The sequence below is a fragment of the Amycolatopsis sp. CB00013 genome (genome assembly GCF_001905755.1).
Classification (GTDB): Bacteria; Actinomycetota; Actinomycetes; order Mycobacteriales; family Pseudonocardiaceae; genus Amycolatopsis; species Amycolatopsis japonica.
In genome coordinates, this window is the sequence record NZ_LIWC01000001.1 from 913559 (window position 1) to 971229 (window position 57671).

A 57671-nucleotide genomic window follows, 5' to 3' on the forward strand; every position below is an offset into this window, starting at 1 on the left:
GCGCCTGCCACGTCGACCATCGGGATCATCTCGATGCGCTCGGTGCCGGTGAGCCGCTCGATGTACATCTGGCGGTACAGCGTGTCGAGCATGTCCGGGGCGAGGCCGGCGTAGTTGGTCCGGTGCATCTCGCGCAGCAGCTGTGCCCTGGCCTCCGGCAGCGCCGAATGGAATTCGTCCACAAAGGACGGGTAGTACAGCTCGTTGGTGAACTTGCTCGCCTCGTAGGCGTTGAGGCCGATCGAGCGCATCACCATCGTGCACCGTGCCCCGGGGAACGTCTGGTGCGCCGTCCAGAGCATCTCGGCCGCGCTCTGCGCCCCGCCGACGACGACGATCCGGCGCGTCCGTTCGGGATCGAGTTCGCCGATCCTGGCCGCGAACTCGGTGCTGTGGATCATCAGCTCGCGCGGGATGGCCGAGAAAGTGTCCGGGATGTAAGGATCCCGCCCAGCCGCGACCACCAGATGACGGCACACCACGGCGCTGCCGTCGGCCATCTGGACCAGCCACTCACCGGCCCCGTCCGCGACGCCGAACGGCCGGACCGAGACACACCGCCGCCCGTAGTCGATCCGCACGTTCGGCAGGGATTTCGCCACCCAGCCCAGATATCCGGAGATCTCCATCCGGTACGGCGTGAAGCTGCCCAGGTTGATGAACTGGTCCAGCCGTCCCACCGAGTGCAGGTAGTTGACGAAACTGAAGGCGCTGCGCGGATTCCGCTGAGTGACCAGGTCCTTGAGAAAGGAGACCTGGCTCTGCGTCCACGGGATCAGCATGCCGCGCTGCCAGACGACGTCGTCCTGCTGCTCGACGATGAGCGTGTCCTTCGCGAGCTCCGCCTTCGCGAGCTCTTCGACGGCGACGCCGAGGGCGAGGCCGGACGGACCCGCCCCGATCGCCAGCAGCTCTACTTCTTGAAATCGCACCGCAATCCTCCCCGGTTATCCGCGCCGTCCGGCGCCCGCGTTGCTCATCGCGGCGGCCGCGACGAGGTCGATCAAGGCCGTCACCGTGTGAGCGGCGTGGTAGGCGCGCAGATCGAGCGTCACCGCCAGCCTGCTTTCCAGCCGGGAGAGGGCTTCCAGCGACGAGAGGCTGTCCCAGCCATGCGTGGCGAGCGCCTCGCGGGCCCGCAGCTCGCCGATCGGCTTGCCCAGCACTTCGCTCAGCGTGTTCAGCACGACGGACGCCGTGTCATCCAGTTCGGTCATCACTCGTCTCCGGGGTAGGCGATCCAGGTGGGCAGGCAGGTCGGCGCGGTGGCGGGCACCACGGTGTACGTGCCGTCCTCGTCGGACGGGGTGAAGCCGGCCTTCTCCCAGAAGCCGTCGGCCACCTTGTTGCGCTCGCTCGGCACGTAGCGGCCGGCCACGGCGGTGGCCCCGGCCTCGCGGGCCCGCCGCACGATCCAGTCCGCGATCGCGAACTCGATGCCCCGGCCGAACACCCGGCAGCTCAGTACCAGGTTCAGCACCCACCACACCCGCCCGCGGCTCTCGATCCACGCCGCGCCGACGATTCCCTCGTCGCCGAACCGGTCCGACACCGCGAACGAGGCGACCAGCCGGTCCGGGTCGGCGCACATCGCGGTCGTCGCGCCCTCGTCGAACCGGATCCCGGTCAGGTTGAACTGGTTGGTGCGGGCGGAAAGCTGGGCGACCCGGCCGATCTCGAACGTGGTGACCGGATGCGCGATGAGCCGCGTCCGCAGCGCGTGCAGGTAGTCCTCCGATGAGGCGAACCCGGTGGAGAAGCCGGTGCGCAACGCACGCGAGCGGTACAGCGCCGGACGTTTCAGGTCGGTGTCGGTCAGCTCCGGTACGTCGAACCAGCCGGGACGCAGCAGCGAGCGGACCAGATGGGCGGGGTCGCCGTCGGCCGCCACCACGGCCACCTCGGGAAGCTCGGTGGCCACGTGCCCGCGTTCGAACGGGGAGTCGTCCATGAAGACGAACGCGTTCGCGGCCAGGTTGAGCGTCTCGGCGGCGTGCCGCAGGTTGTCCGCCTTGGCCGACCAGTTCACCGCGCGGACCGCGAAATCCTCGGGCCGCAGCAGCATCTCCGGATGGCGGGTCAGCACCTCGTCCACCGGCCCGGCGTCGTTCTTGCTGGCCAGCACGAGGATGACGCCTTGTTCGCGCAGACGGCGCACGGCTCGCTGAAGGTCCTGATAGCAGTTCCCCGGGTACAACCCGCCGAGCTGCAACCCCGCCTCGCCGGCTTCGCCGAGCACACCGCCCCACAGGGTGTTGTCCAGATCGACGGCGAGCACCTTGCGGGACAACCCGGAGCGGGCCGCGGCCACCCTGGCGACCCGCCGCGCCAGCGTGAGCAGCGCGCCGTCGGTGTACGGCAGGTCGGCATACCGGTGCAGCCGGTCGTCCCTGGCCGCGACCGCGACGTCGGCGAGTTCGCCCGCCAGATCCACGACCGTGATCCGGCCGTCCTCCTCCGTGAGACCGAGGAGGTCCGCGTTGAGTCGGTGCCAGGCCCGCGCGGCCGTGGCCCGCGCCCGCCAGCTGATCGGCGAATCGCGCAGCTCGGCCGGAACCGGCACGGTGTGCAGCACGAACGTGCCCGGTGTGCGCCGCAGGCAGGCCAGAATCGCTCCCCGGAGCTCGGCGAACCGGGCATCGAGGTGCGCGGCCAGGTCTTCGGTATCGACGGCGCTCCACTCGCGCGGCAAGAAGTACCGCTCGTCCATCAAGCACGCGACGAGGTCGGGGGAGCCGTCGATCTCACCCGCGGCCAGCGTGAGTTCGAACGTGCCGTAGTCACCGAGGAGCAAGGTGGGCTGCGCGCCGACGGCGACCATCGCGGCGCGCAGCAGGTGTTCGAACGGGCCGATCGTGCAGGTGGCCAATACGGTCACCTTGATCGGCCGGAGATCCGGCACGACCGAGGGGAGAGCGGCCAGGACGTGGCCCGCACGGCGCATCGTCGCGGGGTCCTCGACCTCCGAGAGGAGCTGTCTCACCACCGGTGCCGGTGCCGTCCGGCCGTCCACCGCGGCTCGCAGGCCGTCGAGCAATTCCGTGAAATCGTTCATCGACCCCTGCCTAAACTCGGAAAATCGTGCAATACCAGCGCATGCCGATGGAGATTCCGGCGAGCGCGACGAGATCCCCAGAATTCAGTTCACCGCGGTCGAGGTAGGTCCCGAGCGCGATCAACTGGTCGGCCGCCCCCATATGGCCGTGTTCGGCGGCGAGATCGTGGTTCGTCTTCGCCAGTGGGATATCGATCAGGCCTGCCAGTTCGGCGATGCCGTCCGGATCGTTGATGTAGACGAGCCGCGCGAGATCCGCGCGCCGCACGCCCGCCCGGCGGCAGGCCCGGTCGATCACCTCGACGACCCGCGCGTTGAGCTGCTCGCTGAAATGCGCGAGCCGCCGGGGGTCCTTCCGGAAATGGGCCTGCACGCGTTCGGTCCCGCTCGGCGCGGTCGCGCTCGACCAGCCGGGCGGCGGCACCGGCGTGACACTGCCGCCGACGTCGGTGCGGAACCAGTCGCAGAAGTCGGAATCCGTGAACTGTTCGGTGGCCAGCCAGGTGACGCGGTCGTGGTCCCGGCGCAGGACCACCGAGACCGCGCCGTCGCTGTGCACCGCGTTGTTGACGTTCATCCGGTTGCGGTGGAATTCGCTGACCCGGTTGACGGCGGTGAACAGCACCGTGCCGAGTTCCGGTTGCAGCGTCAGCTGTCCGGCGACGGCGCCCAGACCGGTGACCCCGCAGGCGCAGCCTTCGGTCAGCAGCATCGTCTGCCGCTCCCGGATCTTCAGCTCCCTCGCCAGTGCGGCGGAGGAGTCCCAGTACGGGTACTCCGCCAGCTCGGAATTGGCCACCACCACCAGATCGACGTCCGCGGGATCCACCGACGCCCTCGCCAGCGCGTGGCCGGCCGCCTCCGCCGCCAGCGCGGTCGAGGTCACGCCGTCCGCGGCGCGGTGGAAGGTCCGGTAACCCCAGCCGACGACGCGTTCCGGGTCGGCGACGTAGGAACCGGCGGTGCGTTCGACGTCCTGGTCTTCGCCGAACGCGTAACCGAAGCCGGCGATGCCGAATTCGGCGAGCGGTGCTGCCATTTCTTCTCCTCATACCGAGCCGGTCGGTTGCCTGGTCTTCCGATGGGAAATCATGAGCCGATTTCGAGGGCGTCCGTATTCGAAAACCGCCGAGCGCCATTCAAGAACCACCTGGCGTTCTCGGGCAATGGCGGTCGGTTGCCGGGGTACGACCCGGCGCGATTTCCGAAACTGTTTCGGATCCTCGGGGAGTGGTGACCGGGAATATTGCCGCACGCTTCGCGCGCCGACAACTGCTCGATGTTCAACTGCGTCCCCGGTGCGCGGTTGAACACCGGTCGTATTCACTCGCGGTATCCGGGTTATGACTTCTGCGTGCCGACCCGCTGTTCCAGTTGTCGCGCGAACTCGATCCACTCGTTGGCGCACCGGCGGGCCAATGCGGCGAGGACGTACACGCTGTGTGGCGGAACGGTGTCGACGAGTTCGCGCCACTCCTCCTCGGCGATCACCCGGTGGACGAGCCAGCGCAGGGTCCGGGTGCCGGACTGGGCGAACCGCAGCGACGGATCGCGTTCGAGGTTCCGAAGGACCGCGTTGCGTTCCTTCGTCGAGAGACGTTCGGTGTGGTCGTGCGCGGGTGGGCCGGCGTCGCGGCGGTCGGCCACGGTCTCCCGGACGGCGCGGGGACGGCGTGGCGGCACCGGATCCTCGCCGCGCTGGATCCGCTCCCGCACGTCACGGACGGTGGCCGGGGCGATCCCCGCCGCCCGCGCGATGGAGCGCAGCGACGCGTCGGGGAAGGCCGCGATCAGCTGGCTCGCGACGCGACGGCCATCGGTGCTGTCCAGCGGGCGGACCCTGCCGTCACGCCCGAGCCGGGCCGTCGTCCGCGGCAGCCCGTCTATCCGGCCGCGAACCGCGGCGACGGTCCGGGGGCCGAGGCCCGCGGCCGCGGCGATGGCGCGATCCGACCAGTCCGGATGGGAGATGACGATGCGGGCGACCGCGGCCTCGCGGTCCGCGTAGGACAGCGGCAGACCGTGCGCGACGTTGGCCTTGACCGCCAGCACGAACGCGTCTTCCTCGCTGCCGTCGAAGAAGACCACGTCGATGGTGCTCTGGCCGCGCAGGCGGGCCGCCCCGAGCCGGTGCATCCCGTCGATGATCCGCATGGTCGACCGGTGCACCAGGATCGGCGGCAGCGCCCGGTCCGGTTCGGCCAGCACCCGGATGTGCTCGGCGTCCTCACCGATCAGCCGCGGCGAGTCCGCCGGCCGCAACGCGGCCACCGGGACGCTGTAGGTGACCTGATCCGCCTTCGGATACCCGGTCGACGGTTCGTCTTGGTCATTCGAATCAGCCGAATGTTCCTGGCTCGAGGCGTGGTCAGCTTGCCCGGTCAATGGGCACCCCCGTCGGGTTGTGTACGGCAAACCTGCGACTTACTCTTCAATGAGTCCTAGGCGCCTGAACCGATTACCGAATATCGACTCGTCGCTGTTTTCGGGCATGGTCGCCTCAGGCCGGAAAGTTCGATTTGTACGGCAGTGCGAGGATGTCGAATCAACGACCGCCGCGTCCCCTCTGAAATGTCCCCATTGGACCGGCGTCGTTCAACTCATGAACTGCGTGATCAAAGTTTCCCCTCCCCGCGCTCCTGATCAGAGGGTATGTCGTCGGTCGGCGGTGAACTAGGTGCTCAAGTGAGTCCCCAACCCCGGTGTATCGGCGCCCGAGCGGGATGCGGTGTTCAACTGGATCAGGCGGCACGGTTGCGCGGGGAATGCGCTGTCCGGCGGCCGGGGGATTGTCTATTCGGCGGCCGCCTGAGCTGTTCGGCGGCCACGATGCAGCTATTTGGAGGGCCGAGGAAATGCCCAGTCTGACGCAGGCCGAAGCGAAGCAGCGCGGCGCATTGCTGCGGATCCGGTCGTATCGGGTGGTTCTCGATCTGACGACCGGCGACGAGACCTTTCGATCGACCACGAGAATCGTCTTCGACGCGAGCCCCGGTGCCACGTTCCTCGACGTGCGTCCCCGCGAGCTGCGCTCGGTGATCCTCAACGGCCGGGAACTGGACCCGGCCGCACTCGACGACGGCCGGTTCCCGCTCGACGGCCTCGCCGAGGAGAACGAGCTCGTCGTGGTCGCGGACATGGCCTACTCGCGGGAATGCGAAGGGCTGCACCGGTACATAGACCCTGCCGACGGCCGCGTCTACCTCTACGCCTACGTGTTCATCGACAACGCGCCGCGGATCTTCGCCTGCTTCGACCAGCCCGATCTCAAGGCGCCCTTCACCTTCGACGTCACGGTTCCCGACGACGACTGGCAGGTGCTCGGCAACGCGCCGTCGACCCGGCTCGGCCCGGGGCATTGGCGGCTGGCAGAGACCGCGCCTCTCGCGACCTATCTGACGACACTGGTCGTCGGCCCGTACGAGTCGTTCCACGCCGAGCACGGCGGAGTGCCGCTGGGCCTGCATTGCCGTGCCTCGCTGGCGGACGGGCTCAAGGCCGATGTCGAGGAGGTCTTCGAGATCACCGGGCAATGCCTCGACGAGTACCGGCGGCTGTTCGGCGTGCCCTACCCGTTCGAGAAGTTCGACCAGGTCTTCGTGCCGGAGTTCAGCGTGCTCTCGCTCGACCACCCCGGTTGTGTGCTGCTGCGCGAGCTGTACCTCTTCGGCTCCGCGGTGCCGCGGAGCGAACGGGAGACCAGGGCCGTGGTGATCGCGCACGGCCTGTCCCTGATGTGGCTCGCCGGTCTGGTCACCAACACCTGGTGGGACGACCTGTGGCTCGGGCAGGCCTTCGCCGACTACATGGCCCATCGGGTGACCGGTGACGTGACGAGGTTTTCCGGCCCGCTGACCACGTTCGCGGTCCGGCGCAAGGCCCAGGCCTACGTGGCAGATCAGCGGCCGTCGACCCATCCGGTGAGCCTGGCCGGGCCGGACGTGCGGACGGTGCTGCTCGAACTGGACCGGATCTCCTACTTCAAGGGCTCGTCGGTCCTGCGTCAGCTGGCGGCCCGGGTCGGTACCCCGGCGCTGCGCGCGGGCCTGAGCACCTACTTCACCCGCCACGCGTACGGCACGGCGACGTTCACCGACTTCCTCACCGCGTTGAGCGAGGCCGCCGGCACGGATCTGACGGAATGGGCGCGGGTGTGGTTCTCCACCTGCGACGTCGGCACGCTGACCCCGGAGATCACGGTGTCCGACGGGGTGATCACAGCGGCCGCCGTCCGCCAGGACGTCCCGGAGGGGCATCCGGTGCCGCGACCGCACACCCTGGACATCGGTTGCTACGGCGAGGAGTCCACGACGATCCGGGTCACGATCGACGGACCGGGGACCGGGCTGCCGCAACTGGTGGGTCGTCCGGCGCCGGAATTCCTGCTGCTCAACGACGGCGATCTGACCTACGCGAAGATCCGCTTCGACGATCGTTCCCGCGCGGCTCTGCCCGGGTTCCTTCCCCGGCTGTCCCCGGTCAACCGCGCGATGGTGTGGTGCGCGCTGCTGATGGCGGTGCAGGACGGCGAGTACCCGGCCGCGGATCACCTCGAACTGGTGACCGGGATGCTCGCCGTCGAAACGGATCCGTCCATCGTCGTCGAGGTGCTGGAGCAGGCTCGTATCGACGTCGCCGACCGCTTCCTGCGCCCGGAGCGGCGGCCCGCCGCGCTCGCCGCGGTCGCCGGTGCCCTTCGTGACCGGATCGCTGAAGTCGAGCCGTCCGACGAGATCTGGCTGTGCCTGTGCCGGGGACTCGTCGAGTTCAGCACGGACGTCGACGAGCTGCGTGGCTGGCTCGACGGCACCCGGCTGCCCGCGGGACTCATCCTCGACGCGGATCTGGCCTGGCGCACCAGATACCGGCTCGCTGTGCTCGGCGCGCTCTCCGAGGACGAGATCGCCGCGGCCCACGACGCGGATCCCAGCACCCGCGGCGAGCAGTTCGCGGCGAAATGCCGGGCGGCCAGGCCGGATCCGGCGGCCAAGGAGGCGGCGTGGGAGGCGATCGTCGGCGACACCGAGATGTCCAGCTACGGGCTCTGGTCGCTGGCCGAAGGATTCTGGCAACCGGAACAGGCCGAGCTGACCGCCGGCTACGTCCCGCGGTTCTTCGCCGAGATGCCCGCGGCCGCCCGGTCGCGCGGTGACCTCGTCCTGGACGTGCTGGTGCGGTTCCTCTACCCGCGCTACGCCGCCTCGGCGGAGACCTTGCGGCTGGCCGACGAACTGCTCGCCCGCCCCGACGTCGAACTGCCTCTGCGCAGGCGGGTCGCGGACTTCACCGGCGACCTGCGCCGGGCCGTCGCCGCCCGGACTGGCGTCAGCGGCTGAGGGAGGTCACCGTGCGGGTGGGAATCGTCGGCGGCGGCGTCGCGGGCGCGCTGCTCGCCTGGCGGCTGCGCCAGGCTGCGCCGCGCAGCACGATCGACGTGTACACCGCCCGGTCAAACGACGGCGACGCGACGAGCGCGTCCGGCGGGCTGGTCCGCGGCTTCGAGCGGCTGGCACCCGCCGGACGGCTGGCCGCGACCGGTCTCGCCGAACTGCGCGCCAACCCGGCGTTGCGGGCGGCGTCGGACTACCGGGAGGTCGGCTCGGTGTACCTGGCGCTCTCCGGGGACGGGCTCGGCGACCCGGTCCGGGTGATCGAGGAAGCGCTGCCCGGTTCGGCGACCTTGCTCATCGCGCCCGAACTGGCCGCCCGGTATCCGTTCCGTGGCCTGCCTTCCGGGGTGACCGCGGTGGTCGAACGGCACGCGGGATTCGTGTCGCCCGCCGGGCTGCGGGACGCCGTGCTGGGCTGGCTCACCGACCGCGGCGCCACGGTCCGGCGGATGCCGGTGGCGACCGTGGACCCGGCTCCGGCGTTGCGGTTGGCCGACGGCGCGACCGCGGGTTACGACGCGGTCGTGGTGGCCGCCGGTCCGTGGACGCCCGCCCTGCTGGCGGCGAGCGGGCTGCCTGCCGGCGGGCTGCGCGTCAAACAGATCCAGTACACCGTCTACGAAGGAGGGCCCGCGGGGCTCGGCACGTTCGTGTGGGAGGGCACCGGCATGTGGGGCCGCCCGGCGGGCGACGCGGGATTCCTGCTCGGTCTGCCCGGCGACCGGTGGGACGTCGACCCGGCCGGTCCGCGGCCGGACGTCGCGCTCGTCGACCGGGTCGCGAACGAGGCCCGTCGCTTGCTCGGGCATCCGCTCGCCGAGCACTGTCCACATCGGACGACCGTGTCGTCCGACTGCTATCACGATCCGCCCGGCCTCGAACTACGCGAGGTCGTGCCCGGGGTGTTCACCTTCACCGGCGGATCGGGCGGTGCGGCGAAGACCGTGGTCGCGGCGAGCCGGGTGGCGGCCACCGCGTTGCTCCGATGAGCCGCCATCCCGGTACTGGACCAGTTCCACCAGCAGACCGGCGGGCCGGGCCAGGTAGGTGAAGGCGACCAACATGCCCGGCCGCGCGCCGGCGCAGGGTTCGCGGTCGACCGGGGTGAACCCCGCGTCGCGCAGACGGTCCAGCTCCGGTTCGAGGTGATCGACCTCGAAGGCGATGTGGTGCAGACCGGGGCCGGATCTGGCCAGGTGGCCGTCGAGCGCCGAACCAGGCCCGGCCGGGGAGACCAGCTCGATCAGGGGGCGGCCGCCGGGTCCGGGCGGCTGCCAGAACTCGCACGCCACCCGATAGGTGGTGGCGAACCCACTGTCTAGTTTGGACATCCCGAGGGCGGCCATGGCGGGAAGTAGCCCCGCGGGTTCTTCGGTGACGAGTCCGATGTGGTCGATACCGAGCAACATGGCCCGAGATTAACGCCGCCTGCGGCGTTCTGTTGAGGGGTACGGCGAAAGTGGCGTGATCGCGGGCGGGTCAGTGGTGGGCTGAAGGCTCCCTTCGTCGCGTCTAATGCGGTGAAGGGAGCCTTCGCCCCGGCCACTCGCCCGCGCCGGCCACTTCGCCACCGGCGCCCGTGTCGCGAAAGCCACTCTCGCGACGCCTGATGTCCCGAAAGTGGCTTTCGCGACACGTTCGACAGGCGGAAACCTGTGAATGCCCTTCCTGCCCCCAGAGAGAAGAAGGCCTCCCACCCGCGACCCCGAGTGAAGCGCTCAGAGCGGACACTCTGACGAGAACTGGCGTCTCTTGTGGACAGTAGACGTCTTGGCTGTTCTCGGGCACGCCAGACGCCCGTCCGTCACAACGTCACTGCGAGCCTCTGCCGCCTACTGACGCCGCCTCCCGGCGTTCGATTCACCGTGCAGCTGACCGGGTCTTTTTCCGGCCGCCGCGCCGTACGATCCGATTCATGAAGAACAATCTTCCGACGGAGGCCGAATTGAGAACGGCCGTCGAACGGGAAATGACCCCGGCGCGGGCCGATCTTGAGAATCTGGTCCGCATTCCCGGAATAGCCTTTCCCGAATTCGACCACGCGCAGGTGGACCGTTCCGCGGAGGCGGTGGCGACGTTGCTGCGCGGCTGCGGGCTGGAGACCGGCGTCGTCCGGGCCGGCGGGCAACCGGCCGTCATCGGCCGCAAACCCGCGCCACCCGGCGCGCCGACCGTGCTGCTCTACGCCCATCACGACGTCCAGCCGCCGGGAGACGAGGCGCTGTGGGACAGCGACCCGTTCGAGCCGGTGGAGTGTGACGGCCGGCTCTACGGCCGGGGCGCCGCGGACGACAAAGCCGGGCTCATGGCGCATGTCGTGGCGCTACGGGCGCTCGGCGACGCCCTGCCGGTCGGGGTGGTGGTGTTCGTCGAAGGCGAGGAGGAGTACGGCTCAGCGTCGCTTTCCGAGCTGCTCCGGCTGCATCACGACAGGCTTCTCGCCGACGTCGTCGTGATCGCCGACTCGGCCAACTGGGACATCGGGGTGCCCGCGCTGACGACTTCGCTGCGCGGGATCGTCAACTGCGTGGTCGAGGTGCGCACCCTGCGCGACCCGGTCCACAGTGGAATGTTCGGCGGCGCCGTGCCGGACGCGCTCACCACACTCGTCCGGTTGCTGGCGACGCTGCACGAGGACGACGGCGACGTCGCGGTGGAGGGCCTCGCCGTGGGGCCGGAGTCCACTGTGGAGCTTCCCGTCGAACGAGTGCGGGCCGAGGCGGGGATGGTCGACGGCGTCCGGTTCACCGGCACCGGTTCGCTGGCGGATCGGTTGTGGACCAGGCCTTCGCTGTCGGTCCTGGGTGTCGACGCGCCGTCGGTCCTCGAGTCGGGAAACGCGCTGGTCCCGGCGGCCAGGGCGAAGATCAGCGCCCGGCTGGCTCCCGGCGACGATCCGGTCAAGGCGTTCGCCGCGCTCCGGGAGCATCTGGAGGCTTACTGTCCTTGGGGCGCCGCGATCTCGGTCTCCCTGGACGGTGGCGGTGCGCCGTGTGTCATCGACACCACCGGACCACGATATGGAACGGTCCGGTCCGCGTTGCGTACCGCATGGGACGGGGTTTCGCCGGTCGAGATCGGTGTCGGCGGATCGATTCCGGCCGTTTCGACGTTCCAGGCGGAGTTCCCGGACGCCACGATCGTAGTGACCGGCGTCGAGGATCCGCAGACCCGGGCACACGGTCCGAACGAGAGCCTGCACCTCGGCGAGTTCACGCGGGTCTGCCTCGCCGAGGCGCTCATGCTGGCCGGACTGGGCCGCCCTACCGGATGAGCGGGCCCAAGTCCTGCCCCGCGGCGAACACCGACGTGTCGTAGTCGTCGATCATCGACGAGACCGGGCCGTCGTATTTCGCCAGCCATTCGTCCGTGGTGTAGAGCGATTGGGATCGTTCGACCCGCTCTTCCTCGGACGGAAAGGCGCGCAGCAGGAAATAGCCGTTTTCGTTGTTCAAGGACGGGCCGTGCGCGAGGACCGTGATCCCCAGGCTGCGCATCAGCGGAATGGTGCCCTCCCGGCTGATCCGGTCGAATTCCGCCCGGGTTCCCGGCTTCACCTTGAACAGCCGGATCTCCAGCAACCATGATTCAGCGTTGTCCATCCTGCACCTCACCCTCGGTATTCCGGAAGGGCGAGTAGAGCACCGGAGAATGGTGGTCGTCAATTAACGGCGAAGCGAACGAGTCATCGTCACCGGCCAGGTTCCGGTTCCTCGGCCCGCTCGAATTCTTCGACGGCGGGCAGTGGTCCTCGATCGGTGCGCCGAAGCAACGGGCACTGCTGGCCGTCCTGCTGATCAACGCCAATCGTGTGGTTTCGGCGGATCAGCTCATGGCGGAGCTGTGGGGCGAGCGGCCACCGCCGAGCGCGGCCGGTCTGCTGGCGGGCTACGTCTGGCGGCTGCGCAACGGCCTCGGCGATCCGGGAGGCCGGATGCTGAGCACGAGAGCACCCGGCTACCGGCTCGTGCTGCCCGCGGGCGCGACCGACGTCGACGAGTACGAAAGTCTCGTGACGGCGGGAAGGAAGAGCCTCGCTGAAGGAGATCTGCCCGCGGCGGTCGCCATGCTGACCGAAGGGCTCGGGATGTGGCGCGGGACGCCGATGGCGGACGTGGCCATGGTCCCGTCCGTCCTCGCCGAGTCCGCGCGGCTGGAGGAAGCGCGCCTGGCCGTGGTGGAAGCGCGGATCGAGGCCGAGATCGGGCTCGGCGGACACGAGGCGCTGCTGCCCGAACTGAAGCTGATGGTCTCGCAGTTCCCCCTGCGCGAACGCCTGCACGCGCAGCTGATGATCGCGCTCTACCGCTCGGGCCAGCAGGCCGAAGCCCTTGGCGCGTACCGGGATCTGCGCGGTCTGCTGGTCGAGGAGCTCGGTGTCGAGCCGAGCAAACCGCTGCGGGAGCTGCAGGGCCGGATCCTGCGTGACGACCCGCTGCTGCTGGAGACGCCGCGGCGCGCGACCCCGGCGACCGCGATCCTGCGGCCTGCCGTGCCGCGCACCCTTCCTCCTGACGTGCCCGCGTTCATCGGCCGGGAGCGGGAGCTGGCCTGGATCACCAGCCGGTTGGCGAGCGGGGAGCAGCGCTGCGCGGTGCACGGTATGGCGGGCACCGGCAAGACCGCGCTGGCGGTGCACGCCGCGCACCGGATGACCGGGTCCTTTCCGGACGGTCAGGTGTATCTGGGGCTCGGAGCGTCCGCGGCGCACGGTCCGGCGTCACCGGTGGACGCGGTCGGGCGGCTGCTCGCCGCGCTGGGCGTACCGGCCGCGGACATCCCGCCGGAGGAGGAAAGGGCGGGCGCGCTGCTGCGGACCGTACTGGCCGATCGGCGGGTGGTCCTCGTGCTCGACGATGTCGCCGACTCCGCTCAAATCCGGCATCTGCTGCCCACCGCGCCGGGCTGCGCGGTGATCCTGACGAGCCGTCCGGCTTCCACCGCGGTGGACGGGGCGGGGCTGCTTCGTCTCGGCAGGCTCCCCGCGACGGCCGCGACGGCGCTGATCCGCCGTTACGCCGGCGCCGCCCGGGTGGACGCCGATCTCGCCGCCACCGTCCGGCTCGCCGGACTCTGCGACCATCTGCCGCTCGCCCTGCGGGCCGCCGCGACCCGGCTCGCGCGGCGTCCGGAGTGGACGGTCGGTGAGTTCGTTTCGAGGCTGGCCGATCCCGGGCGCCGGTTGGACCAGCTGACCTGCGACGGGCTCAGCGTCCATGCCGCGCTGCGGGCCGGCGTCCGTTTGCTGCGGCACTGCGGCGATCCGCTGCCGACGCGCGTCCTCGGCAGACTCGGGGTGCTGGACCTGCCGGTGGTCTCGACGGCCGTGCTCGCCGCCGCGCTCGACATTTCCGTCGCCTCGGCCGAATCGGCCGCGGAGCGGCTCGTCGACGCCGGGCTCGTCGAGACGCTGCGGATGGACCGGTATCGGGTGCCGGGTCTCGTGCGGCTGTTCGCACTCGGCGAGTACGTCACGGCGGACGAGGAGCGCGCCGCGACGCACCGCGTCCTCGGGTACTACGAAGGCGCGGTGCGCGATCAGCTTTCCCGGCTCGCGGAGAACCGCGGGGCGGGCCTCGCTTGGTATCGCGAGGAATGCCCGACCTTGCGGGCGCTCGCCGCCCGTGCATCGGGCACCGAATTGTCCGGCCTGGTCAACAGGCTCTCCTCGGAGCTCAGCGGAGCATCGACCGGTCGGTGGGGGTGAGCATCAGCCGCTCGATCCGGTCAGGGAGGCGAGGCTCGACGTCGTCCCGCCACTCCGGGAGCGCGGCCAGCCGGTCGGTGTGCTCGGCGTAGGCGTCCTGCCCGGGGAACGACGCGAGCACGACGAGCACATGCTCACCCGTGCGAACCGGCAGACCGGTGAAGTCGTTCTCCGCGTACTCCGTCCGCAGCAAGGCGAGCGGTGTCGCGCCGGCCTTCGCCAGCAGGGGGAGAACGGTCTCGTCGAAGAACCGGACGAACTCTTCGTCCGGCGACGAAGGAAGATAGTGGATCGTGGCCGTGACCACCGACGAAGCGGGCGTGTCACGGACTGCCGGGTCGAGGCCGGGCAACACACCCTGGCGGACCGGCCGCAGCAGCAGTACGTCGTCCGTGTCGATCATGGTGGCGTTGGCCGCCGCCGAGTTGGCCTTCCAGGTCGGACCGGTGTAGAAGCTCGTCAGGGCCTGGAACCGCGCGGGCATGCCGGGGAAACCCCGCAGCCACACGAAATGGTCCGGGCGGTCGAGGTCGCGGAACTGCCCGAGGACACGCATCCCGGTGGCTTCCTGGGTCTCGACGAACTCCCGGTCGAACAGCTCGATCAACACCTCGCGCTGTCCCGGCCGAAGGGTGTACTGCCGCAGCTCGATAACGTCCGTCACCCGAAGAACCCTAAGGCATTCAGACGGTCAGGCGTCGAGGATTTTGTCGAGGGTGATGGGGAGGTCGCGGACGCGCCGTCCGGTGGCGTGGTGAACGGCGTTGCCGAGGGCGGCGGCGATGCCGACGGTGCCCAGCTCGCCGATCCCGCGGACACCGAGGGGATTGAAGACGGTGTCGGGATGTTCGAGGAAGCGAACGTCGATCGGCGGGATGTCGGTGCCGACCGGGACGACGTAGTCGGCGAGGTTCGCGTTGGCGATGCGGCCGGTATCCGGTTCGACGTGGGTGTTCTCGAGGAAGGCCTGGCCGACGCCGAAGATGACGCCGCCGACGATCTGGCTCCGCGCGGTCTTCTCGTTGACGATGGTGCCGGCGTCGATGACCGTCGTCACGCGGCGCAGGCGGGGTTCCCCGGTCCAGCGATTGACCGCCACCTCGCAGAAGTGCGCACCGAACGAGGTGAAGGCGAACCGCTCCCGTTCCGGCCCGAGCGCCGAGGTTTCGGTGGCGTCGATCCCGGCGCGATCCGTGATGCCGAGCAGGGTGCCGAAAGCGATCCGTCGCTTGGGGCCCACGACGTCACCGCGTTCGTAGCGCACCTGATTCCGGTCCATGCCGTGGAACGGGGATTTTTCGTGCGTCACGGCGAGATCGAGCAGCGCACGTGTCGCGGACAGCGCGGCCGCGTGGACGGCCGGGCCCGAGCTCGCCGTCCCCGCCGAGGCGAACGCGCCGGGGTTGTCGGCCAGCGCGGAGTCGCCGAGCGCGGAGCGGACGCGGCTCACCGGGATGCCGAGCGCGTCGGCGCCGATCATCGCCAGCACCGTCCACATCCCGGTGCCGAGATCCGAGGTCGCGGTGGACACCACCGCCGTGCCGTCGGCCTGCAGCCGGACCTTGCCCGTGGTGCGGTATCGCGCGGCCGGGTAGGCGGCGGTCGCCATCCCGGTGCCGACGAGCCATTCGCCGTCGACGACCGCACTCGGGACCGGGGCCCGCCGGGACCATCCGAACGCCTCCGCGCCGACGCGGTAGCACTCGTCGAGATGTTTGCCGGACCACGGCACGCCGCGTCCCGGGTAGGTGGTGGCGTAGTTGCGCAGGCGTAACTCGACCGGGTCCAGGCCGAGCCGGATCGCCAGTTCGTCCATCGCGGTTTCCAGCGCGAACGAACCGGCCTCCGGACCGGGCGCCCGCATCGGTGTCTGGGGCGGGACGTCCAGCGTCACCAGCCGTTGCCCGACATGGATGTTGGGGGAGGCGTAGAAGTAACGCGAGGTGGTGTGCGGCGCGGCTTCGTAGAGGTACCCGTCGCCGCCACTCGAAAGGGCGGCGTAGGCGTCGTGCTTGACGGCGACGAGACGCCCGCCGCGGTCGGCGCCGAGGGAGACCGTCTGGGACATCGCCGAGCGGTGGCCGGTGACGCCGAAGGTCTGCTCCCTGGTGAGCACGATCCGGACCGGACGGCCGAGCGCCTTGGCCGCCGCGGCGGCGAGGACGGGATGCCCCCAGGTGAGGATCTTGTTGCCGAACCCGCCACCGACGTGCGGGCTGAGCAGGTGCACACGAGAAGGGTCGACGCCGACCGTCGCCGCGATCGTCCCGGCGGCCAGCTGAGGGGCCTGCGCCCCGCAGTAGAGGGTGAGGTAGCCGTCGCGCCAGACCGCGATGGCGGCGTGGGGTTCCATCGCGCTGTGGTACTCGATCGGCTGGGTGTAGGTGGCGGTGACGACCACTTCGCTCGCGTCGAGGGCCTGGTCGATGGACGCGACCCCGTCGGCGAGCAGATCGAGCAGCGGCGGCTCGCCGTTGACGTCCTCCGGCAGGGTGGCGCCGGGGATCCCGTCTTGCAGAGACGTACGCGGCCGGACACTCGCGTAGTCCACCCGGACCAGCGCGGCGGCGTCGCGAGCCTGCTCGAAGGTTTCGGCGACCACCAGGCCGATGATCTGCCCGTGGTAGCGGACCTGGTCGTCCCGCAAGGGAAGCCAGTTGTAGCCGATGCCGGATTCGGCCCCGCCGAACAGCGGCAACGGGTCGGCGTGCGTGTACACGGCGAGGACGCCGGGGGAACGGCGCGCGGCGGTCGTGTCGATGCCGCGGATGGCGCCGTGCCCGATCGTGCTCAGCACCAGGTAGCCGTTGGTGAGGCCGTCGACCGGGTAGTCGGCGGAGTAGCGGGCGGCCCCGGTGACCTTGAGCCGTCCTTCGACGCGGGAAACCGAATTCATGGCCGGTCCGCCAGCTTCATCAGGGCACGGGTGATCGTGCGTTTCAGCAGAGGCACCTTGAAAGCGTTGTGGGCCAACGGACGGGCTCCTTCGGTGGCCGCGGCGGCTTTCTCGACGACTTCGAGCCGCAACGGCTTGCCGCGCAGTGCGTCCTCGACCGCGGTCAACCGCCACGGCCGGGTGCCGACCCCGCCCGCGGCGAGCCGCACGTCCCGCACGACGCCGTCGCGGACCAGCACCGCGGCGGCGACCGACACGAGCGCGAACTCGTAGGAGGTCCTGTCCCGCACTTTGACGTAGGCAGACCGATCGGCCCAGCCGAGCCGGGGCACGGTCACCTCGGTCACCAGCTCGCCCGGCCGCAGGTCGTTCTCGAGATGCGGCGTGGTGCCGGGCAGCCGGTAGAACCCGTCGAGCCGGACGTCGCGTGATCCTCCCCGGCCGGTGAGCCGCACCGAAGCGTCCAGCGCCACTAGGGCCACCGCGAGGTCACTCGGATGCGTGGACACACAGGAGTCGCTGGTGCCCAGGATGGCGTGCGAGCGGTTGGCGCCCGCGATCGCCGGGCAGCCGGAGCCGGGGGCTCGTTTGTTGCACGGCGTGGCGGTGTCCCGGAAGTAGCCGCATCTGCTGCGCTGCAGCAGGTTGCCGCCGATGCTGGCCATGTTGCGCAGCTGAGGCGAGGCACTGGCCAGCAGCGCCTCGGCGAGCACGGGATACCGCGCACCCACCAGCGGATGCGCGGCCACGTCGCTCATCCGCTCGAGCGCGGCGATGTGCAGCCCGTGCCGGTCCGTCCACACCCCGGTCAGCGGCAGGCGGTTGATGTCGACCACCCGGCTCGGTGTCATTACTTCGAGCTTCATGAGGTCCACCAGCGTCGTGCCGCCCGCGAGATAAGCCGCGCCCGGCGCGCCGCCGCGGTCGAGCGCCTCGGCCACGCCGCGGGTGACCGTGAAGTCGTAGGGCCGCATCAGTCCGCCGCTCCCACGGCCCGGATCGCGTCGACGATGGGGCCGTACGCGCCGCAACGGCAGATGTTGCCGGACATGTGCTCACGGATCTGCTCCGGCGAACGTGCCTGACCTTCCCGCAGGACGGCGACCGCCGACATGATCTGCCCGGAAGTGCAGAAGCCGCACTGGAAACCGTCGTGGTCGAGGAACGCCTGCTGCACCGGATGCAACGCGGAGCCGCGCGCCAGCCCCTCGATGGTGGTGACCCGTCTGCCGGTGACCGAGCCCGCCAGCGTGAGGCAGGCCAGCACCCGCCGCCCGTCGACGTGCACCGTGCACGCCCCGCACTGACCGCGGTCGCAGCCCTTCTTCGTCCCGGTCAACCCGAGCCTGTCGCGTACCGTGTCGAGCAACGTCACCCGCGGATCGAGCCGCAGCCGCTCCACGCGCTCGTTGACCCGCAACTCCACGTCGACGAGACCGTCGCCGGCCCGGCCGTCCGGCTCCGCACTCGCCGCGTCCGGGCCGGCGACGGCCAGCGCGGCGGACGCGGTCGCGGTCCGCGCGAGGAAGCCGCGCCGGGAGATTCCGCCCTCGTTCGAGTCGTCACTGCTCACTGAACCCTCCAGAACCTGCTCGGCGGTCAGGGGATGGAGTCTCGTGGATCGCCTCCCGATCCGACATCGCTCAGGTGAGCAGGCGCCTCGGGTAGAGTCCGCGGCATGCTCGAGATCAGGCCGAACTGCGAGTGCTGCGATCGGGATCTGCCGCCTTCGGTGGACGCGCGGATCTGCACCTTCGAGTGCACCTTTTGCCCTGGCTGCGCTGAAGAGCGCTTCGGTGGCGTGTGCCCCAACTGCGGGGGCGAACTCGTACGGCGTCCCGTGCGGCCCGCCGCTCTGCTCGAACGTCACCCGCCGTCGGCGCGGCGAGTGGTCAACGCGCACGCTTCCTGCACGCAGGCCTCGTGAGTGTTTTGGGTCGTTAGGGCCAAGGCTGTCTTAGGTATCTACGGAATGTGGGTGGCCGTTGGACTGCACGAGGCGCTCTGGTCCTGGGTACTCACGAGGGTTCTAGGCGGTACATGAAGGCCCCCTTCCTTGCGCCTAGCGCAAGGAAGGGGGCCTTCATGTACTTGGGAAGGTGTGAAGGACCAGCCCCACGAGACGCTCGCTACTTGTGGTCCACCCGGATCCGCATCGAAGTACCGTGCTGCGAAAGCACCCGGATCGTGGTCCCGGTGGCCGGCAGGAGCACACCGGCGTTCGGCTGCTCGGGGAACAGGAACGTCCCGGTGTCGTCGAACAGCGGCACGGCGTTCTGCCCGCGGATGTAGCTGGGCTTTCCGTTGACGTGAAGCGTGAACGAGTCGGCTTTGCGGAGCGAGAACGGCATGTCGTAGCCGGCGATCCGGGATCGCCACGGCACACCCTCGATGTTGTAGATCGGCGCCGGATGCGCGTCGATCGGGAGGATCAGCCCGGAGCCGAGATGCTCGCTGGTGTTGTTGTCCTTTTCGGACGTGTCCCAATAGGACACCACGAGCCCGGTCTGATACGGGAAGTGCTCGACGAACGCGGGCTTGTCCGGGAACCCGAAGTTGTAGGGACCCGTACGCAGATACCGCCCATAAGACTCGTAGGTACGGTTCGACGCGACGTAGAAGTTGTCGAACGAGCGGGTCTCGGTGGCGCCCGCGGTCCGGAAACCGTCGAGCTGCCAGCCGTTCGCGCCGTTCTCCGCTCCGTCGGTCAGCAGCGGCGCGCCGTCCGCGACGATGGAGATCTCGTCGGCGAAGAACCCGTTACGCGCCAGAGCGCCGTCGGTGCGGTACTGGAACCGGACCAGGGCCTTCTTGCCCGCCACGGCATCGAGCGACACTGTCATGTCCACCCAGTTCCCGCCCGAGCTGCTGGACAACCCCGGCTGACCGCTGAAATCCCGCTGGAGCGGTGTGTCACCGGCGATTCCGTCCAGTGAGGTCCACGTGACGCCGCCGTCGGTCGACACCTGCGTGTAGAGGAAGTCGAAATCCGGTTGGATGTCGTAACGGGCCTTCAGTTTGAGCGACGCCGTCGTCTTACCCGTCAGGTCGATCGGCCGGGTCATGGTGGTGGACAGATTGTTGCCCTTGGTGCTCCACCACTGGTTCGGCCCGGCGAACGGCTGTCCATAGTGGAACGTCTTCTGCTTGTCGGGCAGCACGACCACGACACCTTGGGCCTTGGCCGAGTTGTATTCGTGCGGGCCGAGTTCGAGGGTGCGGGTCCGGCCCGCCACCACGACCTCGTAGTCGAGCCAGCCGAGCTGGAGTTTCGACCACGCGTCCAGATCGTTGATGCGCGTGCCGATGACCTCGCCGGGCCCGGAGACGCGCTGCTGCGCCATCGGCGACCACCAGCTGACGTTGTTGGCGCCGCCGTTGGTGTCGTACAGATCGGGCAGCCCGAGGTCGTGCGCGAATTCGCGGCAGAACACGCTGATGCCGCCGTTTTCCGGCTGGATGGTGTAGTTGCCGACCCAGATTCCGCTGTCACCGATCTGGGTCCCGCCCCGCCGGTTGCCCTGCGGGCCGGTGGTGGTGTTGGCGAACGCGTAGGCGCTATGGCTGTAGATGGCGTCCTCGCCGTGTACCCGGTCCCCATCGGCCTGATCAGCCCCGGCGTGCACGATCTGGAAGTGGTCGAGGTAGCCGTCCGGCTCGTTGAAGTCGCCGTCCCGGTCGAAGTCGTCACGGTCCCAGACGTCGAAGGTGGCGAGCTGGGCCCGGATCTGTTCCGGTGTCCGGCCGGCCGCGCGTTGCCCCTCGTACCAGGCGTTGGCGGCGTCGGTCACCAGGTCGAAGGCGTTGGCGCAGACGACGCCCGCGCACGGGAAACCGTTCGACCGTCCGTACCGGGCTTCGTTGAACGGCACCGTGGTCCAGTCGGTGACCATGCCCTCGACCGAAAACCGGCCGGAAGACTGCTTCCGGTAGTAATTGGCGACCGAGTCGTCGCCGGGAGCAGTGGAGAAGTACAGGTCCTGGTAATGGCGGCGGTCGTAGTCCGGTTGCCAGATGGTGGTGTTGTCGACGCGCCGGTCGGGCTCGGGGATCTGGTCGCGGCGCGGGCCGTCGAAGCGAACCGGGCCGGGAATGGCCGGGTCGGTGTCGACGTCGGGGTAGGACGGATGCCGCTGGTCGCCGAATTCGGCGAGCACCACGAAGATCCGGTCGGTCGATTCCCGCGCCAGCTCGACGTACTCGTCGACACCGCCGCGGCGCGTCTTCGCGACGGTGCTCGCGCCGCGTCGTTCGGCGACTTCCTTCCCCTTCAACACCTCTGCGAGGGCCTGCTGCCGCAGTTTCCGGCGCTGGACGTCGCCGGGGCCGGGCAGGTCGTCCCCGCCACGGGGTTCGGCGGTCACCGCGACCGCGGGTGCCGCGGTGGCGGCCGGGATGTCGGCTGTCAAGCCGGAGACGAGGACGACGGCGCACAGGCCGGCACAAAGTCTTCGTAGCAAGGAAAATCACCTCTGGAGGTTCCGGTCTCGATTCGGCCGGGTCGGTCGTGAGTGGCGATTCGTGTTCTAACCCGAATCGCCACTCACGACCAACCCGGCCAACCGCGGACCGGCAGCGTTCAAGGGAGAGAACACCTTGCGCCACAAGCCGTTCCCGTGAACCATCGGGCTCCTTCGTTCAACTGGACCCGGAGCGGCAGTTGAACGGTCGAATCCAAGGAGACTGACATGACCGAGAGCGGTCGCCGCTGGCGGATCGTCGTGGACCAGGACTCGTGCATGGGTTCCGGGGTGTGCGTGGGAGATCTTCCGCACCGGTTCCGGATCGTCGGCGACCGCTCGCAGCCGGTCGACGCCGAGATCGGAGCCGACGAGGAAGTGCTCGCCGCGGCCGATTCCTGCCCACGGGAGGCGATCCGCGTCGTGGACGTGGCGACCGGCGAGGTGCTGGCGCCCCTCGAATGACCCTGCCTCGAACAAGACACCGTGTCCGGCCCGCCGGACGCGTGGAGGACGTTGATGCAAAGCCGTCGAACGACGAACGTCGAAAGGCTCTCGGCCGACTTCGTCCAGGATTCCTACACGTTGTACGCGCGGTTGCGGGAAGCGGGCCCGCCCCGGCAAGTGATGATGCCGCACGGTATCAAGGTGTGGATGGTGACCCGCTACCACGACGCCCGCGCCCTGCTGGCGGACCCGCGGATCAGCAAGGACGGGCGGCGGGTCAACGAGTTGTTCGCCCGGCACGCCGAGTCGCCCGACAAGGCGCCCGCGTCGGTCGACGACGAGCTCGCCGCGCATATGCTCAACAGTGACCCGCCGAATCACGTCAGATTGCGGAGACTGGTCGGCAAGGCCTTCACCGAACGCCGGGTGAAGCTCCTCCGGCCGCGGATCGAGGAGATCACCGAGGAGCTGCTCGACAAGATGGCCGGTGCGCGGGAGGCGGAACTGATCGAGGATCTGGCCGCTCCGCTGACCATCACCGTGCTCGCCGAACTGCTCGGCGTTCCACCCGAGAACCGCAAAGTGTTCCGTACCTGGACGAACACGCTCGTCGGCGCCAATCACACTCCGGAAGAAGTGGCCACGGCTTCGGCCGCGGTCGCCAAGTTCACCGAGGACCTGATCGACGCGAAGCTCGCCGACCCGGGCGAAGACATGTTCAGCGCGCTGGTCCAGGCGACCGAAGAAGGGGACAGGCTCAGCAAAGACGAACTGGTGGCGATGGTCTTCCTGCTCGTGGTGGCCGGGCACGACACCACGTTGAGCATGGTCGGCAACGGGGTGTACGCCTTGCTCCGCCATCCGGACCAGCTCGCCCGGTTGCGGGCGGATCCGTCGTTGCTACCCGCCGCGGTCGAGGAACTGCTGCGCTACGAGGGTTCGGTCAGCCTGGCGACGTTCCGCTTCACCACCGACGACATCGCCCTGGACGGCGTGACCATTCCCGCCGGCGAGATCGTGGTGGTGGCACTGGGTTCGGCGAACCGGGACACGGAGAAGTTCGCGAACGCCGACAGCCTGGACATCACCCGCGGGCTCGGCAGCCATCTCGCCTTCGGGCACGGCATCCACTACTGCGCCGGCGCGCCGCTGGGCCGGTTGCAGGTCGAGATCGGCATCGGCAGGCTCCTGGAACGGTTTCCGGACCTGGCGCTGGCCGTCGAACCGGAACGGCTCCGCTGGAAGACCAGCACCATCATGCACGGCCTCGTCTCGCTACCGGTGTCCCTGCACGGCTAGACCGCGTCCGCACGCCCCGTCGCGAAAGCCCAAGGCCTTCGCCGCGGGGCGTGATACCGTTTCCGCATGGGCGATTTCGATTTCCTCGTAGGATCGTGGAATGTCCACAACCGCCGCCTCGCCAAGCGATTGGCCGGCAGCGACGACTGGGTCGAATTCACCGCACCCGCGAAGTGTTGGAGCCTTTTCGAAGGAAAGGCGAATGTCGACGAGATCGTTTTCCCGGACGGCGTGCGGGGCCTGACCCTGCGCCTGTTCGACCCCGCGACCGAGAAGTGGTCGCTGAACTGGTCGAGCAGCGACACCGGGAGGCTCTTCCCGCCTGTCGTCGGCAGTTTCAGCGACGGCCGCGGGGTCTTCCACGGCGACGACACCGAGGGCGGCACCCCCGTGCGGGTCCGGTTCGTCTGGTCGGACATCACCGAGGATTCGGCCCGCTGGGAACAGGCCTTCTCGGTCGACGGCGGCGAGACGTGGGAGCTCAACTGGATCATGGATTTCCGGCGGGCCTGACGATCATATTTCCGTGAGCGGCGATTCGCGGTGTGCAATCGTCGCCGCGTGACCGGAGCGGTCGCGGTCTGCTTCTCTGGCCCGCATGCAGCAACGCATCGAAGCCTCTCAACTGATTCCCGGACGCGGCGCACCGATCGTCGACGGTGTCGTGATCGTCGAAGGCGACAGGATCCGCTACGCCGGTCCGCGTGACGAGGCGCCGTCCACTCCCGGCGCCGACGTCACCCGCGGGCATACCGTGATGCCCGGAATGTGGGACTGTCACGGGCATTTCATGGGTCTGCGCAGCGCGGACCTGCACGATCTGATGCACGAGCCGATCGCGTTGCGGTCGGCGCGGTGCGTGTCGGACTTGCGGGCCTGCCTCGACTCCGGCTTCACCTCCATTCGCGAGGTCGGTGGTCTCGGCATCCATCTGGCCCGCGCGGTCGCCGAGGGCACCATCGAAGGACCGGCGATCTACAGCGCGGGCACGGCGTTGTCGACCACCGGCGGGCACGGCGACGTGCACGGATTCCCCGTCCCGTGGATCAACGACTTCGGACATCTCGGCGGCGAACTGCGGCTCGCCGACGGCCCGGCCGAATGCGCGCGGGCCGCTCGCGAGCAGCTGCGCAACAACGCCAGGCTCATCAAGGTCTTCGCCTCCGGCGGCGTCCTGTCCGAAGTGGACCATCCGCATCACCAGCAGTTCACCGACGCCGAACTGGCGGCGATCGTCGAGGTGGCCGGCCAGGCCGAGCGGGTGGTCGCGGCGCACTGCCACGGCAAGCCGGGCATCATGGCGGCGTTGAAGGCGGGGGTGCGCACCATCGAGCACGGCACGTACCTGGACGAGGAAGCCGCCGCGGCGATGCGCGAGACCGGCGCGATCCTGGTGCCGACCCGCGCGATCATGCATCTGCTCCTCACCAGCGACCTGGTTCCGCCGTATGCCAAGCGAAAGCTGGAAGAAGTGGCCGGTCGGCATCTCGACGCGATCGCGCTGGCCCGCGAGGCGGGCGTCACCATCGCGCTGGGCACAGACCTCGCGATGACCGGCCCCGACCGGCCGACGCAGTGGGGGAAGGGCGGCATCGAGTTGTCGCTGATGGTCAAGGGCGGCGCCACCCCGCTGGAGGCGATCGAGATGGCCACGGCCGTCGCGCCCGACACGCTCGGCCCGCAGGCGCCGCGCTCGGGGCAGCTGCTGGCCGGCTACGACGCCGATGTCCTCCTGCTGGACGCGGATCCGGTGCTGGACATCGGTGTCCTCGCCGATCCGGCGCACGTGACCGACGTCTGGAAGTCCGGCCGCCAGGTGAAAGGCGGCGAATCCGGGCAACAACAACGGCTTTAGAACCCGAGTACATCGAGAGAACAGCCGCGACGGCGATGGTCTCGGTGACGAAGCCCCGGCCCCATGGAGAAAATGCCCATGAGTGACACGATTGTCGATTTCGACGCCATCATCACGCGGTACGCGACCTTCACCTTCGACGACTCGACGCCCTTGCTCGACGCGGGCCTGGAATCACTGGCGTTGCTGCGTCTCGCGGTCGACGTGGCGGGTGACGACGACGCCGAGATCGACGCCACCCGGCTGGTCGATCTGCACACGGTCGCCGACTTGAAACGCTGGCTGGCCGATCTGGCCACCGCCGGCCAGGACGGGGGTGCGCGATGACGACACGCAGGCTCTTCGACTGGTTCGGCGACACGGTTGCGGGTTCCGGTTCCTCGACGGCGATCGAAGTCGCCGGGCTGACCTTGAGCTACGACGAACTGCGGGCCGCCGTGGAGCGGATGGCGGTACGCCTGGTTTCGGCGGCGGGCAGGCGGCCGGACCGCGTCGGCCTGCTGACGTCACGCAGCCTCGCGAGCTACGTGGGTTACCTGGCGATCCAGCGGCTCGGCGCCGCCGTGGTGCCGCTCAACCAGGGCGCGCCGGTCGCCAGGAACCTGGTGATCACCAAGGACGCCGGCCTGGACGTGACGATCGTCGACGACACCTCCGCCAAGCAGTTGCCGGAGTACCCGCGGCAGTCGGGGATCCCGATCGTCGACCTGACCGGTGACCGGTGGCGTGCCCTGCTGGACGGTGGCGAGCCGCTGCCCGAGATCGGTTCCGGCGACGGCGACGTCGCGTACATCATCTACACCTCCGGCTCGACGGGAAGCCCCAAGGGCGTGCCGGTCACGCATGAATGCGTCTCCTCGTTGCTGGAGGACAACATCCAGCGGTTCGGTTTCGCCGACGACTGCCGGGTTTCGCAGACCTTCGAGCTCTTCTTCGACGGTTCGATCGTCGAGCTCTTCGCCACCTGGGGAACCGGCGCGACCCTGTGCGTCCCGCAGCACAGCGAGGTGTTCACACCGGTGCGTTTCGTGAACGAAAAACGGCTCACCCACTGGCTTTCCGTGCCGTCGATCATCTCCTTCGCCCGCAGGCTGCGCGCACTAGCCCCGGGCAGCATGCCGAATCTCCGCCGCGGCATGTTCGGCGGCGAGCCGCTGAACCTCGAACAGGTCGAGGTGTGGCGCGCGGCCGCCCCCAACGCGAAAATCCACAACTGTTACGGGCCGACGGAACTGACGGTCATCTGCACCGGCTACGAAGTGCCCGCCGAGCGCGCGGACTGGCCGGTCACCTCGAACCGGTCCATGCCGATCGGCGAGATCTTCCCGCATCTGGACTACGTCCTGCTCGACGAAGACCTGCGGGAGTGCTCGGACGGCGAACTGTGCGTGCGCGGCCCGCAGCGTTTCCCCGGCTACCTGGACTCCGGCGACAACGCCGGGCGATTCCTGTCCTTCGACGGCGAGCGGGGTGCGGTCTACGACGGCTCCGAGCCGCTGACCCCGGCGCACTGGTACCGCACTGGTGACCGGGTGCGCCGGGAGAGCGGCGAGCTGGTCCACCTCGGCCGTGTCGACGACCAGATCAAGGTCCGGGGCAACCGGGTCGAACTGGGCGAGATCGAATCGGCGCTGCGGCGGCATCCGTCGATCGCCGAAGTGGTCGTGGTGGCGCTCACGGCGGCCGACGGCGAGGTGGACCTGCACGCGGTCTACGCGGGCGATCCCGTGGACGAGAGCGAGTTCGTCCGGCTGCTCGACGAGCTCCCGGTCTACATGCGCCCGAGGGGCTACCACCAGCGCGACAGCATTCCGTTGGCCGCCAACGGGAAGGTCGACCGCAAGGGACTGACCGAAGAGATCCTGCCGATCGTCCGCCGATAACCGGAAAGGAATTCCGTTGAACGCTCCCGTCGCGACGGACACCGGCATGTTCCCGGCCAGTGCCCTCATGGAGATGCTCTGGTGGATCCACCAGAGGGCCAAGAACAAGTCCGTCTACAACCAGACCTGGCCGCTGAAGGCCGACCGGCCGCTGGACTTCGACGCCCTGCGGGTCGCCTGGCAGGCCGTGGTGGACCGATACGAGGCGATGCGTGCGAGCCTGCACCACCGCGACGGCGCGATCATGGTGTCCATTGTGGACCATGTCGAGGCCGAGCCGCAGCGGATCGAGATCGAAGACCCCGGTTCCGTTCCGGTGGAGCCCCTGCTCCGTTCGATCGCGGGGGAGATCCAGGAGCGTCCGCTCGCGCTGGACGTGGCCCCGGCGGCACGGCTGGTGGCGGTGACCGTCGGCGACCAGCACGAGCTGCTGGTCACCGTCCACCACGCCCTCGTCGACGGCTGGGGGATGCAGTTGCTGATGGACGACTTCGCCAAGGCCTACGCGGCCGCGGTGGCGGGCGAGGAGCCGGAATTCGACGGCGAGCCCCAGGTGTCGTTCCGCGAGCACATCCTCGCCTCGAACGCCGCCCGCACCGACGGCCGCTGGGACGCGAGCCTGAAGTACTGGCGCGAGAAGCTCGACGGCGCGGTGACCACGACCCTGGTCGCGGACCGGCACACCTACACCGGCACCGGCAACAAGGGCGGGATGGTGCGGTTCGTCTTCAGCAAGGAGGCCGTCGACGGCATCGGAACCCTGGCGAAGCGGTACTTCACCACGCCGTTCAGCGTGCTGTTCGCCGCGCTGCAGACGGTGCTCGCGCGGGGCGGCGCCGGGCCGGAGGTCTGCACGGGCCTGGTCAGCGCCAACCGCATGACACCCCAGGACCAGGCGCTGGTCGGATATCTGGCCAACGTCCTGGTCACCAGGACCGTCGTCGAGGACGGCGATTCGTTCGGCACGGTGGTCGAGCGGGTCCGCGACGGCATGTGGGACAGCCTCGCGCACCAGACGGTGCCCTTCTCCCTGGTGTACGGCGCGCTCACCGAATCGGCGCAGGCACGGCTGCGGGACGCGATCCCGATCCTGGTCACCTGGTACGGGTCGATCGGGGTCGGGCTGCGGCTCGGCGATGTCGAGCTGACGCTGCAGCGCGCGCCGAACCGGGCCGCCCGCACCGACCTCGGGTTCGGGGTGTTCGACTTCGACGGCGAATACATCGTCGAGTCGGAGTACAACATCGGCCGGTTCGACCATTCGACCGCGCGGCGGCTGTTCCAGGACATCGACCGGGTCCTCGCCGAGGGCGGCCTCGACCCGGAGCTGCCGGTGGGCACCATCGAGGTCGGGTCCAGGACGGCGCCCGCCTATCTGGAGCACACCATCACGACGGCGGATCTGGACACCACGGAGATGCCGGAATCCGCGTCGCTCGACCAGGTCCGCCGCGTTTGGACCGAAGTGCTCGGCACTGCGCCGACCGGAGCCGACGAGGACTTCTTCGCCACCGGCGGCCGGTCGTTGAAGGTCGTCCAGTTCGCGTCGGCCCTCGAAGCCGAAAGCGGCGTGACGTTGGACATCACCGGATGGCTCACCGAGCCGACCCCGCGCAAGGCGGCCGAGCAGCTCGACGGCGGCGCCGGCGTCGACGACGGGAGCACGCTGGTCGTCCTCCAGGACGGCGAGGGCCCGCATCTGCATCTGCTGCCCGGCGCGGGCGGCACCGCGCGGGATTACCGCGAGCTGGTGGCCGAACTGCCGTCGGACTGGCGGGTCACGGCGTCGCAGGAACGTGCTCCGCTGGACTCGATCCCGGCCATGGCCGCGAGATTCCGCGCCGATCTCGACGCCGAGGACCTGCGCCCCGATCTGCTCGGCGGCTGGTCGATGGGCGGGCAGATCGCGTTCGAGATGGCGGCCACCGGCCACGGGACCCCGCCACCGATGGTGTTGCTCGACTCGACACCGCCGGTCGAGCATGACATTCCGCGCGAAGTGCGGGACGCGGTGGTGTACGAGGTCTTCAGCGAGAACATGGCCGCGACCTTCGGCGCGACCCTCGACGGCACGCCCGCCAAGACCACGCCGGGGGATCCCGAGCTGGCGATGCGGGTACTGGCCGCTCGGCTGGCCACGGCGAGCGGTCAGCCGGTTTCGGTGGCGATGCTCCTCGAGCGCTGGACGACGTTCAACCGGCACACCGACGCGGTCGGTTCGTACCTCAGCGAACGCCCGCTCGAAGCGTCCGCGCTGCTCGTCCGAGCGGAGCTGGCCGACCACCAGGTGGATCAGTGGACCGGCCGGTTCTCTGCGCCACCACGGTTGATCGAGGTCGAGGCCGACCACTACGGGATGCTCCGAGCCCCGGCGATCGCGGAGATCGCCCGCGCGATCGTGGGGCTCCGGGCCACCACCACACCGTCCGCGTGATCTTGGAGGAGCTGTGTCCGAGCGACCCTCGACCGTGCCCGCCCCCACGACCGGGACCGGGCCGTCGCCGCGGCGCAACGAGTGGCTGCTGATCTCGTTCACCGGCACGACCAACACCGCCGACGCGGTGATGCGCGTGGCGCTTCCGTTGCTGGCCACCACGGTGACCGACTCACCGGCGTCGATCGCCGCCGTGGCGATGATGCTGACCCTGCCGTGGCTGATCACCGCCCTGCACATCGGTGTGCTGGTGGACCGCAAGAACCGGCGGTCGCTGATGGTGGGCGCCGAATTCGCCAGGATGGCCGCGATGGCGGTGATGCTGGCCGCGGTCGCGGTGGACGTCGTGAACCTGCCGCTGATCCTCGCCGTGGCACTGGTGCTGGGCGTCGCCGAGGTGGTCGCGCAGCTGTCCGCGATGTCGATCATCCCCTCGGTGACCCCGAAGAACCGATGGCAGGCGTTGAACGCGCGGCTCACCGCGACCGAGTACGTCACGTTCAGTTTCCTGGGCGCGCCGATCGGCGGATTCCTCGTGGCCGCCGGGTTCGCCGTCGCGCTGGGGGCCAGTGGTGCGGTGTACCTGTTCGGCGCGTTGCTGCTGACGCTGCTGGTCGGCGACTTCACGGTGAAGCAGCAGAAGGAGCGCCGTCCGGCCAGGGCGGAGATCCGTGAGGGCCTGGTCTTCCTGTGGCGGCACCGGTTGCTGCGGACGATGGCGGCGCTGATCACGGGCATGGCCGGCTGCTGGGCCGCGTGGTACGCGCTGATCCCGGCATACGCGGTCGGAGGTCCGCTCGGCCTCACCCCGGCACAGTACGGGTTCCTGCTGACCAGCCTCGGCGCCGGCGGAGTGCTCGGCACGGTGCTGGTCGGCCCGGTCAACCGGCTGATCGGCAGGCGCTGGGCGATGTTCGTCGACATCGTCGGCACGGTGCTGATGGTCGGGGTCCCCGCGGTGATCCCCGCCGGTCCGGCCGCTGTCTGGCCGGTCGGGGTCGCCGCGTTCCTCGCCGGTGTCGGCGGGACGATGTGGACGGTGAACTCGCGGGTGATCAGCCAATCGCTGGTACCCAACGAACTGCTGGGCCGGTTCGGCGCGGCGAGCAGACTGCTCTCCTGGGGGATGCTCCCGGTGTCCGCGGCCGTGGCGGGCGGTCTGGCCGAACTGTTCGGTTTCCAGATCGCGTTCGGGGTCTTCGCGGTGGTCTGCCTGCTGATGGTCTATCCGTTCCTGCGGGTGATCACCGCGGACGCGGTCGCCGAGGCCGACGCTCCCGCCGCGGAAGGCAGCGGGAAGTGATCGATCCACAGGGGACGATGTACGGCTGGTTCCTCGACTCCGTGCGGAGATTCCCCGATGCGACGGCGATCGAGGTCCAGGACCACGCCCTGAGTTACCGCGAACTCCGGCTGCTCGCCGAAAGGCTGGCGGCCGAGCTGGCGCGGGCGGCGGGTGGACGTCCGCACGCGGTCGGCCTGCCCGCCACGCGCGGCCTGGCCACGTACGCCGGCTACCTCGCGGCGCTGCGGCTCGGCGCGATCGTCGTCCCGCTCAACCCGAAGTTCCCGCCTGAGCGCAACCGGGCCATGTGCGTGGCTGCGGGGGTCGACGTCGTGGTGGCCGATGACGTCGGCGCGGCGGAGGTGGCGGACGGCACCGGTGCGGTCGCGCTGCCCCTGCTCGGCGACTGGCCCGAGCACTTGCCCGAACCGTGGAGCCCGCCCTACGAGGGCGATCCCGACGCGGTGGCGTATCTGCTGTTCACCTCCGGGTCGACCGGGACACCCAAGGGCGTGCCGATCCGGCACCGGAACGTGGCCGGCTACCTGGCGCACTGCGTCGAGCGGTACGCGGTCGAGCCCGGCTGCCGGCTGTCCCAGACGTTCGACCTGACCTTCGATCCGTCGGTGTTCGATCTGTTCGTCTCGTGGAGCACCGGCGCGACCCTCGTGGTGCCCTCCGAAGCCGACGTGCTCACCCCGGCCCGGTTCGTCACCGGCAAGCGGATCACCCACTGGTACTCGGTTCCGTCCGTGGTGTCGCTCGCCGGGCGGCTGCGCGGGCTGCGTCCCGGGGCGATGCCGGATCTGCGCTGGAGCGTCTTCGCCGGCGAGCAGCTGACCATGGATCAGGCCAGGGCCTGGGCCGCGGCAGCGCCGAACAGTGTGGTGGAGAACGCGTACGGTCCCACCGAACTCACCGTCACGGTCACCGCGTACCGGCTGCCCGCCGATCCCGCGTCGTGGCCCGAGACGTCCAACGGCACCGTGCCGATCGGCCAGGTGCACGACGCGCTCGACGCGGTGCTGGTCACCGAAGACGGGCGCGCGGGCGAAGACGGCGAGCTGTGCGTCCGTGGCGGCCAGCGTTTCGACGGCTACCTCGACCCGGCGGACGACCACGGCCGGTTCTTCCGCGGCGAAACGTCGTTCGCCGTGGCCGACGGCGCGCCGCGGGCGGGTGACTGGTACCGCACCGGCGACCGGGTCCGGTGGGAACACGGCGAGCTCGTCCACATCGGACGGTTGGACGATCAGGTCAAGATCCGTGGCTACCGTATCGAACTCGGCGAGATCGAGGCCGCGCTGCGGACACATCCGGGCGTGCGCGACGCGGTGGTGCTCGCCGTGCCCTCGCGGAGTGGGCCGACCGTACTGCACGCCCTGCACACCGGTGAGCCGGTCGACGCGGACGAGCTGACCGCCGCGGTTGCCCGGCGCCTTCCCGAGTACATGGTCCCGGCGTTCGTGCACCACGTGGACACTTTTCCCGTCAACGCGAGTGGCAAGATCGACCGGCGGCGGCTGGCCGCCGAGGCGCGGGAGGCCGGTCAGTGACGGGCTTTGGCGTCCCCAATGTGGCATTGGGGACGATCAGCGTCTCCAATGCCACATTGGGGACACTAGCGCTGCGGTGGCTGGTCGCAGATCGCGCGTGAAGGGGCCCTTCACGCCCGAATCCTGTGGGGCACTGATGTCCTGAAGGCCACCATTGAGACGTCCAACGTCCCCAGCGAGGCCTTCACGCGCCATCCGCAGGGCGAGTGCCGCGGTAACGAGTGGGTTGCGGAGGCCTTGCCTTCTTCACCTGCAGGTGGGAAGGAATGCCTATGCGGTGTGAGTTTTGAACTAGCGATGTGGGCAGGCCGATCCTGAGTGTCCACAAGGGACATCTCGCGTTGATCAGATGCCCGATTGATCCCGATATATCCGTTCTGTTTGGAGGTCGTGAGTGATAATGAGGGTTAGAACCACCAAAATCACTCACGACCTCCGAATAAATCTCCCATATCGGGCGCGCAGGGCGCCTTATATGTCCTTTGTGGATAGCGAGAGGGAGCCTTCAATCCAGCCAACAATAACCGTCCTAGCCACTCACGAGGACCCTCAACCAGCCATTCGCCGGGCGAAGGTCGCGCACAGCGAGTCGATGTCCCGCAACGCTTCCGGAGTCAGATCCTCATCGCCGAGGACCACCCCCAGCCGGACCTCGGCCCGTTCGATGATCTCGACCAGCCCGAAGGAGTTGTAGTTCGGAAGCTCGCGCAGGCTGCCGGCGCCGCGGACGGTGGAGTCGTCGATCCGCAGCACCTCCTGGATCGCGGCGAGCACCGCCGCCCGGGCGGCGAGCCGGGCGGCGAGCCGGGCGGCGAGGGCGACGTCCTCGTGGAGCAGGCGGCCGAGGTCCGCCAGGACCGCCGCGGTCGGTGCGCCGTCAGGCGATCGGCGTGCGGCCACGAAGCTTTTCGAGGCCAGCGTGAGCCAGGCTTGGACGTGCGCGTCGACCTCGGGGCTCGGCCGGTCGTGGCGGGCGAGCCAGGCGGCGTGCAGCAGGCGTGACCGGCCGAGCAACCAGATGTCGAGCACCAGATCTTCGCCGTGGTCCGCCGAAAGGTAGGCGTCGATCACCGGGACGGCGTCGGCCATCGCCCGCGCGTTGGCGGTGAGCACGTCCGGCGGTTCGGCGACCGGCTCGGTGGTGAACCGCAGCGCGGTGGCCGACGCCGGCAGGGCGTCCAGTTCGGCGGGGGAGAGCCGCCACACGCCGGGACGGCACGGACCCCACGGGGTCTCGTCGTGGTAGGCGTCGACGACGGTGTCCGATGTGGACAGAAGAAACGTGTGCTCGGTGTGACGGCGGCCGGCGTACGGTGTCCACGCCAGGTCGTAGGCGTCGGCGATCACGTACAGCGGATCGGCCTCGTCGGCGAGTTCACGCAACCGGGCGCCGTCGACGCCCTCCCATCGGTCCGCGACCCGCAGGCCCAAGTGCTCGTGCGCGGCGGCCAGTCGATAGGACAGCGACGCGGCCACCCGTGGCCCCGGTTCGACGTCGAAACGCAGCGGGGCGCCGAGGGCCAGGTGCGTGCCCTCCCCACCGTGCTGGTCGGCCAGCACGGCGAGGTTGGCCTGCACGCAGTCCAGCGCGTCCGCGCGGACGGTCTCCAGCAACGGAGACCAGACCCGGTCGTACGTCTCGGCGACGGCGGTCACGATTCCCGCTCCCGGCCGAGGAACACGTCGATCTCCTTGGTGAGCCGGTCGAGGTGCCGTGGCTCGAACACCTCGTAGTGCCCGGCGTCCAGTTCCGCCGTCCGCAGGTCCGGCGCGAGTTCCTCCCATCGCCGCAGCGCGGCTGCCCGACCCGAGATGCCGTCGTCGGCGTCCGCGCACATCAGTAGCAGCGCCCGGCCTGGGTATTCGCGTTCGGTGGCGTACTCGGCGAGCGCGTGCACCTGCGCCCGGAACGCGCGCTCCACCCTGGCGACGGTCTGTTCGTCCGGTCGCGGCCCGAGGCCCGCCAGGATGAGCTTCCTGATCCGTTCGTCTTCGTCGGACGAGGCGTGCCGGGGGAGCGGCGAACTGTCCACGATCACCAGATCGGGCCGCTGCCCCCGGTCGGCCAGGCGCACGCACAGCTCCCAGCCCACGGTGCCGCCCAGCGACCAGCCGAAGACGAGGGCGGGGGAGCGGCCGTCGAGCGCCGCCAGCGCGGAGTCGGCCATCTCCGCGATGCTGTCCTCCGGCGTGTCCCCGGGTACGAGCCCGGCCGCCCGCACGGCGTAGACGCTGTAATGCTTGCCCAGGTGGGAAGCCAGCCGCAGATACGGGTTCAGGCCACCGCCCGCTCCGGGCAGCATCACGCACACCGGCCGGTCCTTGCGTCGCACCAGGGTGACCAGCCGTTCGCGTACCGGCGCGCTCATTGCCGCACCAGCGTCGCCAGGGTCGCGACGGTCGGCGAGCGGAAGAACTCGACCAACTGCACGGCCACTCCGTACCGCTCCTGCACCTGACCCACGACGGTGAAGATGTTCAGCGAATGCGCGCCGTACTCCAGTACCGGGCGGTCCCGCTCGACCTGGGGCACGCCGAGCACCTCGGCCCAGATCGCGGCCAGCTCCCGCTCCAGGTCGTCGGCGTACTCCGCGGTGGGAGCGGGCGACTCCGCGCGCCGCGCGCTCACCTGCTCGGCCAGCGCCACCAGCGCCGCCCGGTCGGTCTTGCCGCTGCGGGAGGTCGGCACCGACTCGATGTCGACGATGTCCGCGGGTGCCATGTACGACGGCAGCCGTTCCGCGAGCACGGTCCGCACCCGCTCGTGGTCCGGTGTCACGCCCGGCTCGGGCAGGAGGAACAACAGCGGCCGCCGATCGATCCCGTCGCCGCGCACCGCCGCCACCGCCTGCCGGACGTCCGGCAGGCCGGCCGCCACGGCCTCCAGTTCACCGAGTTCGACCCGGTAGCCGCGGATCTTCACCTGCGTGTCGTTCCGGCCGAGGAAGATCAGGGCGCCGTGTTCGTCCCGCACCACGTGATCGCCGGTGCGATAGACCGTCTCGCCTGGCGTGAACGTGCCGGGCTGGAACCGTTCGGCGGTGCGATCCGGGTCGTTGACGTAGCCCGCCGCGGGGGCGTGACCGCCGAGCAGCAGCTCACCCGGCACCCCCGCCGGCGCGAGATGGCCGGTGCCGTCGACGACGTACGCCGTCACGTTCGGCAACGGGAGACCGATCGGCACATGGCGTGCCCACGGCGGGTCGGCCGCGGTCAGCCGCTGGGTGGTCGCGGCGTTGGTCTCGGTCGGGCCGTAGTGATTGACCAGCGTGCACTGTGGATGGTCGTCGACGAACGCGCGGATCTCGTCGTCCGCCAGCAACTGCTCGCCGGACACGCACAGGAACCGCAATGCCGGGAGATGTTCCCTCCTGGCGCGCACGGACAACACGAACGGACGCAGTGCCGCGACCGGGAGATAGAGGTGGGTCACCTCGGTGTCGGCGACCCGGCGCACCAGTTCGGGGAAGTCGCGCCGGTCGGCGGGCTCCCTGGACACCACGGTCCCGCCTGCCAGCAGCGTCGGCACGATCTCCTGGAACGACACGTCGAAACCGGCGGGCGCGTATTGCAGGAACCGGCTGTCCGCGGTCATGTCGAGCGCGGAGATCTGCCAGGCGGCGAGGTTGAGCAGCGGCCGGTGGCCCATGAGCACGCCCTTGGGCAGGCCGGTCGAGCCGGAAGTGAACATCACGTACACCGGGGCGTCGGCCGTCGCGGCGAGCTCCGTGTCCACCTCGGACTCGAAATCGGCGGCCGGTGCGACCTCGACCCCGTGCAACGTGACCCCGGAGCCGATCACGACCCGGCAGCGGGACTGCCGCACCATGTACGACATCCGGTCGGCGGGCAGGCTCGGTTCGAGCGGCAGGTAAGTGGCGCCACGCCGCAGAATCGCCAGGATCGCCGTGACGGTCTCGGTGAGCGAGTCCAGCCGCAGCCCGACGACGTCCCCCGGGCCGACGCCCCGGCCCGCCAGCCCCGAGGCGATGCGCTCGGCGGTCAGGGAAAGTTCGGCATAGGTGAGCGTGCGGCCGGGTTCGGTGACCGCGACCGCTTCCGGGGTCCGGCGCGCGGTCTCGGTGAACCATTCGTACAGCGTCGGTGCCGGTACGTGCGCCGGGTACCCGTCGTGACGTCTGCTCGGGACGGCCGAGGCGTCGTCGAACAGTTCGGCCAGGGGCAGGGAGCCATCGGTGACCGCGCGGGACAGGGCCGTGCGCAGCGATTTCAGGAGTCCGTCGGCCACCGCGGGCGGGATCAGCGCGCTGTCGTACTCGAGTTCGAGCAGCCACCGGCCGTCGACCAGGGTGGCACCGAGCCAGAGGTCGAACTTGGCCGTGCCGTTGCCCGGCTCGTACGCGCCGACCACCGCGCCGGTCCCGGTCGCCGGATCGAACGTGTCCTGCATGGCGAGCATGCAGGAGAACAGGGGGTTGCGGTCACTCGGCCGGTCCGGCTGTACCTGCGCCACCAGCTGGTTGAACGGGACGTCGACCGAGGCGCGGCAGTGGTCCACCGCCGCGCGGACGGTCTTGTCGAGATGCTCGTCGACGGTGCGGGTCCAGTCCACGTCGACGGTGACCGGCAACGTGTTGACGAAGAAGCCGCACAGGTCGTACGACCCGATGGTGCGGCGCGCGGTGAACGGGCTGCCGATCAGCACCCGCGGCACTCCGCCGTGCCGCGCCAGCACCGTGCCGTACACGGCGGACAGCAGCACGAACGGGCTGACCCCGAGACGTTTGCAGGTGGCCTGGAACCGCTCGGATTCCACCGCACCGAGCGTCCAGGAGATCCGCTGCCCGGCGAATTCGGTCTGATGTGGACGGTCGGGGCGCGGGTACAGCACGAGGGGCGGGACTTCACGCAGGCTTTCCGCCCACGCGGTGACCTGGTCGGCCGTCCGCGTCGAGCCCGCCGCCCGGTTCTGGGCCTTGAGTTCCTTGACCAGCGCGGCTTCCCGGCTCACCCGCACCGTGTCGACGTCGATCGGGCCGGCGAGGGCGCGGTCCAGGTCGCGCACGATGGGACCCATGGACACCCCGTCGCCGACGAGGTGGTGCCCGCAGATCAGGATCGCCGCGGCGCTGTCGTCGTTCGCGCGCACGAAGCCGAACCGGTGCACCGGCCCGGTCTCCAGATCGAACGGCGCCCGGCCGATGTCACGGCCGAGCGCGGTGAGGGTCGCGGCGTACTCGGCGGGCGGCACGGAGACCGACTCCAGGGGCAGTTCGTCGGCGGTGGGCGGGGGACGCAGCACGGCGTGCATCTCCGGATGCAGCCGGAAGACCTGGCGCAACGCCGGTTGGACGGTGACCAGGGCGACCAGCGCCCGGGTCACCGTCTCGGCCAGCGGGGCGACGCATTTGGCCGGATCGAGATCGAATTGGATGACCTGGTTGTAGATCTGCTTCGTCGGCACCAAGCTGTCCACCACCAGCAGTCCCTTCTGGGACTCGGTGAGCGGCAGGGTCGCCGTGTCGGCCAGCTGGAGTTCTGCTGTCATGCCGAGAGAGTCGCCGGATCCGATGTACCGGCGATGTTCCGGGGATGCAGCCGTGCTGTGCCGCGACACAGTACGGCGGGGTACACCGGCGGCGTATCGCGAACACATCGGTACTACATCGGCGGCGGCGAGCATCTTCCCCATGTCGACCAACAGCTTGCCCGTCACCGCGACACCTGCCGAAGACCTGGTGCCGCAGGAGGGCCGGGTGGTGCTCAAAATAGGCACGTCCTCGCTGATCACCGACGGCGGACTGGACCCGGTCAAGCTCGACAGGCTGTGCGAGACCGTCCACAGAGGACTCCTCGCGGGCCTGCGCCCGGTGCTGCTCGCTTCCGGGGCCATCGCGATCGGCCGTCACCTGCACCCCGCGCTGGCCGTGGACGATCCGGTGGCACTCCAGGTTTCCGCCGCGCTGGGCCAGTCGCAGCTCTACTCGGCCATCCACGCCGCGTTCGCCGAACGCGGCGTGCAGACCGGCCAGCTCCTGCTCACGCCGCCCGACCTCGTCGACGACGACCGGGGCGGCGGTGTCCGGCACACCCTGCACACGATGCTGGCGCTGGGCATGGTGCCGGTGGTCAACGAGAACGACGCGCTCGGCGTGCGCAACAACGACGTGCTCGCCGCGCTGCTCGGCGGTTGTCTCCAGGCCGAACTGCTGTTGTTGCTGACCAACGTGCCCGGGCTCTACGACAGCAACCCGAAACTGGCCCCGGGCGCCCGGCACATCCAGGAAGTACCCGTGCTCACGGCCGAGACCGAGCGGCAGGCGGGCGGCGCGATCGGCGACGGCGGCACCGGCGGCATGCTGACGAAGCTCGGCGCCTGCTGGATCGCCACGTTCAGCGGGGTCCGCACCGTCATCGCGGAGAGCGCGGATCCCGACGTGCTGATCGCCGCGCACGGTGGCCGTCCCACCGGCACGGTGTTCCATCCGCGTGCGGTCACCGGCGCGACTCCCGGCATCGGAACGCTCTGGCGCGCGTTCCGGACCCCGCCGTCCGGGGCGCTTCACTGCACCCCGGACGGCAGGGAAGCCGTCCTCCGCGGGGAGCCCGTATGCCATCACCACGTCGCGGCGGTACACGGGGCCGCCGCGCCGGGCGACGTGGTCGACATCTGTGACCGGCAAGGACGCCCGCTCGCCCGCGGCCCGCTGAGCCGCGCGGTCGAGCCCGGCGGCGCACCGGCCGCGCCCGTCGTCGAAGGCGGCGACTACGTACAGATCATGGAGGATCTGCCATGTCAGTGACCGACGTCTGCCGCGCCGCGGCCGAGGCGTGGACCGAGCTCAAAGGGCTGACGACCGAACGGAAGAACGCGCTGCTGCTGGACATGGCCGGCGCGATCGAAGAGCACCGCGACCGGATCATCGCGGCGAACGAGGCGGATGTCGCCGCGGCCCGTGAGAACGGCGTCTCGGCGACGTTGGTCGACAGGCTCACCTTGACCGACCGACGGATGGCCGGCCTGGTCTCGGCCATCCGGACCATCGCGGATCTGCCCGATCCGGTCGGCCAGGTGGTCGAAGGCTGGACCAGGCCCAACGGCCTGCTCATCGAGCGTGTCCGCGAGCCGATCGGCGTGGTCGCGGTGATCTACGAGGCGCGTCCGAACGTCACCGCCGAGGTCGCCGCGCTCTGCGTGAAGTCGGGCAACTGCGCGGTCCTGCGCGGTTCCTCGATGGCCATGGCGACGAACACGGCGGTCATGGCGGCGCTGGACAGCGCGATCGCCCGGCACGACGCGGTGCCCGCGGCAGCCGTCCAGCTGGTCACCGATCCGTCCCGCGAGGCAGCCCAGGAACTGATGCGCGCCAAGGATTTCATCGATCTGCTGGTGCCGCGCGGCGGCCCGGAGCTGATCGCGTCGGTCGAGCGTCACGCCACGGTGCCCACGGTGATCGACGGTGCGGGCAACTGCCACGTCTACATCGATCGTTCGGCAGACCCGGCGATGGCCACCGCGGTCGCGATCAACGCCAAGACCTCCCGGCCCAGCGTGTGCAACGCCATGGAAACCCTGCTGGTCCACGAAGAACTCGCCCAGGACTGGCTGCCGGGCGTACTCGACGAGCTGGCCGCCGCCGGCGTGGAGATCCGCGGTGACGCGACCGTGCGCGAGGTCTGGCCCAAGGCGGTGGCCGCGAGCGAGGAGGACTGGGGGACCGAGTATCTCGACCTGGTGCTGGCCGTGCGGGTGGTGCGGGACGTGGGCGCGGCGATCGCGCATATCGACCGATGGGGCACGTCCAACGCCGAGGCGATCGTCGCGCGGGACATCGACGTGGCGCGCCGGTTCGCCCGTGAAGTGGATTCCGGCAGCGTGTTCGTCAACACCTCGACCCGCTACTCCGACGGCGGCGAGTTCGGCTACGGCGTCGAGATCGGCGTGTCCACCCAGAAACTGCATATCCGCGGTCCGATCGGGCTGACCGCGCTGACCACCGTGAAGAACGTCGTCTGGGGTACCGGACAGACGCGGGTCGTGTAGGGGAGCGAGTCCATTGTCCAGCGTCCGAACCGAGTCGCCGATCCGCCCGTCGTCCCTTGTGGACAGTACGGCGCAGGCACTGTCCATCAAGTACAACAACCTGGTCTACGAGCTGAGCGCGGCCGGGCGGGACATCATCACGCTCTCGCTCGGCGAGGCGTTCTTCGGCCTGCCGCTGCCCCGCTTCGACGATCTGGCCGCGCACGGCCTGCATCACTACTCGCATTCGCGGGGGCTGCCGGAGCTGAGGCAGCGGCTGGCCGGGTACTGGGCCGATTTCGACGTCCCGGTCGACCCGGACACGGAGATCGTCGTCACCGCCGGTTCCAAGGTGGCGATCTACATGGTGCTGCTCGCGCTGCTGGAACCGGGGGACGAGGTGATCGTGCCGGAGCCGTTCTGGCTGAGCTACCCCGAACAGGTGCGGCTCTGCCGTGGCGTTCCGGTGATGGTCCCGCACGACGTGAGCGTGTTCGACCTCGCTCGTTACGTCACGCCGCGGACCAGGGCCATCGTGATCAACAATCCGAACAACCCGTCCGGCCGGGTGCACACGGACGCCGAGCTGGAGTTCGTGCACGATCTGGCGGACGCGCGGGGCCTGGTGGTGATCGCCGACGAGGCGTACCACGAGTTCGTGCCGCCGGAGACCCCGTTCCGGGCCTGCGGTTCGTTCGACCCGGAACTGCGGCACACCGTCACGATCAACTCGATGTCCAAGAACTACGGGGTTTCCGGCTGGCGGATCGGCTATCTCATCGCACACCGCACGCTGATCGATCAGGTGCTGAAGATCAACCAGCATCTGATCACCTGCGCGCCGACCATCCTGTCCTGGTACCTCGCCGAACACTTCGACGACATCCTGGCCGTCACCCGGCCACAGATCCGCCGGGTCGTGGACCTTCGCCGCGAGGTCGCCGGGCAGCTCGCCGACATCGGCATCGAGACCTTGCCGGGCTCGGCGACGTTCTACCTGTTCGCCTCGCTCGGCAGGTCCACTTTGGACTCCATGGAGTTCGCCACCCGGCTGCTGAGGGAAAGCTCCGTCAGCGTGGTGGCGGGCATCGCGTACGGCGATTCGTGCGACCGGCACATCCGCGTCTCCGTGGGCACGGAGTCGCCGTACCGGGTGGCGAGGGGTATCGCCGCGATCCGGGACCTGATCGACGCGACCAGTTCTTGACAGTTCCCGGCGTCATTCATACATTCATACAGCCAATGTCAATCTGTATGAATGACGCCGGGAGTTGGTCCGCATGCGACTCGGCAAGACCGCCGTCGTCCTCGGTGGCAGCGCCGCCGGTCTCTGCACCGCGGGAGCGCTCGCCCCGTACTTCGACGAGGTGGTGGTGCTCGAACGCGACGAACTGCCCGCCGAGGCCGAACATCGGCGCGGGGTGCCGCAGAGCAAGCATCCGCATTTCCTGCTGAACTCGGGCCGCCGCGCGATCGGCGCGCTGTTCCCAGGATTCGAGGACGACCTCATCGCGGCCGGCGGGCTGCATCTGATGCCGTCCATGGACGCGGCGTATCTCGACGGAAAGGGCTGGTCGGCGCGCAAACGCAGCGCGATGACGATGATCTACGGCTCCCGGATCCTCATCGAACGCGTGCTGCGCGACAAGGTCCGGGAGCTGCCGAACGTCGTGATCCGCGACGGTGTCGCGGTGAGCGGCTTGACCACCCGGGACGGCGAAGTCACCGGGGTCACCCTCTCCGATCGCGACGAGCACATCGATGCCGATTTCGTGGTCGACGCGATGGGCCGTGGTTCCTCCGTCTCCGCCTGGCTGGTGGCGGCGGGCTGGCCCGAACCGGAAGTCCGGACGCTCGACGCCAAGGTCACCTACACCTCGCGCTGGTACGGCCTGCCGTCTCCCGAGGAACGGCCACCTTCCTGGTGGTGGCGGCATCTGGTGATCATGCCGACCCCGGACAAGGGTGCGCATCCGGACGAGCACGAGTTCCTGGTGAACTTCTTCCCGATCGAGGACAACCGGGTCATCGCGTGCATGGGCTCGTGGGGACTCGAAATGCCGCGCACCACCGAGGCGTTCGTCGAGTCCGCCCGCCGCGTGCGGGCGCCGTTGTTCGCGGCCGCGATGGACCGGTCCACACCGACTTCCGAGGTGCATCTGACGCGATCGACCGGGAACAAATGGCGCCGTTACGACCGGCTCCGCACCCCGCCGCGGCGCCTGGCGTTCGTCGGCGACTCGATCTGCGCGTTCAATCCGTTCTACGCGCAGGGCATCAGCTCCGCCGCGGGTTCGGCGCTGCTGTTGCGCGAGCATCTCTCCCGCGCCGAGCGGTTAAGGCCCGAGTTCTCCGCACGGTTCCTGGCGGCACAACGAAAACTGCTCAACGTGCCGTGGAGCCTGGCGATGGCGAGGGACCAGGGCTACGCCTGCGCGGTGGGCACCGAAAAGGCGCCGGAGTGGAGGCGACGGCTGCTCGAAGCCGTGTCCGGCCCGGCGTTCAGGCTCATCGTCGGCGCCGCCCGCGAAGACGATGTCGTCGACGAGCATTTCGCGAAGGTGTTCAACCTCGACGAATCGCTGCGCGACATGATGACGAACCCGCGGGTGATCGCGGGGCTCGTGCGCTACCGGATCCGGGCAGCGCTGGGGCGGCACCGGGTCCCGTTCGACTTCGACGCCCGGGCCGAACCACCGGTCACGGACTACTCGCCGAAAGGCGCCGCGCAGCAGGCGGTCGCCCGGTGAGCGCCGGATGCGGGCCCGACGCGGAAGCCGTCACCCGCGGACTCGGCTTCGACTGCCATGACGTCTCCCCGTGGCTCTCGGTCCGCGCACCGTGGGCTGAGGCGCACTGGACGATGCCGCTGCTGGAACTGCTCGTCCTCGGCGGAGCCGTGTTCGCGCTGGTGCACGCCGTCCGACGGCACCGCCAGGGCGACTCGACGAACCTGGCGCTCTGGTGCGCTTCGCTGGTCTACCTCTTCGTCATCGAACCGCCGCTGTACTTCCCGGAGTGGTTCGGCCTGGAGCGTCAGTACGGGTTCATCTTCGCCCACAACCGGTTCACCGTGCAGTTCATGTGGGACCGGCTGCCGCTCTACATCGTGGCGTTCTACCCGATGATCAGTCAGCTCGGCTATGAACTCGTCCGGTCGCTCGGGATCTTCCGCGCCCGCGGAGCCTTGATCGGGTCGGTTGCCGTGGCCTTCGCCTGCCAGGTCTTCTACGAGGTCTTCGACCATCTCGGCCCGCGACTGAAATGGTGGGCCTGGAACGACGACAACCGGATCGTCAACCATCCGGCGCTGGATTCGGTTCCCATGACCAGCATGCTGCTCTTCGCGTCCGTATCGATGGGTGCCATGACGTATCTGGTGGTGCGGTTGGCGGGCGGAGCGCGGAGAGGGTGGTCACTGGCGGCACGCATCGGGCTGGCTGGGGTCCTCACCCCGCCGAGCATGGCGATCGCCGGGCTCCCGTCGAGCCTGCTCGACGGGAACGTGACCGCGCAGGCTTGGGTTCTCGGCATCGAGCTGGCCCTGCTGTGGCTGGCCGGTATCTGGATCTTCGTCCGGTACAGCCGTCCCGACGAGCCTTTGGCGCCCTTCGCCCGGTTCTATCCCGCCGTCTATTTGGGCGGGATGGCCGTGTTCTGGATAGGCGGCGTCGTCGAAAACGGCACCTCGACCGGGAGTGGCCTGTACGCGCTGGCCTGCTTCGTGGCCGCCGGACTGATGCTGACCGCGCTGTACCGCGTTCGCCGTGCGGCACCTGCCACCGTCTGAGATTCTCCGTTCGGGGAAGATGAGCCGTATGGGGCACCATGGATGGCGGGGGAACCCGCCCGGAACCGAGCGCGAGGCGCGCCGCCGGATCGTCGAGGCGGCGACGGCATGCATCGACCGGGTCGGTCTCGCCAAGACCAGCCTCTCGGACGTCGCCGCGGAAGCGGGCGTGACCCGGCAGACCGTCTACCGCTACTTCCCGAGCCTCGCGGACATCCTCAGCGCGGTCGCGCTGGACCGGGTCGAGGAGTTCGCCGGGCGGATGGAACGGCATCTGGCCACGTTCGCCGATCCCGCCGAAGTCGCCGTGGAGTCGGTGGTGTTCGGCGTCCGCGCGGTCCCCGACGAACCGTATCTGGGGCTGCTCCTGAAAGCGGGCGAAGCCGACGTCTTCACCGTCGCGGTCACTTCGGCGCAGTCGTTCGCGCTCGGCGCGCGGATCCTCCGGAACGTGCCGGTCGACTGGGCGGCGGTGGGCGTCACGACCGACGACGACTTCGAGGGGCTCGCCGAAATGCTGATGCGGCTGTTCCTGTCGTTCCTGCAGTACCCGTCGACGCCGGCGCACACGGACGAGCGGCTGCGTGCCATGGTCCGCCGCTGGATCGGCCCCGCGCTGACCGCACGGCCGTGACAATCGAAGTCCGTGAAGTATCAACGCGGATGGTAGTTATTCACCGACAATAGCCGGGGTTCTTGTCTGGCCTTCACGATGCTGCCACCCTCGCCGAAGACGATCATCGGCGAAAGGGGAGTGCATGGGGTGGTGGTGGCAGGCATTCTCGGCCGCCGCACCGTGGTCGCTGCTCGTCGCCGCGGCCGGTGCGGGCGTCGCCGAATTCATCGCGCGCCTGAGCGGAAAACGGCGCGGCCCGTTCGTGGTCGCCCTGGATTTCGCTTTGCTGGCAGCGCTTTCGGCGGTACTTCTGATCGTCTTCGTGCCCGCGCCGACGGCGGCACGCGGTTCGTCGGTGAGTCTTCACCTGCTGGCGGACGTCCTGCCCGTGTTCAGCGACCGTCCGCAACTCGCCTTGTTCCAGTTGGCGGGCAACGTCTTCCTGTTGATGCCGCTCGCGATCCTGGTTCCGGCGCGCTTCGGCTGGGCGAAACCCGTGTCACGGATCGTCCTGTCGGCTTTCCTGGTGTCCGTGTCGATCGAATGTCTTCAGGTCTGGCAGGACGCCGGCCGCGTGGGCTCGCTGGACGACGTCCTGTGCAATACGGCGGGGGCCGCGTTCGCGGCCTGGTGCGCGAGCCGGTGGCGAGGCCGGACGGCGACGGCGGGCAGCGTCCGCGTATGGCATCGGTCGGGGATCGAGGTCCGGCGTTCCGGTGTGGTGCACGCGCGCCGCGGGCAGCGGTTGATCGGCCGCGTGACCTTGAGCGACCTGCCGCCGCTGGCCGAAGGCGCGACCCTCGAGATCACCCTGTCCGAATCGGACGGTGGGGCGCTTCTCGTTTCCGCGCAGGCGTCGGTGGCGGCGTGAACAGCGGGTGTTACCGCGGCCGGACGGCGGCGAGGACCGCGTCCAGGCTGGGAAGCCAGCGCTGCCGAGGGTCCGGCGCCGAGAGCCATTCGGCGTGGGCCTCGGCGCGCCCGGAGTCGGTGGGCAAGGGGAGCTGTGTGCCCCAGGCGAGTACTTCGACGTGCTGCGGGAGGGAGATCCGCGGGGGAATCAGGCCGTCGGTCTCCGCGAGGATGGCCACACGCGGGCCCTGCTGGGTCAGCACCGCCAAGGCGGGACCTCCGCAGCCGGTGTCGGCGAGCCGGGTGAGGACCTGGGCGCCGTTGATCTTGGGCAGGGTGACCGCGCAGATCCCGCCTTCCAGCACCAGGAACGGCTGCGGGCCCCGCCATTTCAGCGACCAGCCGAAAAGACGGCCGTAGAAGGCGTCGCCGCGGGGGCGGATCGAGCGAGACTCGACCGGGAGCACTTGGTGGTCCAGCGACATCGTCGGCGCCTTCCGAGCGGGGAGTGAGGACTCGGCACAGCCTAACGGCACTCAGTGCCACTAGCAAGTGGCTGCTACCGTCCCGCTATGACCGATTCGCCGCGCCGAGCGCCGGTGACCAGAGCCGGCGCAACCCCCGCGGGGAGGCGCAAACTGCGCCGTGCGCTCGCCGCGGCGGCCGTTGACCTGTTCGCGGCCAAGGGCTACGAGGCCACCACGGTGGACGAGATCGCGGCCGCCGCGGGAGTGGGCCGCCGGACGTTCTTCCGGTATTTCGACGCCAAGGACGACGTGCTCTTCGCCAACCACGACGAGATCGTGGCCGAGATGGAGGAGACGTTCGCCGCCGCGGACCCGGAGCGTGATCCGGTGGAAGTGGCCTGTGAGGCCGTCGGTCTGGTCCTCGACTCCTACGCCGCCGAACTCGACGTGTCGCTCAAACGGTTCACCCTGACCCGAACGGTTCCGTCCCTGCGGGACAAGGAGGTCGCGACCGTCGACCGCTATCAGCGCGTACTCGCCCGCTACCTGCGGGCGCGTTTCACCGAGCAGGGTGACGAGACGGCGAGCCTGAGGGCGGCGGTGGCCGCCGCGGCGATCGCGGCCGCGAACAACCACGTGCTGCGGCGCTGGCTGCGCAGTGGCGGACAGGACGACATCGCCGCCAGCGCGGCGGAGGCCTTCGCGCTGGTGATCGACGCGTTCCGGGTCGAGGAGCCCGCGGCCGAAACGACGGTGGTGGCGGTGATGACCACGGCGACGCCGCTCCACGCCGTCATCGCCAAGGTCAACGCCGCCTTGAACGAGTCTTAAGCCTCATCTGGCACTCAGTGCCATCGGTAGGGTCGTACCTGATGATCGACCGACAGCGGCTGTGGTTGGCCGCCCTGCGCTACACGGCCTACGCCGGAACCGATGCCCCGCCGAAGCGTTCGGCGGGGCTGCGCTGGCTGCGCGCTCTCGCGATCGTCGGTTGTGGACTGTGGGCGGGTTTCGTCACGTTCTCGACCGTTTCGGTGCCGCCGCCGGTGAAGACGTTCAACGTGCTCATCTCCGTGCTGCCGTGCCTGCTGGCGGTGCGCTCGCCGCTGTGGGGATGGCGCCTGCTGATCGTCGGCATCGTCAGCACTCCGCTGACCTTGCCCGGAATCGCCGGATCGTGGGGCTGGCCGTGGGCGCCGGGCTTCGCGCTCACCGCGGCCCTCGTCTTCTACCTGGTGGGGGAGAGCAACGATCAGCCGGAGCTTGCCTGGGCGGGACTGATCTCGTTCGGTGCCGCCGCCCCGTTCCTCCGTGACTGGCGGGACGCGGCGTTGCTCGTGCTGCTGGGCGGGATCCTGTTCTTCCTCGGCAACACGGTGCGTCAGCGCAGACTCGCCGAAGAAGAACGCGCGGCGCAGCAGGAACGCAGGCTCGCCGAGGAGACCCGGGCGGCTCTGCTGGAGGAGCGCGCGGGAATCGCGCGGGAGCTGCATGACGTGGTCGCGCACCACATGTCCGTGCTCGCTCTGCGCGCAGACTCGGCGAGGTTCCGTTTCGCGGATCACGGCAAGGCCGATCGCGAAGCCGAAATCTGGCAGGAGTTCGCCGACCTCGCCGGGACCGCCCGCGAGGGCTTGACCGAGCTGCGCAGACTGCTCGGGGTGCTCCGGTCCGAGGAACACGCGCCGGCGATCGCTCCGCAACCGGGATTGGGCAAGGTGGTCGAACTCGTCGAAGGGGTCAAGGCCGCGGGCACCGCTTGTGAGCTCGAACTGCACGGCGACCTCGACACCGTTCCGGTCGGGGTCGCGTTGTCGGTGTTCCGGATCGTGCAGGAGGCACTCAGCAATGCGATCCAGCACGCGCCAGGGGCGGCGATTTCCGTCGAACTCATGGCCGATCCGGGGTCGGTCCGGCTGCGCATCGACAACGGCCCCGGCGACGGTCCGAAAAGGACAGAACAGGCACGAAGCGGGCACGGTCTGGTGGGGATGCGGGAGCGGGCGGCTATGCTCGCGGCTGATCTTGAGGCAGGGGAGCGCACGGACGGCGGTTTCCGCGTCGCCTTGACCGTTCCGCTTGATCGTGAGGGGCGTCTGGAACCGTGATCTCGGTGGTCATCGCCGACGACCAGACCATGGTCCGGCAGAGTTTTCGCGCGGTGCTCGACGCGCAGCCCGACATCCGGGTGGTCGGGGAGGCCGCGGAGGGGAACACCGCCGTCGCGCTGTGCACCGAACTCGGACCGGATGTCGTGCTGATGGACGTCCGCATGCCCGAACTCGACGGTCTCGAGGCGACCCGGCGGATCGTGGCGGGCAGGCCGGAGGTCCGCGTGCTGATCCTCACCACGTTCGACATCGACGAGTACGTGTTCGGCGGGCTGCGGGCGGGCGCCAGTGGATTCCTCCTGAAGGACTCGCCCCTGGACGACCTGGTCACCGCCGTCCGGGTGGTGTCCGCGGGCAACGCGCTCTTCGCACCGACCATCACGAGGCGACTGATCGGCGAGTTCACCCGCACGCATGCTTCGGCGCACACGGGGCGTTCCCTCGTGACCGAGCTGACCGCGCGGGAGACGGAAGTGCTCAGGCTGATCGCGCGTGGCCTTTCCAACGCGGAGATCGCCGAAGCGCTGGTGATCGCCGAGCAGACCGCGAAATCCCACGTCAGCAGGGTTTTCGCGAAGCTCGGCGTCCGTGATCGCGCGCAAGCGGTCATGGTCGCCTACGAGGCAGGGCTCGTCGTGCCGGGAAGCACGCCCTGATACCGGGGTAGGGGTCCGCGCGAGATCGGGTACCGGGGTAGTGGTGCCAAGACGGTTCCGCGGGGCGATGTCTTCCGACGCGGTTCGGGAGATCGTTCCGCCATGCATTCGTCAAGAGGGCCGCGCGCCGACCCGGCGTTGATCGTCGTCGGCGGGGCCATGGCCGTTTTCGTCGTGGTCGCACTCGTCTGGTGGCTCTCGGATACGCCGCTCGGCGTCGATTCGGCGGTCTACCGGGCAGGCGGATTCGCCGTGGTGCACGGGGAAAGCCTGTATTCGCCGCTGCGCGCGCTCCCCGAATGGGCGCCGGAGCTCCCGTTCACGTATCCGCCGTTCGCCGCGCTGCTGTTCACCTCGCTGACCGCGTTGCCCGCTCAGCTGTCCTGGGGCCTGCTCGCACTGGCCGCCGCACCGTCGCTGTACGTCGCGCTCCGGCCGTTCGCCCAGCGGGCCCACCTTCCGCTGCTGCTGCTCGGCGCTTTCGCGCTGCAACCGGTGTGGCAGACCGTCGGCCTCGGGCAGGTCAACCTCGTTCTCATGGCCGCCGTGGTCGCGGACATGGTCCTCCTGCGTGATTCGCGCTATCGGGGGATCGTCATCGGGCTCGTCGCCGCCGTCAAACTGATCCCGCTGATCTTCCTCGTCCACCTCCTGGTGGTCAGGAGGACCGCGGACGCCGTCCGTGGGCTCGCCGCCTTTCTCTGCGCGACGACGTTCGCGATGGTCGTCCTTCCTGCGGATTCCGCCCGCTACTGGACTTCGGCGATCTTCAACGATCACTTCGCCGAGATGAAGGGCTGGGTGGGGAACCAGTCATGGCAAGGTTTCGTCGCGCGGACCGTCCCGGAAGGACGGACGGCCACGGTCGTGATCGTGGCGTTCGGCGCGCTATGCGCGGCCGCGGCGATGTGGCTGGTGCATCGGCTGCACCGCGAGGGGGACGACCGCGCCGCGTTGCTGGTGACGGCGGGTTGCTCTCTGCTGCTCAGCCCGATCTCCTGGACCCACCATTGGGTGTGGGTGGTGCCCGCGCTCGGCCTTCTCGTCGCCAGGGGAGGCCACAGGACGGCGCTCGTCGTCGCCGTCCTGTTCACCGGATGGACGGTCGCGGTGGTCCCGAACGGGGGAGGAGCCGAACGCGACTGGAACGGCGTGGAGGCCGTCATCGGCAACGCGTACCTGATCGCCGCCCTTGTCGCGGGGCTCGTCCTCCTCTTCAAATGTATAACGACCTATACGGCCTGGCGGCGTAAAAGATCGCAGCTACTCGGCAATGCCGAGGAAAAAATCCTTGACGTCGGCAGCCAATAGATCCGGAACCTCCATAGCCGCGAAGTGGCCGCCACGGTCGAATTCCGACCAGTGCCTGATGTCGAACAACCGCTCGGCCAGTGGGCGGACGGATTGCGTGATGTCGCACGGGAGCACGGCGACGCCGAGCGGCACGCGGCAGGGGAGGTTCACCTTTCCGGCGTCGTGGTGCAGCCGTGCGGACGAAGCCGCGGTGGCGGTCAGCCAGTACAGCGAGACGTCGGTGAGCATGCGGTCGTCGTCGACCGGCGTGCGCGGGTCCGTCCACTGCGCGAAACGCTCGGCGATCCACGCCAGCTGGCCGACCGGTGAGTCGGTCAACGCGTAGCCGATGGTCTGCGGTGTGGCGACCTGCAGGGCCTGATACGGCGGGCGATTCGCCATGAGCTGCCTCACCTTGTCGAGGCGGGCTTCGTCCTCTTCGGACAGTTCGAGGCCGGCTTCGGGATCGGGCCGGGTCGGCAAGTAGTTCACGTGCACGCCGACGACGTGCTCCGGTGCGACTGCGCCGAGCGCTGTCGAAATGCCCGAGCCGAAGTCGCCGCCTTGGGCGCCGTAGCGCTCGTAGCCGAGTCGGCGCATCAGCTCGGCCCAGGCCCGGGCGATCCGCTCGACGCTCCAGTCGCGTTCATGGGTCGGCCCTGAGAATCCGTAACCTGGGATCGAGGGGATCACCAAGTGGAAATCGCGCGCCAGCGGCTCGATCATGCCCAGGAACTCGAGGAACGATCCGGGCCATCCGTGGGTGAGGACCAGCGCGAGGGCGTCCGGGTTCTCCGATCGGACGTGGACGAAGTGGACGTTCTGGCCTTCGATCTCTGTGGTGAAGTGCGGCAGCTTGTTGAGTTCGGCCTCGTGGGCGCGCCAGTCGTAGCCGGTTCGCCAGTATTCGGCGAGTTCTCTGAGCCGGGCGAGCGGGAAGCCGTAGTCCGAGCCCGCGTCGGCGACCTCGTTGGGCCAGCGGGTGCGGGCGAGCCGGTCGGCGAGGTCGTCGAGGTCGGCCTGGGGGATGTCGATGTGGAAGGGCTTGATCACGGCGGATCTCCTCGGTTCGTTGGGTCGCTAAACGTTTGGTGACCCAACGATACCGCAATCGTTCGGGCGCCCAACGATTCGTTAGACTCGTCACATGGACGACCCCTCGGAACCGCGTGGCGGCTGGCGAACGCTGCCCAGCTGGCTGCTCACCCAGACCGCGAACCACGCGCATCGCCTGGTGACCGATGGGTTCTCCGCGGCCGACGCCCGCGGCTACCACTACCGCGTGCTGGCGACGCTGGACGAGTTCGGGCCTGCCAGCCAGGCTGCGCTGGGCCGGCGGAGCGGCATCCACGTGAGCGAGATGGTCGCGACGATCAACGAGCTGGCCGAGCGCGAACTGGTCGAGCGTGCCCCGGATCCGGCGGATCGGCGGCGCAACGTCGTCTCGCTGACGACGGCGGGCAAGCGGCAGCTGCGACGGCTGGAGAAACAGCTGGCCGAACGCCAGGAAGAACTGCTGGCACCGCTTTCGTCCGACGAGCGGAAGCGGTTCACCGATCTGCTGTCGAAGTTGCTGGATCACCATGACCGGCGAAGCGGTGAGACCGGCTAGAACCCCTGAGCGGAAGCCAAAAACGCCTGACGGGCGTCAGAAGTGCTGTGCTGCGGCCAAAGGGCCTGCAGCGGTACATGGACGGCCGGGTGCAGCTCCCTGACCATGACCGCGCCGCCCGCCGCCGGCCCGGGTGGCGCGGTCACAAACGCGACCGCGTCGCTGTCGAGGACGGCGGTGACCGGTGGCGTCCCCTGGATGGGGTTGCGCCGGACGCGTGGTTCGAACCCCGCGTCGCGGCAGAGGTTGACGAGCAGATCGGTGTATCCGGACCGGCCGGGGTGGCCCCAGACGGTGATCTCTTCGCCGTCGAGGTCGCTCAACCCGAGATTCTCGCGGTCGGCGAGGCGGTGACCGGCAGCGACGGCGACGTTGAGCCGCTGCCGGATCAGGGTGGTCCCGACCAGTCCGTGGGCGAGGGTCAGCGCGCGGCCGAGGCCGAGGTCCAGTTGTCCGCCGAGCAGTTGTGCGACGAGTTCGTCGGGATAGCGCTGGTTGACGTCGATGACGAGGTCGGGGTCGGTCTGGTGTTTGCGCAGCAGGGCGGTGACCTCGTCGCCGGTGACGGCGGGGGTGTGGCCAACTCGGAGTCGTTCCGGTTCGCTTCGGCCGATACGGCGGGCGCGCTGGACGGCGGAGTCGGCGATGCCGTGGAGGAGGTGGGCATCGGCGATCAGTGCCTGGCCGGCGGGGAGCACGGTGACCCCGGTGGCGCTTCGCTCGAGGAGAGGGACGCCGACTTCCCGCTCGAGCGTGCGCACCGAGGTCGACAGCGCCTGCTGGCTCAGGTGCAGCCGGGTCGCCGCGCGGGTGAAGCTGCCTTCTTCGGCGACGGCGATGAGGTGGTTCAGCTTGTACAGGTCCAGGCCCACCCTGGGGTTCCCCTTCGTTTCCGGTCTACGGCGTCTTGGTCAGCGTAAGGGTCAGCGCGTGGTGTAGCCGCCGTTCGGGAACATCGTCTGGCCGGTGAACCAGCCGCCGTCGGTGGCGAGGAAGCGGATGATCGGCACGATGTCCTCGATCTTCGTCAGTCGTCCGCCCTTGGCCTGGGACTTGTGGAATTCGACCCGCTCGGGGGTTTCCTGCGGGTAGAAGAACGGGGTGTCCATCGGGCCGGGGGCGACGACGTTGACCGAGATGCCGCGGTCGGCGAACTCCTTGGCGGCGGCCCTGGTGAAGTGTTCCAGCGGGGCTTTGCCGCCGGCGTAGGTGGAGTAGCCGTCGGTGAAGGCCGCGAGCAGGGAGGTGCCGAGGCTGATGATCTTGCCGTTGTCGGAGAGGCGCCGTCCGGCTTCCTGGATGAAGAAGTAGGCGGCTTTCGCGTTGACCGCGAACATGCGGTCGTAGTCCTCTTCGGTGGTTTCGAGGATCGGCTTGCGCAGGACCATGCCGGTGGTGTTGACCGCGATGTCGGCGCCGCCGAAGGTGTCGACGGCGGTGTCGAAGAGGCGGCGGACGTCGGCGACCTTGGTCAGGTCGCCCTGGACGGCGACGGCTTCGGAGCCGGAACCGCGGACGGCCTCGACGGTCTTGTCGGCGTCGGCCGCGGAGGCGTCGCCGTGGTAGTGGACGACGACCTTGGCGCCGGCTTCGCCGAGTGTGGTGGAGAGGAGTCCGCCGAGGTTCTTCGCGCCGCCGGCGATGATCGCCACTGTTCCGTTCAGGTTCTGTTCGCTCATGACTTCGAACGTAGGAGCCAGGGGCGGGGGCTGGGAAACACAAGATCGAGGTGGGGTCACAAGCGCGGTTTGTGGGCTTTCCCACCTGCGTGGAGCTGGGAATCTCCAGGATCGAACGGCGAGATGACTTCACATTGTGGACACTCTGATCGTGCTCCGAGAAGTCGACGACCTTGATCAGCCCGCTGCCCCCGAGGAGGCGTCCCGGCAGGGCCGTCCGGCGCGTGTGTTCGAGAGAGTCCTCGACAGACTGGCGCGGTCGCCTTATCCGAGGGCGATCCTGCTGTATCTCGTGATCCGCACGGCGAGTGTCCAGTTGCTCGATCTGCTGGCCGCCCGGCGCGGCGCCACGTTGACCGATCGGCTGACAGCGTGGGACGGGCAGTGGTATCTGCGGCTGGCGGTCCATGGGTACGCGGATCTGCCGGGGACGCTGGACGCGGCGCGGCAGCCGTATCCGGACGCGCCGATGGCGTTCTTCCCGTTGTATCCGAAGCTCGTCGGTGCGGTGATGTGGCTCGGGCCCGATGTCGTGACGGCGGCGCTGACGGTGTCGGTGCTGGCGGGGCTGGTGCTGGCGTGCGGGCTGATTCGGATCGGGCGGGCCGTGTCGCCGGATCGGGGTGACCGGACCGGGTTGCTGCTGGTGGCGTTGTGGGCCGGTGCGCCGATGGCGATCGTGTTCTCGATGGCCTACACGGAGGCGGTGTTCTGCGCGCTCGCCGTTTGGGCGCTGGTGGGTGTGCTGGAACGGCGTTGGTTGCTGGCCGGTTTGTGTGCTTTCGGGGCCGGGTTGTCGAGGTCGACGGCGGTGGTGCTGGTCGCGGTGGTGGTCGTGGCGGCGTTGATCGAGGTCTTCCGGCGTGGTGAGAAGCGCTGGTGGGCGCTCGCGGGTGCGGTGATCGCTCCGTTGGGGGTGGCGGGGTATCTGGGGTTCGTCGCGTACCGGACGGGGAGTTGGACCGGCTGGCAGGACATCGAGTTGCGGGGTTGGAACACCGAGTTCGACTTCGGTGCGGAGACCGCGGATTCGGTGCTGGCGCGGTTGACCGGGGACGAGTCGGTGTTCAGCACGCTGACGGTGTTGCTGCTGCTGGGTGCGGTGGCGTTGGTGCTGGTGGCGGCGTTCATCCGGGTGCCGTGGCCGTTGACGCTCTACGGGGCCGGGGTGCTGTTGCTGGCCATCGGCACGCGGGGGCTGCCGGACGCGAAGATCCGGTTCATCCTGCCCGCTTTCCCGGTGCTGGTGCCGATCGCGATCGGGTTGTCGAAGCGGCGGACGGTGACGGCGGTGGCGGCCGCGGTGGCGTGGGTAGTGCTGGGTGCGTGGTTCTCGGCGCACGCGCTGACTGCGTGGCGGTACGCGATCTAGGTGTGAAACACGCCCTAGCTCGCCTGCCGGGTGCGGTGGTCGGCGACGTGGACCCTGGTGGCGCAGCGGGTCGAGCAGAACCGTCGGCGGCCGTTGCGGGAGACGTCGACGTAGACGGTTTCGCAGCCTTCGCGTGAGCAGACGCCGAAACGGTCCGGGGCGTCGCAGACGAGGTGTGCGAGTCCGCCTGCGGTGTAGGCCCGGACCCGGGGTGCGGTGCCGGCCTGTGCGTCGACGTAGTGCAGGTGGGGTGCTTTGCCGTCGTGGGTGGAGATGTAGGGCTTGGACGCGGAGTCGTGGAGCAGCGCGTTGACCAGGTCGACGCGGGTGTCCGGGTCGGCTTCGAAGACGCGTCGGAGTCTCTTGGTCCAGGCGACGATTTCGGTCGCTTCGTGGTCCTGTACGGCGGAGACGGTCATGCGATCCTTGAAGATCGCGGTGAGCGTGGCCGGGTCGGCGGCGTCGCCCAGGTTGACCAGCTCGGCGGCGATCTGCGCGGCCGCCCCGCCGTAAGGGTTGAAGTGCATTGACTCATTACAGCACGATCGGGGTATGGAAGCGAACAAGTGCCCGCGGTGCGGCTGGCCGCTGGCCGAACTGCCTGGAAGCGCGACGACGTCTCAGCGGGTCTCCCAGGGGAGGCTGGAGTACGTCCGGTGTCTGTGCGGGAGCTGGCTCGCGCGGGTGGACGGTGTGGTGATCGGGGCGACGAGGTCGCAGCTGGGGTCGGCTCGGCTCTGATAGGGGGTCGTGAGTGTTTTGGTCGTTAGAGCCAAGGGTGTCTTAAGCACCTACGCGGTGCGCAGTTGCGGCTGATCCAACCTGCGCGGGTAGGCACTAGCGGAGTGGTGTGGGCTGAAGGCTCCCTTCACCGAGTCTGATGCGGCGAAAGGAGCCTTCGCCCCCGGTCGGCTACAGGGATCGGCGGTTCGGTCGCAGGTGCCGCCCTTGCTCAGTTCTGCAGTACATGAAGGCCCCCTTCCTTGCGCTAGACGCAAGGAAGGGGGCCTTCATGTACTAACGACCAAACACCCGCTCTAGGTGTAGTAGCCCTCGACCGGGACGCGGGCCTCGTCGTACAACGCCGGACCCTCCAGGCGAACCGGCGGCGCCGTGGCCGGCGGTTTGAGCGCGGTGACCTGTTCGCCGGAAAGAGCGAACACGACCCGTCCCAGGCCCGAGCGTTCGATGGCGCCCTGGCACATCCCGCACGGCTGGCAGCTGGTGTACATCGTGGTCGCCGCGGCGACGGCGGGTTCGAGTTCGCGCGCGGCCCACACGGCGAGTTTCAGCTCCGGGTGCAGGCTGATGTCCGATTGGGACACCGTGGTGTTGTGGTCCTCGGCCAGCACTGTCCCGTCGGGGCCGACGAGCAATGAGCCGAAGGGCGGATCGCCGTCGGCGCGGGACTTCGCGGCCAGTTCGATGGCGCGGCGGAGGAACTTCTCGTCTTCGTCGGTCATGATCAGTCCTGTTCGGTTCGGTAGCGGCCCAGTTCCCAGTGGGCGGCGACGGTCGCCAGAGCCTGCCACGCGGATTCCGGCCGCAGGGTCTCTTCGGGATCACCGGAGAACGGGTCGAGGACGACCGTCTCGGCGCCGAGGTGGCGAAGCCGGTCGAGGTCGTCGACGATCTGCTCGATCGTGCCTTCCCCAGCGGCGCGATCGGGTGTGGTGACCGGGCGTTCGGTGACGTTCAGCAGGATCCGCGGCGTGAACGCGGGGACCGGCCGGTCGTGTGCGTCGGCGATGGTCTTGACCCTGGTGAGCGCTTCGGTGAGCCAGGGGAGGGTGGCCCGCAGCGGATGCCAGGCGTCCCCGACCCGGACGGCGCGGCGGATGCCGGCGTCACTGTTGCCGCCGACCCAGATCGGGATGTCGCCGGCGCGGTAGTCGGCGTCGTCGGCCCAGGCCTTCCGGACGGCGTCGAGGTGGTCGTCGGTCAGCCGTCCCCGTTTCTCGAACGGGACGTCGAGTGCTTCGAACTCCTGGCGCGCCCAGCCGGACGCGACGCCGAGCACCAGCCGTCCGCCGCTGAGCTGGTTCAGATTCGCGGCCATGCGGGCGATCAGCAGCGGATGCCGGTACGGGACGATGAGCACGGTGGTACCCAGTCGGATCCGGGTCGTCACACCGGCGAGCCACGACAGCGTCGTGAACGGTTCGTAGAACGGCGCCGGGTACTGCTCGGCGACGTCGGGGGTGATGGCGACGTGATCGGACACCATGAGCAGGTCGTAGCCGAGGCCTTCGACCGTGGTGGCCCAGCCGCGGAGGATCCCGGGGTCGGTCCCCGGGCCGAAGTTCGGGACGTTGACACCTATTCGCACAGGTCAAGGCTATCGGCGAGGCGGAAACCCGGGAAGGGATCTTTCCCGGCGTATGACGGCTTCCGCCGTGGATCTGCCGGTATTCTGGCCGGATGGCCGAGACTCTCGACGCGACCGACTGGGCGATCCTGGTGGAGCTCCAGAAGGACGGACGCCTTCCGCTCACCGAGCTGGGCAAGCGGGTCAGCTTGAGCGCGTCGGCGACGACGGAACGGGTGAAGCGGCTGGAGTCGGCCGGGGTGATCACCGGTTATCGCGCCGAGGTCGACCTGGAGAAGGCCGGATACGTGGTGCTCGCGGTGGTGCGGTTGAAGTATCCGGGCAGCAAGCACGGGCCGTTGCACAAGCTCCTGGCCGAGCGGACCGAGATCCTCGAATGCCTCCGCACGACCGGCGACGACTGCTATTCGCTGAAGATCGCGGCCCCGTCGATGGGGCGGCTGGAGGAGATCGTCAACGAGCTCGCGCTGTTCGGGAGCACGAACACCAACATCGTCTACAACCAGACGTTGCCCTATCGCGGGCCGCAGGGCCCGTGACCGCACCGGCCACGGGCCCTGCGGATCACGCGGTCTCCCAGAGCCCCATGACGTTGCCTTCCGTGTCCTTGAAGTACGCGGAGAAACCCATGTCGCCGACCGCG

The 57671-nt window shown here is 69.3% G+C and carries 52 protein-coding genes (2 of these 52 running past the window's edge); 29 read left to right on the forward strand and 23 right to left on the reverse strand.

The features are described from left to right. The 5 genes from AMK34_RS04085 to AMK34_RS04105 form a co-directional block, all read right to left on the reverse strand. Positions 1-932, reverse strand: partial view of a lysine N(6)-hydroxylase/L-ornithine N(5)-oxygenase family protein gene (locus tag AMK34_RS04085; RefSeq protein WP_073842998.1) — the 5' portion only. Its footprint begins 391 nt before the window's first position; only the first 932 of its 1323 coding nucleotides appear in the window; its start codon is at positions 930-932; its stop codon lies beyond the left edge, outside the window. Positions 933-947: 15 nt separating this feature from the next. Further along, complete coding sequence (locus tag AMK34_RS04090; protein ID WP_143202328.1) at positions 948-1217, reverse strand: acyl carrier protein; 270 nt, start codon at positions 1215-1217, stop codon at positions 948-950. Further along, complete coding sequence (locus AMK34_RS04095) at positions 1217-3055, reverse strand: HAD-IIIC family phosphatase (RefSeq protein ID WP_073843000.1); 1839 nt, start codon at positions 3053-3055, stop codon at positions 1217-1219. Before AMK34_RS04095 ends, AMK34_RS04090 begins: the two co-directional genes overlap by 1 nt. A 10-nt stretch (positions 3056-3065) precedes the next feature. After that, positions 3066-4094: a 3-oxoacyl-[acyl-carrier-protein] synthase III C-terminal domain-containing protein gene (locus AMK34_RS04100; RefSeq protein WP_073843002.1), complete on the reverse strand. Its 1029-nt coding sequence runs from the start codon at positions 4092-4094 to the stop codon at positions 3066-3068. 302 nt (positions 4095-4396) lie between these two features. Then, positions 4397-5326, reverse strand: coding sequence for a ParB/RepB/Spo0J family partition protein (locus AMK34_RS04105; RefSeq protein ID WP_037339934.1), 930 nt, complete (start codon positions 5324-5326; stop codon positions 4397-4399). A 584-nt stretch (positions 5327-5910) separates the two neighbouring features. Between AMK34_RS04105 and pepN the strand changes: the two genes are divergently transcribed. Both pepN and AMK34_RS04115 read left to right on the forward strand, forming a co-directional pair. After that, on the forward strand, positions 5911-8391 hold the full coding sequence (gene pepN / locus AMK34_RS04110) for an aminopeptidase N (protein WP_073843004.1): 2481 nt from the start codon (positions 5911-5913) through the stop codon (positions 8389-8391). Between the two features lie 11 nt (positions 8392-8402). After that, positions 8403-9434, forward strand: a complete 1032-nt coding sequence (locus AMK34_RS04115) for an FAD-dependent oxidoreductase (protein ID WP_083649730.1) — start codon at positions 8403-8405, stop codon at positions 9432-9434. On the opposite strand, the gene AMK34_RS04120 is transcribed toward AMK34_RS04115, so the two are convergent. Beyond that, entirely contained in the window at positions 9327-9854 is a 528-nt protein-coding gene (locus AMK34_RS04120) for a VOC family protein (RefSeq protein WP_073843008.1), read from the reverse strand. The two genes, AMK34_RS04115 and AMK34_RS04120, sit on opposite strands and share 108 nt — an antisense overlap. A gap of 506 nt (positions 9855-10360) precedes the next feature. Between AMK34_RS04120 and AMK34_RS04125 the strand changes: the two genes are divergently transcribed. After that, positions 10361-11719, forward strand: a complete 1359-nt coding sequence (locus tag AMK34_RS04125; RefSeq protein WP_073843010.1) for a dipeptidase — start codon at positions 10361-10363, stop codon at positions 11717-11719. Here AMK34_RS04125 and AMK34_RS04130 read toward each other — a convergent pair. Continuing rightward, positions 11709-12047, reverse strand: a complete 339-nt coding sequence (locus AMK34_RS04130) for an NIPSNAP family protein (protein WP_073843012.1) — start codon at positions 12045-12047, stop codon at positions 11709-11711. The two genes, AMK34_RS04125 and AMK34_RS04130, sit on opposite strands and share 11 nt — an antisense overlap. Positions 12048-12199: 152 nt before the next feature. On the opposite strand from AMK34_RS04130, the gene AMK34_RS04135 reads away from it, so the two are divergent. After that, positions 12200-14152, forward strand: a complete 1953-nt coding sequence (locus tag AMK34_RS04135) for an AfsR/SARP family transcriptional regulator (protein ID WP_274534421.1) — start codon at positions 12200-12202, stop codon at positions 14150-14152. On the opposite strand, the gene AMK34_RS04140 is transcribed toward AMK34_RS04135, so the two are convergent. The 4 genes from AMK34_RS04140 to AMK34_RS04155 are packed head-to-tail and all read right to left on the reverse strand — an operon-like array spanning position 14121 to position 18474. Continuing rightward, positions 14121-14816, reverse strand: a complete 696-nt coding sequence (locus AMK34_RS04140; protein WP_073843016.1) for an NIPSNAP family protein — start codon at positions 14814-14816, stop codon at positions 14121-14123. The two genes, AMK34_RS04135 and AMK34_RS04140, sit on opposite strands and share 32 nt — an antisense overlap. A 27-nt stretch (positions 14817-14843) precedes the next feature. Then, positions 14844-17048: a xanthine dehydrogenase family protein molybdopterin-binding subunit gene (locus AMK34_RS04145; protein WP_073843018.1), complete on the reverse strand. Its 2205-nt coding sequence runs from the start codon at positions 17046-17048 to the stop codon at positions 14844-14846. Continuing rightward, complete coding sequence (locus tag AMK34_RS04150; RefSeq protein ID WP_073843021.1) at positions 17045-18022, reverse strand: FAD binding domain-containing protein; 978 nt, start codon at positions 18020-18022, stop codon at positions 17045-17047. Before AMK34_RS04150 ends, AMK34_RS04145 begins: the two co-directional genes overlap by 4 nt. Then, positions 18022-18474 (reverse strand): (2Fe-2S)-binding protein, encoded by a 453-nt coding sequence (locus AMK34_RS04155; protein WP_241832736.1) that lies wholly within the window; start codon positions 18472-18474, stop codon positions 18022-18024. The genes AMK34_RS04150 and AMK34_RS04155 overlap by 1 nt, the downstream gene beginning before the upstream one ends. 252 nt (positions 18475-18726) lie before the next feature. Here AMK34_RS04155 and AMK34_RS04160 point away from each other — a divergent pair, with 252 nt between their 5' ends. Beyond that, the gene (locus AMK34_RS04160; RefSeq protein WP_073844551.1) at positions 18727-18975 is read left to right on the forward strand and encodes a DUF1272 domain-containing protein; all 249 of its coding nucleotides are present in this window, start codon (positions 18727-18729) and stop codon (positions 18973-18975) included. A gap of 202 nt (positions 18976-19177) precedes the next feature. Here AMK34_RS04160 and AMK34_RS04165 read toward each other — a convergent pair whose 3' ends face one another. Continuing rightward, positions 19178-21508 (reverse strand): immune inhibitor A domain-containing protein, encoded by a 2331-nt coding sequence (locus tag AMK34_RS04165; protein WP_073843023.1) that lies wholly within the window; start codon positions 21506-21508, stop codon positions 19178-19180. A 228-nt stretch (positions 21509-21736) separates the two neighbouring features. On the opposite strand from AMK34_RS04165, the gene AMK34_RS04170 reads away from it, so the two are divergent. From AMK34_RS04170 to AMK34_RS04210, 9 genes are all read left to right on the forward strand, one after another. After that, positions 21737-21973: a ferredoxin gene (locus AMK34_RS04170; RefSeq protein ID WP_037337791.1), complete on the forward strand. Its 237-nt coding sequence runs from the start codon at positions 21737-21739 to the stop codon at positions 21971-21973. Between the two features lie 54 nt (positions 21974-22027). Continuing rightward, the gene (locus tag AMK34_RS04175; protein ID WP_073843024.1) at positions 22028-23254 is read left to right on the forward strand and encodes a cytochrome P450 family protein; all 1227 of its coding nucleotides are present in this window, start codon (positions 22028-22030) and stop codon (positions 23252-23254) included. A 66-nt stretch (positions 23255-23320) separates the two neighbouring features. Continuing rightward, positions 23321-23767, forward strand: coding sequence for a hypothetical protein (locus AMK34_RS04180; protein ID WP_038513638.1), 447 nt, complete (start codon positions 23321-23323; stop codon positions 23765-23767). A gap of 85 nt (positions 23768-23852) precedes the next feature. Beyond that, a complete protein-coding gene (locus tag AMK34_RS04185; RefSeq protein WP_073843026.1) occupies positions 23853-25109 on the forward strand; it encodes a metal-dependent hydrolase family protein in 1257 nt (418 codons plus the stop codon). A 78-nt stretch (positions 25110-25187) separates the two neighbouring features. Then, positions 25188-25436 (forward strand): phosphopantetheine-binding protein, encoded by a 249-nt coding sequence (locus AMK34_RS04190; RefSeq protein ID WP_037339943.1) that lies wholly within the window; start codon positions 25188-25190, stop codon positions 25434-25436. Further along, positions 25433-26992, forward strand: coding sequence for an amino acid adenylation domain-containing protein (locus AMK34_RS04195; RefSeq protein WP_073843029.1), 1560 nt, complete (start codon positions 25433-25435; stop codon positions 26990-26992). The genes AMK34_RS04190 and AMK34_RS04195 overlap by 4 nt, the downstream gene beginning before the upstream one ends. Before the next feature lie 16 nt (positions 26993-27008). Then, entirely contained in the window at positions 27009-29426 is a 2418-nt protein-coding gene (locus AMK34_RS04200) for a condensation domain-containing protein (RefSeq protein WP_083649732.1), read from the forward strand. A 13-nt stretch (positions 29427-29439) separates the two neighbouring features. After that, entirely contained in the window at positions 29440-30729 is a 1290-nt protein-coding gene (locus AMK34_RS04205) for an MFS transporter (RefSeq protein WP_198941626.1), read from the forward strand. Continuing rightward, positions 30726-32267, forward strand: coding sequence for an amino acid adenylation domain-containing protein (locus AMK34_RS04210; RefSeq protein WP_338020553.1), 1542 nt, complete (start codon positions 30726-30728; stop codon positions 32265-32267). Before AMK34_RS04205 ends, AMK34_RS04210 begins: the two co-directional genes overlap by 4 nt. Positions 32268-32816: 549 nt before the next feature. Here the strand turns inward: AMK34_RS04210 and AMK34_RS04215 are convergent. Genes AMK34_RS04215 through AMK34_RS04225 form a run of 3 tightly spaced genes read right to left on the reverse strand, consistent with a single transcriptional unit; the run spans position 32817 to position 37776 of the window. Then, positions 32817-33923 (reverse strand): acyl carrier protein, encoded by a 1107-nt coding sequence (locus AMK34_RS04215; protein ID WP_143202330.1) that lies wholly within the window; start codon positions 33921-33923, stop codon positions 32817-32819. Then, a complete protein-coding gene (locus AMK34_RS04220) occupies positions 33920-34636 on the reverse strand; it encodes a thioesterase II family protein (RefSeq protein WP_073843030.1) in 717 nt (238 codons plus the stop codon). The genes AMK34_RS04215 and AMK34_RS04220 overlap by 4 nt, the downstream gene beginning before the upstream one ends. Next, positions 34633-37776 carry a non-ribosomal peptide synthetase gene (locus AMK34_RS04225; RefSeq protein ID WP_073843032.1) on the reverse strand — a complete coding sequence of 1048 codons (3144 nt, stop codon included), beginning with the start codon at positions 37774-37776 and terminating at the stop codon, positions 34633-34635. The genes AMK34_RS04220 and AMK34_RS04225 overlap by 4 nt, the downstream gene beginning before the upstream one ends. A 142-nt stretch (positions 37777-37918) precedes the next feature. Between AMK34_RS04225 and proB the strand changes: the two genes are divergently transcribed. The 7 genes from proB (at position 37919) to AMK34_RS04260 (ending at position 45528) form a co-directional block, all read left to right on the forward strand. Further along, on the forward strand, positions 37919-39031 hold the full coding sequence (proB, locus tag AMK34_RS04230) for a glutamate 5-kinase (RefSeq protein ID WP_073843034.1): 1113 nt from the start codon (positions 37919-37921) through the stop codon (positions 39029-39031). Then, on the forward strand, positions 39022-40272 hold the full coding sequence (locus tag AMK34_RS04235; protein ID WP_073843036.1) for a glutamate-5-semialdehyde dehydrogenase: 1251 nt from the start codon (positions 39022-39024) through the stop codon (positions 40270-40272). The genes proB and AMK34_RS04235 overlap by 10 nt, the downstream gene beginning before the upstream one ends. A gap of 13 nt (positions 40273-40285) precedes the next feature. Beyond that, a complete protein-coding gene (locus tag AMK34_RS04240) occupies positions 40286-41458 on the forward strand; it encodes a pyridoxal phosphate-dependent aminotransferase (protein ID WP_083649734.1) in 1173 nt (390 codons plus the stop codon). Positions 41459-41531: 73 nt separating this feature from the next. Then, on the forward strand, positions 41532-43001 hold the full coding sequence (locus AMK34_RS04245; RefSeq protein ID WP_073843038.1) for an FAD-dependent oxidoreductase: 1470 nt from the start codon (positions 41532-41534) through the stop codon (positions 42999-43001). Next, positions 42998-44041, forward strand: a complete 1044-nt coding sequence (locus tag AMK34_RS04250; protein ID WP_073843039.1) for a hypothetical protein — start codon at positions 42998-43000, stop codon at positions 44039-44041. The genes AMK34_RS04245 and AMK34_RS04250 overlap by 4 nt, the downstream gene beginning before the upstream one ends. Before the next feature lie 28 nt (positions 44042-44069). Then, positions 44070-44675 (forward strand): TetR/AcrR family transcriptional regulator, encoded by a 606-nt coding sequence (locus AMK34_RS04255; RefSeq protein ID WP_073843041.1) that lies wholly within the window; start codon positions 44070-44072, stop codon positions 44673-44675. A 124-nt stretch (positions 44676-44799) separates the two neighbouring features. Next, on the forward strand, positions 44800-45528 hold the full coding sequence (locus AMK34_RS04260) for a VanZ family protein (RefSeq protein ID WP_073843043.1): 729 nt from the start codon (positions 44800-44802) through the stop codon (positions 45526-45528). 10 nt (positions 45529-45538) lie between these two features. On the opposite strand, the gene AMK34_RS04265 is transcribed toward AMK34_RS04260, so the two are convergent. Further along, the gene (locus AMK34_RS04265; RefSeq protein ID WP_073843045.1) at positions 45539-45994 is read right to left on the reverse strand and encodes a glycogen operon protein GlgX; all 456 of its coding nucleotides are present in this window, start codon (positions 45992-45994) and stop codon (positions 45539-45541) included. 87 nt (positions 45995-46081) lie between these two features. Here AMK34_RS04265 and AMK34_RS04270 point away from each other — a divergent pair, with 87 nt between their 5' ends. From AMK34_RS04270 to AMK34_RS04285, 4 genes are all read left to right on the forward strand, one after another. Then, entirely contained in the window at positions 46082-46807 is a 726-nt protein-coding gene (locus tag AMK34_RS04270) for a TetR family transcriptional regulator (protein WP_038513609.1), read from the forward strand. A gap of 41 nt (positions 46808-46848) precedes the next feature. Beyond that, positions 46849-48084 (forward strand): sensor histidine kinase, encoded by a 1236-nt coding sequence (locus AMK34_RS04275; RefSeq protein ID WP_073843046.1) that lies wholly within the window; start codon positions 46849-46851, stop codon positions 48082-48084. Beyond that, a complete protein-coding gene (locus AMK34_RS04280; RefSeq protein WP_073843048.1) occupies positions 48081-48743 on the forward strand; it encodes a response regulator in 663 nt (220 codons plus the stop codon). The genes AMK34_RS04275 and AMK34_RS04280 overlap by 4 nt, the downstream gene beginning before the upstream one ends. Positions 48744-48845: 102 nt before the next feature. Beyond that, the gene (locus AMK34_RS04285) at positions 48846-50054 is read left to right on the forward strand and encodes a glycosyltransferase 87 family protein (RefSeq protein WP_073843049.1); all 1209 of its coding nucleotides are present in this window, start codon (positions 48846-48848) and stop codon (positions 50052-50054) included. Here the strand turns inward: AMK34_RS04285 and AMK34_RS04290 are convergent. Further along, positions 50007-51089, reverse strand: coding sequence for an epoxide hydrolase family protein (locus AMK34_RS04290; RefSeq protein ID WP_073843051.1), 1083 nt, complete (start codon positions 51087-51089; stop codon positions 50007-50009). The genes AMK34_RS04285 and AMK34_RS04290 overlap by 48 nt on opposite strands. A gap of 94 nt (positions 51090-51183) precedes the next feature. Between AMK34_RS04290 and AMK34_RS04295 the strand changes: the two genes are divergently transcribed. Next, positions 51184-51648: a MarR family winged helix-turn-helix transcriptional regulator gene (locus tag AMK34_RS04295; RefSeq protein WP_073843053.1), complete on the forward strand. Its 465-nt coding sequence runs from the start codon at positions 51184-51186 to the stop codon at positions 51646-51648. Here AMK34_RS04295 and AMK34_RS04300 read toward each other — a convergent pair. Together AMK34_RS04300 and AMK34_RS04305 are read right to left on the reverse strand one after the other, a co-directional pair. Next, entirely contained in the window at positions 51645-52520 is an 876-nt protein-coding gene (locus AMK34_RS04300; RefSeq protein ID WP_038513596.1) for a LysR family transcriptional regulator, read from the reverse strand. The two genes, AMK34_RS04295 and AMK34_RS04300, sit on opposite strands and share 4 nt — an antisense overlap. A gap of 51 nt (positions 52521-52571) precedes the next feature. Then, positions 52572-53327 (reverse strand): SDR family oxidoreductase, encoded by a 756-nt coding sequence (locus AMK34_RS04305; protein WP_073843055.1) that lies wholly within the window; start codon positions 53325-53327, stop codon positions 52572-52574. A 151-nt stretch (positions 53328-53478) separates the two neighbouring features. Between AMK34_RS04305 and AMK34_RS04310 the strand changes: the two genes are divergently transcribed. Continuing rightward, positions 53479-54699 carry a hypothetical protein gene (locus AMK34_RS04310; RefSeq protein WP_241832676.1) on the forward strand — a complete coding sequence of 407 codons (1221 nt, stop codon included), beginning with the start codon at positions 53479-53481 and terminating at the stop codon, positions 54697-54699. A gap of 14 nt (positions 54700-54713) precedes the next feature. On the opposite strand, the gene AMK34_RS04315 is transcribed toward AMK34_RS04310, so the two are convergent. After that, positions 54714-55226 carry a CGNR zinc finger domain-containing protein gene (locus tag AMK34_RS04315; protein WP_073843059.1) on the reverse strand — a complete coding sequence of 171 codons (513 nt, stop codon included), beginning with the start codon at positions 55224-55226 and terminating at the stop codon, positions 54714-54716. 25 nt (positions 55227-55251) lie between these two features. On the opposite strand from AMK34_RS04315, the gene AMK34_RS04320 reads away from it, so the two are divergent. Further along, positions 55252-55440, forward strand: a complete 189-nt coding sequence (locus AMK34_RS04320; protein WP_037337860.1) for a hypothetical protein — start codon at positions 55252-55254, stop codon at positions 55438-55440. A gap of 296 nt (positions 55441-55736) precedes the next feature. Here AMK34_RS04320 and AMK34_RS04325 read toward each other — a convergent pair whose 3' ends face one another. Beyond that, positions 55737-56162, reverse strand: a complete 426-nt coding sequence (locus AMK34_RS04325; RefSeq protein ID WP_037337862.1) for a nucleoside deaminase — start codon at positions 56160-56162, stop codon at positions 55737-55739. 2 nt (positions 56163-56164) lie between these two features. Beyond that, the gene (locus AMK34_RS04330; RefSeq protein ID WP_073843061.1) at positions 56165-57028 is read right to left on the reverse strand and encodes an LLM class flavin-dependent oxidoreductase; all 864 of its coding nucleotides are present in this window, start codon (positions 57026-57028) and stop codon (positions 56165-56167) included. A 92-nt stretch (positions 57029-57120) separates the two neighbouring features. On the opposite strand from AMK34_RS04330, the gene AMK34_RS04335 reads away from it, so the two are divergent. Next, entirely contained in the window at positions 57121-57567 is a 447-nt protein-coding gene (locus AMK34_RS04335; protein ID WP_073843064.1) for an Lrp/AsnC family transcriptional regulator, read from the forward strand. Positions 57568-57592: 25 nt separating this feature from the next. Here the strand turns inward: AMK34_RS04335 and AMK34_RS04340 are convergent, their stop codons facing one another. Beyond that, a protein-coding gene (locus tag AMK34_RS04340) for a VOC family protein (RefSeq protein ID WP_038523413.1) crosses the window boundary here: on the reverse strand, positions 57593-57671 show its 3' end. Its footprint extends 302 nt past the window's final position; the window shows 79 of its 381 coding nt (coding positions 303-381); its start codon lies off the right edge, out of view — the gene reads right to left on this strand; its stop codon occupies positions 57593-57595.

Bases quoted from the DNA above. Each gene is read 5' to 3' on its own strand.
- AMK34_RS04095 (WP_073843000.1), bottom strand. From the start codon at position 3,055: ATGAACGATTTCACGGAATTGCTCGACGGCCTGCGAGCCGCGGTGGAC.
- AMK34_RS04220 (WP_073843030.1), bottom strand. From the start codon at position 34,636: ATGAGCGCGCCGGTACGCGAACGGCTGGTCACCCTGGTGCGACGCAAG.
- AMK34_RS04265 (WP_073843045.1), bottom strand. From the start codon at position 45,994: ATGTCGCTGGACCACCAAGTGCTCCCGGTCGAGTCTCGCTCGATCCGC.
- AMK34_RS04295 (WP_073843053.1), top strand. From the start codon at position 51,184: ATGGACGACCCCTCGGAACCGCGTGGCGGCTGGCGAACGCTGCCCAGC.
- AMK34_RS04325 (WP_037337862.1), bottom strand. From the start codon at position 56,162: ATGACCGACGAAGACGAGAAGTTCCTCCGCCGCGCCATCGAACTGGCC.
- AMK34_RS04320 (WP_037337860.1), top strand. From the start codon at position 55,252: ATGGAAGCGAACAAGTGCCCGCGGTGCGGCTGGCCGCTGGCCGAACTG.
- AMK34_RS04260 (WP_073843043.1), top strand. From the start codon at position 44,800: ATGGGGTGGTGGTGGCAGGCATTCTCGGCCGCCGCACCGTGGTCGCTG.
- AMK34_RS04185 (WP_073843026.1), top strand. From the start codon at position 23,853: ATGCAGCAACGCATCGAAGCCTCTCAACTGATTCCCGGACGCGGCGCA.
- AMK34_RS04125 (WP_073843010.1), top strand. From the start codon at position 10,361: ATGAAGAACAATCTTCCGACGGAGGCCGAATTGAGAACGGCCGTCGAA.
- AMK34_RS04235 (WP_073843036.1), top strand. From the start codon at position 39,022: ATGTCAGTGACCGACGTCTGCCGCGCCGCGGCCGAGGCGTGGACCGAG.
- AMK34_RS04335 (WP_073843064.1), top strand. From the start codon at position 57,121: ATGGCCGAGACTCTCGACGCGACCGACTGGGCGATCCTGGTGGAGCTC.
- AMK34_RS04305 (WP_073843055.1), bottom strand. From the start codon at position 53,327: ATGAGCGAACAGAACCTGAACGGAACAGTGGCGATCATCGCCGGCGGC.
- AMK34_RS04285 (WP_073843049.1), top strand. From the start codon at position 48,846: ATGCATTCGTCAAGAGGGCCGCGCGCCGACCCGGCGTTGATCGTCGTC.
- AMK34_RS04195 (WP_073843029.1), top strand. From the start codon at position 25,433: ATGACGACACGCAGGCTCTTCGACTGGTTCGGCGACACGGTTGCGGGT.
- AMK34_RS04175 (WP_073843024.1), top strand. From the start codon at position 22,028: ATGCAAAGCCGTCGAACGACGAACGTCGAAAGGCTCTCGGCCGACTTC.
- AMK34_RS04275 (WP_073843046.1), top strand. From the start codon at position 46,849: ATGATCGACCGACAGCGGCTGTGGTTGGCCGCCCTGCGCTACACGGCC.
- AMK34_RS04180 (WP_038513638.1), top strand. From the start codon at position 23,321: ATGGGCGATTTCGATTTCCTCGTAGGATCGTGGAATGTCCACAACCGC.
- pepN (WP_073843004.1), top strand. From the start codon at position 5,911: ATGCCCAGTCTGACGCAGGCCGAAGCGAAGCAGCGCGGCGCATTGCTG.
- AMK34_RS04270 (WP_038513609.1), top strand. From the start codon at position 46,082: ATGACCGATTCGCCGCGCCGAGCGCCGGTGACCAGAGCCGGCGCAACC.
- AMK34_RS04150 (WP_073843021.1), bottom strand. From the start codon at position 18,022: ATGCGGCCCTACGACTTCACGGTCACCCGCGGCGTGGCCGAGGCGCTC.
- AMK34_RS04100 (WP_073843002.1), bottom strand. From the start codon at position 4,094: ATGGCAGCACCGCTCGCCGAATTCGGCATCGCCGGCTTCGGTTACGCG.
- AMK34_RS04255 (WP_073843041.1), top strand. From the start codon at position 44,070: ATGGGGCACCATGGATGGCGGGGGAACCCGCCCGGAACCGAGCGCGAG.
- AMK34_RS04160 (WP_073844551.1), top strand. From the start codon at position 18,727: ATGCTCGAGATCAGGCCGAACTGCGAGTGCTGCGATCGGGATCTGCCG.
- AMK34_RS04245 (WP_073843038.1), top strand. From the start codon at position 41,532: ATGCGACTCGGCAAGACCGCCGTCGTCCTCGGTGGCAGCGCCGCCGGT.
- AMK34_RS04190 (WP_037339943.1), top strand. From the start codon at position 25,188: ATGAGTGACACGATTGTCGATTTCGACGCCATCATCACGCGGTACGCG.
- AMK34_RS04170 (WP_037337791.1), top strand. From the start codon at position 21,737: ATGACCGAGAGCGGTCGCCGCTGGCGGATCGTCGTGGACCAGGACTCG.
- AMK34_RS04315 (WP_073843059.1), bottom strand. From the start codon at position 55,226: ATGCACTTCAACCCTTACGGCGGGGCGGCCGCGCAGATCGCCGCCGAG.
- AMK34_RS04120 (WP_073843008.1), bottom strand. From the start codon at position 9,854: ATGTTGCTCGGTATCGACCACATCGGACTCGTCACCGAAGAACCCGCG.
- AMK34_RS04145 (WP_073843018.1), bottom strand. From the start codon at position 17,048: ATGAATTCGGTTTCCCGCGTCGAAGGACGGCTCAAGGTCACCGGGGCC.
- AMK34_RS04225 (WP_073843032.1), bottom strand. From the start codon at position 37,776: ATGACAGCAGAACTCCAGCTGGCCGACACGGCGACCCTGCCGCTCACC.
- proB (WP_073843034.1), top strand. From the start codon at position 37,919: ATGTCGACCAACAGCTTGCCCGTCACCGCGACACCTGCCGAAGACCTG.
- AMK34_RS04090 (WP_143202328.1), bottom strand. From the start codon at position 1,217: ATGACCGAACTGGATGACACGGCGTCCGTCGTGCTGAACACGCTGAGC.
- AMK34_RS04130 (WP_073843012.1), bottom strand. From the start codon at position 12,047: ATGGACAACGCTGAATCATGGTTGCTGGAGATCCGGCTGTTCAAGGTG.